The organism is Thalassotalea castellviae, from assembly GCF_031846185.1.
Lineage (GTDB): Bacteria > Pseudomonadota > Gammaproteobacteria > Enterobacterales > Alteromonadaceae > Thalassotalea_H > Thalassotalea_H castellviae.
On record NZ_JAVRIF010000012.1, the window covers coordinates 1 to 57,671 of the forward strand.

At 36.9% G+C, this 57,671-nt stretch carries 44 protein-coding genes and 3 tRNA genes (1 of these 47 running past the window's edge); 19 read left to right on the plus strand and 28 right to left on the minus strand.

Translation table 11 applies throughout. The annotated features are described in order from the left end of the window. Positions 1–947: 947 nt before the first annotated feature. Entirely contained in the window at positions 948–1,910 is a 963-nt protein-coding gene (locus RM573_RS16285) for an integron integrase (protein WP_311584487.1), read from the plus strand. Between the two features lie 59 nt (positions 1,911–1,969). Here the strand turns inward: RM573_RS16285 and RM573_RS16290 are convergent, their stop codons facing one another. The 3 genes from RM573_RS16290 to RM573_RS16300 all read right to left on the minus strand — a co-directional run bounded on the left by RM573_RS16290 (position 1,970) and on the right by RM573_RS16300 (position 7,813). Further along, positions 1,970–3,826, minus strand: coding sequence for a DUF885 domain-containing protein (locus tag RM573_RS16290; protein WP_311584490.1), 1,857 nt, complete (start codon positions 3,824–3,826; stop codon positions 1,970–1,972). Positions 3,827–4,003: 177 nt separating this feature from the next. Then, positions 4,004–5,182, minus strand: coding sequence for a cystathionine beta-lyase (locus tag RM573_RS16295; protein ID WP_311584725.1), 1,179 nt, complete (start codon positions 5,180–5,182; stop codon positions 4,004–4,006). Positions 5,183–5,335: 153 nt separating this feature from the next. Next, positions 5,336–7,813 carry a DNA polymerase II gene (locus RM573_RS16300; RefSeq protein WP_311584493.1) on the minus strand — a complete coding sequence of 826 codons (2,478 nt, stop codon included), beginning with the start codon at positions 7,811–7,813 and terminating at the stop codon, positions 5,336–5,338. A 101-nt stretch (positions 7,814–7,914) separates the two neighbouring features. On the opposite strand from RM573_RS16300, the gene dinG reads away from it, so the two are divergent. Next, positions 7,915–10,023, plus strand: coding sequence for an ATP-dependent DNA helicase DinG (dinG, locus tag RM573_RS16305; RefSeq protein WP_311584496.1), 2,109 nt, complete (start codon positions 7,915–7,917; stop codon positions 10,021–10,023). A 65-nt stretch (positions 10,024–10,088) separates the two neighbouring features. On the opposite strand, the gene RM573_RS16310 is transcribed toward dinG, so the two are convergent. After that, positions 10,089–11,117 carry an MBL fold metallo-hydrolase gene (locus RM573_RS16310; RefSeq protein ID WP_311584499.1) on the minus strand — a complete coding sequence of 343 codons (1,029 nt, stop codon included), beginning with the start codon at positions 11,115–11,117 and terminating at the stop codon, positions 10,089–10,091. 211 nt (positions 11,118–11,328) lie between these two features. On the opposite strand from RM573_RS16310, the gene ttcA reads away from it, so the two are divergent. Together ttcA and RM573_RS16320 are read left to right on the plus strand one after the other, a co-directional pair. Next, complete coding sequence (ttcA, locus tag RM573_RS16315; RefSeq protein WP_311584502.1) at positions 11,329–12,273, plus strand: tRNA 2-thiocytidine(32) synthetase TtcA; 945 nt, start codon at positions 11,329–11,331, stop codon at positions 12,271–12,273. 27 nt (positions 12,274–12,300) lie between these two features. Beyond that, positions 12,301–13,593, plus strand: a complete 1,293-nt coding sequence (locus RM573_RS16320) for an NCS2 family permease (RefSeq protein WP_311584504.1) — start codon at positions 12,301–12,303, stop codon at positions 13,591–13,593. 100 nt (positions 13,594–13,693) lie between these two features. On the opposite strand, the gene RM573_RS16325 is transcribed toward RM573_RS16320, so the two are convergent. The 4 genes from RM573_RS16325 to RM573_RS16340 form a co-directional block, all read right to left on the minus strand. After that, on the minus strand, positions 13,694–14,515 hold the full coding sequence (locus tag RM573_RS16325) for a glucosaminidase domain-containing protein (protein ID WP_311584506.1): 822 nt from the start codon (positions 14,513–14,515) through the stop codon (positions 13,694–13,696). A 154-nt stretch (positions 14,516–14,669) separates the two neighbouring features. Further along, positions 14,670–15,458, minus strand: a complete 789-nt coding sequence (locus RM573_RS16330) for a YciC family protein (protein WP_311584509.1) — start codon at positions 15,456–15,458, stop codon at positions 14,670–14,672. 203 nt (positions 15,459–15,661) lie between these two features. Then, positions 15,662–16,243, minus strand: coding sequence for a DUF1415 domain-containing protein (locus RM573_RS16335; RefSeq protein ID WP_311584512.1), 582 nt, complete (start codon positions 16,241–16,243; stop codon positions 15,662–15,664). Further along, entirely contained in the window at positions 16,243–18,027 is a 1,785-nt protein-coding gene (locus RM573_RS16340) for an ABCB family ABC transporter ATP-binding protein/permease (RefSeq protein WP_311584517.1), read from the minus strand. The genes RM573_RS16335 and RM573_RS16340 overlap by 1 nt, the downstream gene beginning before the upstream one ends. A gap of 150 nt (positions 18,028–18,177) precedes the next feature. Here RM573_RS16340 and RM573_RS16345 point away from each other — a divergent pair, with 150 nt between their 5' ends. Then, the gene (locus RM573_RS16345) at positions 18,178–18,711 is read left to right on the plus strand and encodes a DUF2937 family protein (RefSeq protein ID WP_311584520.1); all 534 of its coding nucleotides are present in this window, start codon (positions 18,178–18,180) and stop codon (positions 18,709–18,711) included. Positions 18,712–18,794: 83 nt separating this feature from the next. Here the strand turns inward: RM573_RS16345 and RM573_RS16350 are convergent, their stop codons facing one another. From RM573_RS16350 to RM573_RS16365, 4 genes are all read right to left on the minus strand, one after another. Continuing rightward, positions 18,795–19,085 carry an integration host factor subunit alpha gene (locus RM573_RS16350; RefSeq protein ID WP_303454674.1) on the minus strand — a complete coding sequence of 97 codons (291 nt, stop codon included), beginning with the start codon at positions 19,083–19,085 and terminating at the stop codon, positions 18,795–18,797. A gap of 3 nt (positions 19,086–19,088) precedes the next feature. After that, positions 19,089–21,515, minus strand: a complete 2,427-nt coding sequence (gene pheT, locus RM573_RS16355) for a phenylalanine--tRNA ligase subunit beta (protein WP_311584525.1) — start codon at positions 21,513–21,515, stop codon at positions 19,089–19,091. 12 nt (positions 21,516–21,527) lie between these two features. Beyond that, positions 21,528–22,508 (minus strand): phenylalanine--tRNA ligase subunit alpha, encoded by a 981-nt coding sequence (gene pheS / locus RM573_RS16360; protein ID WP_311584528.1) that lies wholly within the window; start codon positions 22,506–22,508, stop codon positions 21,528–21,530. Positions 22,509–22,715: 207 nt separating this feature from the next. Continuing rightward, positions 22,716–22,970 carry a hypothetical protein gene (locus RM573_RS16365; RefSeq protein WP_311584531.1) on the minus strand — a complete coding sequence of 85 codons (255 nt, stop codon included), beginning with the start codon at positions 22,968–22,970 and terminating at the stop codon, positions 22,716–22,718. Positions 22,971–23,168: 198 nt separating this feature from the next. On the opposite strand from RM573_RS16365, the gene RM573_RS16370 reads away from it, so the two are divergent. Next, positions 23,169–23,804, plus strand: a complete 636-nt coding sequence (locus RM573_RS16370; protein WP_311584533.1) for a GNAT family N-acetyltransferase — start codon at positions 23,169–23,171, stop codon at positions 23,802–23,804. An 85-nt stretch (positions 23,805–23,889) separates the two neighbouring features. Here the strand turns inward: RM573_RS16370 and RM573_RS16375 are convergent, their stop codons facing one another. The 6 genes from RM573_RS16375 to RM573_RS16400 form a co-directional block, all read right to left on the minus strand. Further along, entirely contained in the window at positions 23,890–24,993 is a 1,104-nt protein-coding gene (locus RM573_RS16375) for a phosphoribosylaminoimidazolesuccinocarboxamide synthase (protein WP_311584536.1), read from the minus strand. A gap of 275 nt (positions 24,994–25,268) precedes the next feature. After that, on the minus strand, positions 25,269–25,625 hold the full coding sequence (gene rplT, locus RM573_RS16380; RefSeq protein WP_184422580.1) for a 50S ribosomal protein L20: 357 nt from the start codon (positions 25,623–25,625) through the stop codon (positions 25,269–25,271). A 15-nt stretch (positions 25,626–25,640) separates the two neighbouring features. After that, complete coding sequence (gene rpmI, locus RM573_RS16385; protein WP_303454659.1) at positions 25,641–25,835, minus strand: 50S ribosomal protein L35; 195 nt, start codon at positions 25,833–25,835, stop codon at positions 25,641–25,643. 155 nt (positions 25,836–25,990) lie between these two features. Further along, complete coding sequence (infC, locus tag RM573_RS16390) at positions 25,991–26,545, minus strand: translation initiation factor IF-3 (RefSeq protein ID WP_303454656.1); 555 nt, start codon at positions 26,543–26,545, stop codon at positions 25,991–25,993. A 98-nt stretch (positions 26,546–26,643) separates the two neighbouring features. Continuing rightward, complete coding sequence (thrS, locus tag RM573_RS16395; protein ID WP_311584542.1) at positions 26,644–28,554, minus strand: threonine--tRNA ligase; 1,911 nt, start codon at positions 28,552–28,554, stop codon at positions 26,644–26,646. Positions 28,555–28,882: 328 nt separating this feature from the next. Continuing rightward, entirely contained in the window at positions 28,883–29,200 is a 318-nt protein-coding gene (locus tag RM573_RS16400) for a hypothetical protein (protein ID WP_311584545.1), read from the minus strand. A gap of 111 nt (positions 29,201–29,311) precedes the next feature. Between RM573_RS16400 and RM573_RS16405 the strand changes: the two genes are divergently transcribed. Next, positions 29,312–29,794, plus strand: coding sequence for a hypothetical protein (locus RM573_RS16405; protein WP_311584548.1), 483 nt, complete (start codon positions 29,312–29,314; stop codon positions 29,792–29,794). A gap of 40 nt (positions 29,795–29,834) precedes the next feature. On the opposite strand, the gene RM573_RS16410 is transcribed toward RM573_RS16405, so the two are convergent. After that, positions 29,835–31,487 carry an NAD(P)/FAD-dependent oxidoreductase gene (locus RM573_RS16410; RefSeq protein WP_311584550.1) on the minus strand — a complete coding sequence of 551 codons (1,653 nt, stop codon included), beginning with the start codon at positions 31,485–31,487 and terminating at the stop codon, positions 29,835–29,837. A gap of 195 nt (positions 31,488–31,682) precedes the next feature. Here RM573_RS16410 and fdxA point away from each other — a divergent pair, with 195 nt between their 5' ends. The 3 genes from fdxA to RM573_RS16425 all read left to right on the plus strand — a co-directional run bounded on the left by fdxA (position 31,683) and on the right by RM573_RS16425 (position 33,390). Continuing rightward, a complete protein-coding gene (gene fdxA, locus RM573_RS16415) occupies positions 31,683–32,018 on the plus strand; it encodes a ferredoxin FdxA (RefSeq protein WP_311584552.1) in 336 nt (111 codons plus the stop codon). A gap of 113 nt (positions 32,019–32,131) precedes the next feature. Then, complete coding sequence (locus RM573_RS16420; protein WP_311584554.1) at positions 32,132–32,998, plus strand: fructosamine kinase family protein; 867 nt, start codon at positions 32,132–32,134, stop codon at positions 32,996–32,998. Positions 32,999–33,168: 170 nt separating this feature from the next. Then, entirely contained in the window at positions 33,169–33,390 is a 222-nt protein-coding gene (locus tag RM573_RS16425; protein WP_303454644.1) for a CPXCG motif-containing cysteine-rich protein, read from the plus strand. A gap of 11 nt (positions 33,391–33,401) precedes the next feature. Here the strand turns inward: RM573_RS16425 and RM573_RS16430 are convergent, their stop codons facing one another. Beyond that, positions 33,402–34,049: a riboflavin synthase subunit alpha gene (locus tag RM573_RS16430; RefSeq protein ID WP_311584557.1), complete on the minus strand. Its 648-nt coding sequence runs from the start codon at positions 34,047–34,049 to the stop codon at positions 33,402–33,404. A 66-nt stretch (positions 34,050–34,115) separates the two neighbouring features. Here RM573_RS16430 and RM573_RS16435 point away from each other — a divergent pair, with 66 nt between their 5' ends. Both RM573_RS16435 and RM573_RS16440 read left to right on the plus strand, forming a co-directional pair. After that, entirely contained in the window at positions 34,116–35,486 is a 1,371-nt protein-coding gene (locus tag RM573_RS16435; protein ID WP_311584559.1) for an MATE family efflux transporter, read from the plus strand. 129 nt (positions 35,487–35,615) lie between these two features. After that, positions 35,616–35,692 (plus strand) — tRNA-Val (locus RM573_RS16440). A gap of 161 nt (positions 35,693–35,853) precedes the next feature. Here RM573_RS16440 and RM573_RS16445 read toward each other — a convergent pair. Continuing rightward, positions 35,854–38,952 carry an efflux RND transporter permease subunit gene (locus RM573_RS16445; RefSeq protein WP_311584561.1) on the minus strand — a complete coding sequence of 1,033 codons (3,099 nt, stop codon included), beginning with the start codon at positions 38,950–38,952 and terminating at the stop codon, positions 35,854–35,856. After that, positions 38,949–39,983 (minus strand): efflux RND transporter periplasmic adaptor subunit, encoded by a 1,035-nt coding sequence (locus RM573_RS16450; RefSeq protein WP_311584563.1) that lies wholly within the window; start codon positions 39,981–39,983, stop codon positions 38,949–38,951. The genes RM573_RS16445 and RM573_RS16450 overlap by 4 nt, the downstream gene beginning before the upstream one ends. Before the next feature lie 410 nt (positions 39,984–40,393). Between RM573_RS16450 and sbcB the strand changes: the two genes are divergently transcribed. Then, positions 40,394–41,836, plus strand: a complete 1,443-nt coding sequence (sbcB, locus tag RM573_RS16455) for an exodeoxyribonuclease I (protein WP_311584565.1) — start codon at positions 40,394–40,396, stop codon at positions 41,834–41,836. A gap of 56 nt (positions 41,837–41,892) precedes the next feature. On the opposite strand, the gene RM573_RS16460 is transcribed toward sbcB, so the two are convergent. Then, positions 41,893–44,379: an EAL domain-containing protein gene (locus RM573_RS16460; protein ID WP_311584568.1), complete on the minus strand. Its 2,487-nt coding sequence runs from the start codon at positions 44,377–44,379 to the stop codon at positions 41,893–41,895. A 312-nt stretch (positions 44,380–44,691) separates the two neighbouring features. After that, a complete protein-coding gene (locus RM573_RS16465; RefSeq protein ID WP_311584571.1) occupies positions 44,692–45,558 on the minus strand; it encodes an NAD(P)-dependent oxidoreductase in 867 nt (288 codons plus the stop codon). A gap of 143 nt (positions 45,559–45,701) precedes the next feature. Between RM573_RS16465 and RM573_RS16470 the strand changes: the two genes are divergently transcribed. The 3 genes from RM573_RS16470 (at position 45,702) to RM573_RS16480 (ending at position 47,281) form a co-directional block, all read left to right on the plus strand. After that, positions 45,702–46,199: a glutathione peroxidase gene (locus RM573_RS16470; protein WP_311584574.1), complete on the plus strand. Its 498-nt coding sequence runs from the start codon at positions 45,702–45,704 to the stop codon at positions 46,197–46,199. 13 nt (positions 46,200–46,212) lie between these two features. Beyond that, a complete protein-coding gene (locus tag RM573_RS16475) occupies positions 46,213–46,650 on the plus strand; it encodes a MarR family winged helix-turn-helix transcriptional regulator (protein WP_311584577.1) in 438 nt (145 codons plus the stop codon). Between the two features lie 418 nt (positions 46,651–47,068). Beyond that, the gene (locus tag RM573_RS16480; protein WP_311584579.1) at positions 47,069–47,281 is read left to right on the plus strand and encodes a hypothetical protein; all 213 of its coding nucleotides are present in this window, start codon (positions 47,069–47,071) and stop codon (positions 47,279–47,281) included. 19 nt (positions 47,282–47,300) lie between these two features. On the opposite strand, the gene uvrB is transcribed toward RM573_RS16480, so the two are convergent. Together uvrB and RM573_RS16490 are read right to left on the minus strand one after the other, a co-directional pair. Beyond that, positions 47,301–49,307 carry an excinuclease ABC subunit UvrB gene (gene uvrB, locus RM573_RS16485; RefSeq protein WP_311584582.1) on the minus strand — a complete coding sequence of 669 codons (2,007 nt, stop codon included), beginning with the start codon at positions 49,305–49,307 and terminating at the stop codon, positions 47,301–47,303. Continuing rightward, positions 49,304–50,680 (minus strand): MATE family efflux transporter, encoded by a 1,377-nt coding sequence (locus tag RM573_RS16490; protein WP_311584586.1) that lies wholly within the window; start codon positions 50,678–50,680, stop codon positions 49,304–49,306. Before RM573_RS16490 ends, uvrB begins: the two co-directional genes overlap by 4 nt. A gap of 581 nt (positions 50,681–51,261) precedes the next feature. Here RM573_RS16490 and RM573_RS16495 point away from each other — a divergent pair. The 3 genes from RM573_RS16495 to RM573_RS16505 all read left to right on the plus strand — a co-directional run bounded on the left by RM573_RS16495 (position 51,262) and on the right by RM573_RS16505 (position 55,626). Further along, positions 51,262–51,337, plus strand: a tRNA-Asn gene (locus tag RM573_RS16495). Positions 51,338–51,406: 69 nt separating this feature from the next. Next, positions 51,407–51,482, plus strand: a tRNA-Asn gene (locus tag RM573_RS16500). 652 nt (positions 51,483–52,134) lie between these two features. After that, a complete protein-coding gene (locus RM573_RS16505; protein WP_311584589.1) occupies positions 52,135–55,626 on the plus strand; it encodes a Calx-beta domain-containing protein in 3,492 nt (1,163 codons plus the stop codon). Between the two features lie 85 nt (positions 55,627–55,711). Here the strand turns inward: RM573_RS16505 and RM573_RS16510 are convergent, their stop codons facing one another. Both RM573_RS16510 and RM573_RS16515 read right to left on the minus strand, forming a co-directional pair. Next, positions 55,712–57,352 carry a M28 family metallopeptidase gene (locus RM573_RS16510; protein ID WP_311584592.1) on the minus strand — a complete coding sequence of 547 codons (1,641 nt, stop codon included), beginning with the start codon at positions 57,350–57,352 and terminating at the stop codon, positions 55,712–55,714. Between the two features lie 133 nt (positions 57,353–57,485). After that, positions 57,486–57,671, minus strand: partial view of a CAP domain-containing protein gene (locus RM573_RS16515; protein ID WP_311584595.1) — the end only. Its footprint extends 429 nt past the window's final position; 186 of the gene's 615 nt are visible here — the last part of the coding sequence; its start codon lies off the right edge, out of view; it ends in the stop codon at positions 57,486–57,488.

Sequence of the window (57,671 nt, forward strand, 5' to 3'; positions counted from 1 at the left end):
ATGGCTAGCAACTCACATAACTTTTCCAGCCTTTACCCACCGCAACGTAAACCTAAATGCGAATATTACAGAATTTACAGATTAACTTGCCGAAGCATTACAATGTAAAAACCTAAAATACACCCGAAGAATTCACTAACAAGTTTCAATTAAAAACACAAAAACCTGAGAAATTTTTAGTCGAATTAGTTGCGGTATATAACGCCCTAATAATGGGCAAAAAATTGTTGGCTAAAATGTTGAGGAACGAAAACAGCCAACTGTTTTTTGTCCTTATTTATTATCTTGTTAGGTTACTTTTACATATAACCAATTAGATGGCTTTATGAAACACATGAATGCACACTTCCACCCCAAATAGCTAGCACCACACGTTAGCTCAGTATTACCTAAAGCTTCAATATTAAATTGATACTCTTTAGATTTACACCAATCTATTTTAAGTAAAAGAGTATGGCTACCCGGCGACAATTCAATATGCTTTGTTTCTCCCGATTCGATTCCATCATACTTTCGACCATCTATGAATATTTTATAATTTCTTAAATAGTTGGTTGTTTCAATTCCACGTATTAAAGTTAAACAACTTTTTGGTCGAGTGTTGTCTACTACGACTCTAGATTTGTGATTCTTAATTTTCTTATTGTAATAAACTCCCGAGATAACCCAGAAGCTGATTAATAAAAGAAAAGGAATCCATGCTATAAAAATATCGACGATCAATGTAGTAACCTAACAGTTTAATAGCAGGAATAATTCATATCTATTACATGAAATTCCATTACTACTATAAATAAATTTAATTTAGATAAATATAACCTAACTGATTATTTTTTAGAATATATTTAATTTTTAACTGTCAATATAGCACATTAAATTATCTTCATATTCGTAAAAAACGAGAATCAAACCTACACTGTATAAAAACACAGCAAGGAAGCTAGAAAATGTCATCACCTTTTTTACAAATGATCGAAGATAAAATGCGTTTAAAAAGATACGCGAAACGAACAATCCAAACATACGTTTACTGGATAAAAGGCTATATAATTTTCATTGGTAAAAAACATCCTGCCACTTGTCACAATACTGAAGTCGAAAAGTATTTATCATATTTAACAAATTCGCTAAATCTGGCACCTAGAACACAAGGAATTGCGTTAAATGCATTAGTTTTTCTCTATCTTCACATATTAAATAATCCTTTATCATTAGAGCTAAACTTTAATAAAAGCAAACTGAGCAATAAGTTACCTGTTGTTTTAACACCAACTGAAGTCAAGTTGCTGTTAGCTGAAATAAATGCGAATTATATTTTGCCTTGTCAACTCATGTATGGAAGCGGTCTACGGCTTATGGAAGCTACTCGATTAAGGATACAAGATATCGATTTTAAGTATTTTTGTATCAATATATGGCAAAGCAAAGGAAATAAAAGCCGTCGGGTAACTTTAGCAAAAGAATTAATTCCTGCGTTAAAACAACAAATTGCGCATGCTACGTCTTATTTTGAAGCGGATAAGCGTAATAAACATTATCAAGGCGTTTATTTACCGTTCGCATTAGCAAAAAAATATCCGTCTGCGCCGTTCGAGTTGGGCTGGCATTATTTATTCCCTGCTAAACGACTCAGTATAGATCCTGAAGTTCAAGCTTTAAGACGCCATCATATAAACGAAACTAGCGTGCGAAAAGCCGTTAAAACAGCAAGCAATACCCTGTCGTTTAATAAACATGTAACCTGTCATACCTTCAGACATTCATTTGCCACTCATTTATTACAACGAGGTGCAGACATTAGAACAGTTCAAGAACAATTAGGTCATACCGATGTCAGAACAACTCAAATTTATACGCATGTGATTGAACAAGGGGCTAATGGTGTCAGAAGTCCGTTATCAGACTTATAAAAAAGCCGTTCAATATGAACGGCTATAATTAATTTTAACGATTTAAGCTTTAAAATGACTTAACTTTTCGATGCAATATATTCAGCAACAAAGTCTTCAAGTACGTTTAACGGTACCGGACCATTTTTCAAGATAATGTCATGATATTCACGTATATCAAATTTTTCACCTAATGCTGTTTTTGCTTTTTCACGTAATTCAACAATTTTAAGCATACCAATTTTATAGGCAGTTGCTTGCGATGGCATGACTACATGACGTTCAACCATTTTAACGGCATCTGATTTTGCGTTAGGCGTATTATTTACATAATATTCAATACCTTGTTCACGCGTCCATTTTTTAGTGTGGATACCCGTATCTACCACTAATCGACATGCACGCCATAATTCCATCGCTAAACGACCAAAATCTGAGTATGGGTCTTGATATAAACCAATTTCTTTCGGGATCATCTCACTATAAAGACCCCAACCTTCTGTATGAGCGGTATAGCCACCGTATTTTCTAAACATAGGTAGGCCTTCTAGCTCTTGCTTTATTGCCATCTGCATATGATGGCCCGGAATTCCTTCGTGATAAGCAAGTGCTGCCATTTGATAGGTAGGCATTGCTTCCATGTCATACAAATTAGCATAGTAGATACCCGGACGAGATCCGTCTGGCGCTGGTGATTGATAAAACGCTTTACCCGCAGACTTTTCTCTAAACGCTTCAACGGCTTTAACTTTTAGTTCAGCTTTCGGCTTAGTTAAAAATAAGCTATCTAAACGCCCTTTCATGTCGTCAATTAACGCAACAGCTTCACTTAAATAACGTGCTTTGCCAGCTTCGTCACCTGCATAGTAAAACTGTTTATCACTACGCATAAATTCCATAAAGGCTTTTAAATCACCTTCAAAACCAACTTTATCTTTAATTACACGCATTTCATCATGAATACGGCTGACTTCACTCAAACCAATTTCATGAATTTCATTCGCGGTTAAATCTGTTGTGGTGGTGCGTTTTAGAGCGTTGTTGAAAAACGCTTCGCCTTCAGGGAATTTCCAAGCACCATCTCTATCATCAGCTTTTGATTCTAGGTGATTTAAATAAGTAATGAGATCTTCATATCCAGGCTTTAAATGTGTTGTTAAAGCCGTTTCTACTGCTTTAATTAAGGCTGATTTTTTCTCTTCGTCAATCTCTAGCTTAGTCACTTTACGGGTAAAGTCAGCAAGTACGGTGCTTGCTTCTCCATTTTCAAAGGGAGCACCAGTTATAATGTTATTTGAATCACGAATCACATGTTCAAAAACAAACTTAGGCGCAATAATGCCTCGCTCTTCACGAAGTTTTAAGTTATCAACTAATTGTTTCAATAACGTTTTTGTGCCTTTTACCCGTGAGATATAATCTTGTGCTTCTTTTTCATTGGCAATTGAATGTTGATTGATCAAAAAAGCAGGAATTTGAGAGTGAAGACCAAACATTTGATTAACAGGGTAACTATGAAAACGCCATTTATGATCAGCAATGCTATTTTCTAGTTTTTGTACATATAAGGTATGACTAATTTTAGTTTGTGCGTCTAATTTGCTTACATCTATGGCTTTAATTGTTGCCAGATCCTTTTTAGTGATGGCAAGTTCTTTTAACGTGTTTTCTTCTGAAATATCATTCCACTTGTCGTAATCATCCTTTATGCCTAAATAAGTTTGAAACATAGGATTGCGCATCACACCAGCTTTATATAATTCGTCGAATAATTTATTGGCTTGTGCAGAAGCGTCTAAGTTTGTTTCAGCAACAGACGTTTCAACTTTTGATGCACTTTGTGCAGAATTCTCTTTGGCAGTTTCTTGACTATCATTACACGCGGTTAACATCAAAGCGGATGAAACAGCAACGGCTAATACTGATTTTTTTATCATAGGATCTATTTATTGTTATCAAAGAAGGATTTCATTTTTCCCACAATGACAAGGTAAGCGCAACCTTTTCGGGATTAATTGGCAGAAAATTAAGATAAAAGTAGTAAAGAATGTTGAACGAAGGTGCCACTTAGCACCTTACGTATGTAAATCAGTAGAATTGATGAGCAGTTAAGATTATGCGTCTAATACCGCGTTTAATCGTGCAAAACCTTGGCTGAGATCGTCAATTAAGTCATCAACATTTTCTAAACCTATATGTAAACGAATCAAAGGCTGTTCGTAAGGCCATTGGGTAGCCGTTCGGAGTCTACCAACGTTAGTATTCGCGAGAATTAAACTTTCAAATCCTCCCCATGAATAACCCATTTTAAAATGATGCATACCGTCTAACAGTGCATTTACCGAGGCTTGATTTCCCCGTGTTAATACAAAAGAAAATAAACCATTACCGCCGGTAAAATCACGTTTAAAAACCTCATGGCCTGGACAGCTTTCAAACGCAGGATGCAATATCACATCAACTTCGTCTCGAGTAGCAAGCCAGTTCGCTACTTTTAAAGCATTGTCTTGGTGCTGTTTTAATCTCACACCTAAAGTACGAATACCGCGCATCGCCAAATATAAGTCATCAGGAGAAGTACATTGTCCCATTAAATAACTGTTTTCACGCAGTTGCTCCCAATGTTCTTCTGTAGCGATAGCGGTACCCAGCATGACATCAGAATGGCCGACAATATATTTAGTTGCAGCTTGAATGGAAATATCAACACCAAAATCAAATGGCTGAAAATTTACCCCTGCCGACCAGGTATTATCAAGCATGACAATACAATTATGTTGATGAGCCACTTTTGCAATGGCAGGTACGTCTTGCACTTCCATGGTGATAGAACCCGGTGATTCTAAAAATATCACAGAGGTATTTTTTTGAATTAACGATTCAATGTCTGCACCGATTAACGGATCGTAATACGTGGTTTCAACGCCAATATTTTTGAGTATTTTGTCGCAGAAATCTCGCGTTGGTTCATAGGCGGTGTCTACCATTAAGATATGATCACCCGTTTTTACAAAGGATAAAATGGCATTGGTAATAGCAGCAGTGCCTGACGGGTAAATAGCACAACCTGCTCCGCCTTCTAATTCGGTCATCGCATCACTAAAAGCAAAAGAGGTTGATGTTCCGCGACGGCCATAAAAGAGTACTTGATTACCGCGATTAACAGTGGCATGTTTCATTTGTTTAACAGAGTCAAAAACAACTGTTGAAGCACGTTCTACCGGTGGGTTAACTACGCCTCGCGTCCATTTAGATTGTCGACCGGCATTTACAAACTTTGTCTCTTTTTTCATCACATGGGTACTCTTTTTAAGCAGAATATCACTAATTAACAGCAAATTGGTCATGACAAACCACAACCATCTAGCCATCTAAATAGCTATTTATTTTAATGTTATAACGTGAATAGTTATCAGTTGCACGATATTTTTTATAACGATATTTTATTAATTAAATAAATTCATCTGAGCATCGGTAATTTCAGAAAAACTTGTACCGATAAACGGCAAAATAGCATCGGCGACAGTGGCAAGTTGTTTATCTACGTATACTTGATAATCCAGCGGTGCACTAACATAACCTTTTGCTTGCGGACCAACCGTAGTTAAGTAGTACTCTATCCAACCTTTGTTTTGAAATTTTAAAGGTTTATTAGCTTTATTATTTATTTCATCAGCTAATCGAGCGGCTTTAATATGCGGTGGCACGTTTTTCACGTATTGATCTAATTTTCGACGGATGCGTTTACGATAAATAAGTAAGTCATCCATTTCACCATTTTTGGTTTTATTAACAAAATCAATAATATAATTTGTTACTTCTTCGCCATTAAAAACTTTCAAATAAAGCTCTCGTTGAAATTTTTTCGCAAGTTCCGTCCAGTCAGTTCGAACACTTTCCAGACCTTTAAATATTAGCGCTTGTTGGCCATTTTTAATGACTATTCCCGCATAACGTTTTTTTGTTCCTACCTCTAGCCCTCTAATAGTCGGCATAAAGAATTGCGTAAAATGAGTCTCAAATTCAATTTCTAACTGGCTTTCAATATCAAAGTCAGCTTTAAGTTTTGCTTGCCATTTATCATTAATAAAATGTTGTAATACCTCACCTAAACTTTTGCATTCGTCTGGTGTTTTATCGTTGCCAACATGAACGAAAATAGAATCTGTATCGCCATAAATCACTTTATAGCCTTTATCTTCTATCCAGCTTTTAGTAACTTTTAATAACTCATGGCTTCTTTTGGTAATTGAGCCTGATAAACGAGGATCAAAAAATCGGCAAACTGTAGAGCCTAAAATGCCATAGAATGAATTCATAATAATTTTTATCGCTTGGGACAATGCGGCGTTTTGCTCTTTTTTCGCTTTATCACGCTCAAGCCATAATTGGTTAATAATATCGGGGAGAAAATGTTTATCTCTTGAAAACAACGCTCCGTCAAAGCCTTCAATAGCATTGTCAGGATCGTTTAATCCTTCGATCATCCCCATAGGGTCGATATTAAACGAGCGAATTATACTGGGGTACAAGCTTTTAAAATCAAGCACTAAAACATTTTTGTATAAACCGGGGATCGAGTCCATCACATAGCCGCCGGGCGAAACGAGTCCTTGTAAACCATCTCCCATGTTAGGGGCAACATAACCAGCACGGTGTAATTTAGGTAAATATAAATTAGTAAATGCCGCTACTGAGCCGCCTATTCTATCCACGGTTAAACCTGTTAATTGTGCCCGTAGCATGGCAAAGTCGAGTAATTGAGTTTTATTAAAAATCAAGGTGACTAATCGGCAATCTTCTAGGTTATATGCCGCTAACGCTAGCTTATCATGATGAAAATTATCGGTAATTTCTTTGATGCGATTATCAACATCGTCGACTTTTTTCGCTAAGCCTAATAATTCTCGTGCAACGTAATCTAAGGAAAAGCTTGGAAAATTGTATGTAGCGGTTTTTAATAAGTCGATTCCATCTAGAATGATCCTACCATTTACGTCGATAAATTGTTGTTCACTGTTTTGATTTTTACGCCAACGTGGCGCTCGACCATCACGGCCGATCGTAAAGTTTATGCCATACAAATCACATCGTTTTTGTAACAAAGCAAAATCAAACTGAATAACATTCCAACCAATAAAAACATCAGGATCATTGACTTCAATCCACTCAATCAAAGTTTTCAGCAAAGTTTGTTCATCACTTAGCCAAACAATATTCGTCTCAATATCAGAGGCTTGCTTGTCGTTTAGCTTTTTTGACTTAGCAAAAGTATTTGGGGAGCCGATCATCAATACTTTTTTTAACGGTTGATTGTTTAAGTTTTCCGAGTAAAGACCAATAGAGTACAACTCTCCTTTCATCGAGCACTCTATATCAAGGGAAACCATAGATAAGCGAATGGCGTCAAGTGTTTGTTCAGCCGGTATTGCCCGAGATTTATGAACAAGATGAACAGGAAAGCGACTTTTTCGTTGCCCAGCGGTTAACGATTGCTGATCAGCTAAGGTAAAATGTGCGCTGGCGGTAATAAATCGCTCCATTAAGTAGCGATCTTCTGGACGAAAATCGTCTTCATAACATTTTACATCGTGCGTTTTGAGTATCTCTCGCGCACGATAGAATTCTCTCATCGTAGAAAAATAAACAGCGACCACAGGCACTTGCCCAAAGGTTTTAAGCGGAACAGGTTTTATATTTTCGACAATAACGTTATTGTCATTTAACAAATTGCTGGCTTTGCTTTGTTGCCCAGCTTCGACAAAAAATACCGCTTTTTCATGCTTAACCAGAAAATTTCTTACACCATTGTGACTTTTTAACCAGAAAGACAACTCGATACCTTGTTTAGTATCATAGGCTTGGCGCGTTAAAATAAAGCCACTTAAATGAGCAGCGGGTGTGTTTATCGAAGAAATTGTCATGAAAAGGTTCTATTAGTGCCTAATAACCTGTTATTATATACAGCATTGTATGATAAAAATTACTTTATGGATAGTTGGCCAGCGCCTACAACATACTACTTATGTTAACAGATAAGATAAAACAAATAATACGCACGGCTTACAAAACCATTGGGGAAAACCTAGCTAATTTTAATCCTAGAAAACAACAAACGTTTTTAATTGCAGAAATTGCTAAAACCCTAGCGGGTGATTACGATAAATCTCGAAAAATCATTACCATTGAAGCAGGAACCGGCACGGGTAAATCACTTGCCTATTCGTTAGGTGCTATTCCATTAGCTTTATCTCGGCAAAAAACCGTTTGTATTTCCACCGCAACGGTTGCACTGCAAGAGCAATTAGTTGATAAAGATTTGCCTTTTTTAAAAGAGCATTCAGGATTAAATTTTAATTTTAGTTTAGTCAAAGGGCGACAACGCTACGTATGCCAACAAAAATTAGCAGCGGCAGTTAGCCAACATGACAACCCTCAAGCTGGCTTTACCTTTGCCCAAAAACCTAGTGCTATGGATATCAAGTTATTAAGTAATTTACATAACGCACTGAAAAATAACCAATGGCAAGGTGATATTGATTCTTGGGCAGACCCAATCCCTCACTATATTTGGCAACAAATACAATCAGACAAACATAGCTGTTTAAAAACTTTAGCAGAGCATGCACATTGCCCTTTTCATAAAGCAAGAGAAGCGATGGAAACTTGTGAAGTTTTGGTGATAAATCATAGTTTATTACTCGCGGATCTTGAAATTGGTGGTGGCAGAATATTGCCCGCACCAGAAGACGTTTTTTATATTATTGATGAAGCTCATCACTTACCCAAGGTAACGCGTGACCATTCAAGTGCAAGTGTAACTTTAAAGGGATCCCTTGACTGGCTTGAAAAGTTAAAAGAATTATCTGCAAAACTGTCTAAGTTGATAAAATCACAATCAGTGATCAGTCCATCGATAAAACTTAGCGATGATTGCCAAGACTTAATCGGTGAATTGAATAAAGTAGTAAGCTTTATTGATAATAATCAAGCGTTATATTTTGCGGAACAAGTGGACAAAAATAATCGTTTTGCAAGAGAAGATGACAACAGTATTTACCGATTTGAAAATGGCATAATCCCAAAAAACTTAAAAAATTGGGCGGAAGATTTAACCGAACTCAGTAAAAAATGTCTCACTCAAAGTAATAAGCTTTATAACCTGTTAATGGAGTCGGTCAAAGACGGTGATGTACAAATGTATTTAGCCGAGCCAGCTTTAGCTGAATGCGGTTTTATGATCCAACGCTTAGAAAACTTTCATGCTTTGTGGGCCATGTATGCAGTGTCGGATTACGAAAAAGGGGCGCCGATGGCTCGCTGGATGGAAAAAATCAGCTCAAAACGCCAAGACATTTTATTATCGGCATCTCCTATTGAAGTAGGTTTTACCCTAGAAGATAACTTATGGAGTAAGTGTGAAGGTGCCGTGTTATGCTCTGCCACCATTTTAGCGCTAAATTCATTCGACCATTTTCGCCGACAAGTAGGTTTACAAACCAACGACGGCACACAATATCAAAAAGTAGACTCGCCTTTTGATTATCAAAATAACGCTAAACTGCTGGTTCACCCAATGCAAAATGAACCAAGTGCTCATGAATTTACAGATGAATTAATTAAAGAATTACCTGCCATTATCAAGCAAGACAAAGCAACTTTAGTATTGTTTTCTTCTTATTGGCAGATGGAGCAAGTTGCAAAATCATTGAGAGAAGATCACAAACTTAGCATTCAAGTACAAGGTGAGCAGTCTCGCCAACATATTATCGAACAGCATAAAAAGTTATGTGATGACGACAAAGACAGTATAATTTTTGGTACACAAAGTTTTTCTGAAGGTTTAGATTTACCTGGCAAATATTTAACCAATTTAATCATTACTAAGTTACCTTTTTCCGTACCAACCTCGCCTGTAGAACAAGCTCAAGCTGAATATATAACCACTAAAGGCGGTAACCCATTTATGTCAATTTCGGTACCAGAAACGTCAAAAAAATTAGTTCAGGCCACAGGACGTTTACTGCGAAATGAGCAAGACACTGGCACAATCACCATTATGGACACCCGATTAGTGTCTAAACGTTACGGTAAAGACTTGCTTAACTCTTTACCGCCCTATCGACGTAGTTAATTTTTATTATCAGTTTGATTAAAAAGTGCCAATTATACACGCTTAGCCATGTTGCATTGATAGCTCTACTTATCTGGAGTTTGTGAGTGTAACGGCTTAATGTTTCCGGGTATCGAAAAATATTCGCGTCCTGATTGTTGTAATTGCTTTGGCACAGCCATAGGCACATGAACACCAATATTCGTTTTTGCGCCGATAATATTATCCAAAATATCACGCCCCTCAGCTGAGTATAAAAACCAATAGGGAGGAAAATTTACCTCCGTTATTTTTTTTCGCCAAAAGCTTCGGTAGGGTAAATAATGATCATCATCAGGATCAGCATCCCCCATATGCATCACGGTCGTGTATTGACTAGCAGTATCATCAATAGCATGATTTACCGTCACTCGAAAAACGATATTTTCAACCTCTGCCCTGCTCGGCCAGCCGGCGTGTGGGATCCTAACGGCATCAATTAGAAACTCACCAATTTTTTGCTGCCATGGTTGATCGCCAATATTTAAATTAACTGAGATAAGCCTTTCGTGACTAATAGTTTTATTCAGTTTTTTTAACTGGGTGTTGATCTTATCAATTGCTTGTTTGGGGCCAACGAGTTTAGTGTTTGTAAAACGTAATAAATAACTAACAACTTCATCGACGGCAAAGTGATCGCGATGTGCATGGCTAATTAAAATCAAATTGATCGCATTAAACGGGGCTGTACCGCTAAAAATATCCCTTTTTAACGTGTCTGGCACCAATTGATATATTCGAATATTGTCATGAAAAAACGGATCAAATAACAGCTTACTGTTTGCAATATGGACAAATAACGCTTCATTGCCTAAATACTTAACATAAGATTGAAATGTTAATTTTGAAGCGAATACTTGCGATGATTTTCCCTGACTATGTGACGCGTTGTGAGTGGTAGAAACCTGCCCTTTAGTATGAAAATTATGTGCGTATACCTTAAATGCTGATGACATATACAATAGTGATAACATAAAATAGATGATAAAAAAGCGCGATCCAACCAAGGTTAATCGATGGCCATTTTTATTTTCCGTCGGATTTTTTAACAAACGCGTCATAAGTTGTGTAGTCATATTAGCTCTTTAACGATTCAAAAAATTTTAATGAAAATGACCTTTACTGACCATCAAATTTTACCGTTAATGATCACAGTAAATTCTTAACAAGTTTATTCTGCCGTAAACACGCGTGAAAGTAATGTAGATTTGTTACCTTCTTGGTTATAATACGCGCCGAACGTCTACGTTCCTGAGTTTATACGGTAATTTTACATCTGAGAATATTATGTCTACAAATCTTGCACCTTCAACGTCTTTAACCCCTCAACAGAAAAGTCAGTTAGCAAAATTAGAAAAGCGCTTACGTCGTCATGTTGGTCAAGCCATTGCTCAATACAATATGATTGAAGATGGGGATCGTATTATGGTGTGTTTGTCCGGAGGCAAAGACAGCTACGCGATGTTATCAATATTGATGATTTTAAAAGAATCCGCACCTATCAACTTTGAATTAATTGCAGTCAATTTAGATCAAAAACAACCGGGGTTTCCTGAGCATGTTTTACCTAATTACTTAACGTCATTGGGCGTTGAATATAAAATTATTGAAGAAGATACCTACGCAATTGTTAAAGACAAAATTCCTGAAGGTAAAACCACCTGTAGTTTATGCTCACGTTTACGTCGCGCCGTTTTGTACAAAGCAGCTAAAGCCCTAGGAGCAACGAAGATAGCTTTAGGCCATCATCGAGACGATATGATTGAAACTATGATGTTAAATATGTTCTATGGTGGAAAATTAAAGTCAATGCCTGCAAAATTAGTTTCAGATAATGGCGAACATGTAGTAATTCGACCATTAGCCTTTTGTAAAGAAAGTGAATTAATACAGTACGCCCAATTAAAAGCATTCCCAATCATTCCTTGTAATTTATGTGGCTCACAACCTAACTTACAAAGGCAAAATATTAAAAAGATGCTCAATGACTGGCACGAAAATTTTCCAGGTAGAATTGAGTCTATGTTCACCGCAATGCAAAATATTGTGCCTTCGCATTTATGTGACAGTGAACTTTTTGACTTTAAATCAATTAACGCCCACTCGGGTATTATCAATGGCGGGGATACTGCTTTTGATCAAGAAACACACTTTTCTTCAACAAGTAATGATACTTCAGCTGCTATCAATGTTGATCAAGCCAATGTTTTAAACATCACTGAAATCAAATAACAATATAAATAAGTGAAGGGTCCCTTAATGTTAGAAAAAATATTTTTGCTAAAAGATCACAACACCACCCTAAGGCAAGAAGTCGTTGCTGGCATCACCACCTTTTTAACCATGGCATACATAATTTTTGTTAATCCTGCCATGCTAGCGGATAGTGGCATGAACCACGGAGCAATTTTTGTAGCCACCTGTGTTGCTGCCGCAATTGGTTGTTTTGTTATGGGATTTATTGCCAATTACCCAATTGCCCTTGCTCCAGGAATGGGCTTGAATTCCTTTTTCACTTATACCGTTGTTTTAGAAATGGGCTATACATGGCAAGTGGCATTAGGGGGTGTTTTTATCTCTGGTTGTGTATTTATTGTATTAAGTTTATTTAATATTCGAGAATGGATCATTAATGCCATTCCTCACTCATTACGTTTTGGCATCGCTGCAGGTATTGGGTTATTTCTCGCTTTTATTGCGCTTAAAAATGCCGGAATTGTAATTGATAGCCCAGCTACGCTATTAACCCTTGGTGATATTACTGCCTTTTCTGCGGTCATGGCGGCATTAGGCTTATTTATTATTGTTGGGCTGGTTAATCGAAATATTAACGGCGCGGTGATGATCTCTATTTTACTGATCACAATATTAAGTATACTTTTTGGCAAGGTTGATTATTCTGGCATCATTTCAATGCCCCCTTCGGTTACGCCTACCTTGATGCAATTAGATATTTCAGGTGCCCTAGAAGTGGGCATGTTAAGCGTGATTTTTGCCTTTTTATTTGTCGATTTATTTGATACTTCTGGGACATTAATTGCCGTTGCTCAACGAGGCAATCTTTTAGATGACAAAGGAAACTTCCCTCGTTTAGGAAAAGCATTATTAGCAGATTCAACGGCTACCGTCGCGGGTAGTATGTTAGGTACATCAACCACCACCAGTTATGTCGAAAGCACGGCAGGTGTTGCTGCTGGTGGTCGAACGGGCTTGACGGCGGTTACCGTTGGCGTACTATTTTTATTGGCGTTGTTTTTCGCACCTTTAGCGGCTATGGTTCCATCGTATGCAACGGCTGGCCCATTATTTTACGTGGCGGTGTTGATGTTAGCAGGACTTGTTCATGTAAAGTGGGATAATATCTCTGATGCCGTGCCGGTTGCCGTTATTTGTATCACTATGCCGCTAACGTTTTCGATAGCTCATGGTATTGCATTTGGCTTTATCAGTTATGTCGCTGTAAGGTTATTTAGTGGCCACACTAAAGAGCTTAATATCAGTGTCTGCTTGTTAGCGTTATTATTTTTAGTAAAATTTATCTTTTTTGCTTAAGTATTGCTTTTATGCGGATAAATGAATGACGGTGAGTAAAATGCCGTGAAAGAGTTTGCGTTTGTATTAACTTAATTTATATCGATAGAAACGCAAATAATCATTTGTTGTTAAAATACTTTTTGTTATGTCTGATCATCTCTGATATTTCTAAGACATAATCACTTCCTCGTTCTGAATATGGTAATAATCCGGTAGCTAAAACTTCTGCTGTCAGGGGTTGTTGATTTGCATGGAGTTGTGCGCGGATCGAACGAAAAACTTGATAAGCTTGATTAGTATTAATGTTATGTAAGTAATGCTTCACCGCTTTTTCTACCGAGGTAAATGCCGCAACTTCGTGATCTAACCCTTCATCACGACTATTAGGCACCATGCCACAACCTTTTTTAAAGCACCATATACCAAAGAAGTTTAATCCGATCCTTGCAAACCTTGAAGTGCCCCATGCAGATTCATTTGCCGCTTGAACTAACACTAATGCCGTAGGGACAATATCCACTTTCGTTAAAAGCTTCTCTACTTTTTTGGTCAAGGTTGGCGCGTTTTTAACTTTGTACTGTTTAACAAAACTTGCAACTAAAGCTTGTTCTTCTTCGGTTAAGCGTTCATTAGCCTTGAGCTTATTATTGATAGCAATGACTTGTTTCCGTCGCTTAATAATTCGGTTGTTTTCTTTGATGATCTCAGGGCGTAAAAAGTTAAAAAATGTTTTTTTCTTTTTATTGATATCAACAATTTTGCTAAATTTTGGCAAATCTACATCATGTAGCGGCTTTTCAACTTTCTTTATTGGACCGACAGCTTTGTCGGTTTTTTTAGAGGCAATCGCCGTATATTTTTCTTGCTCAGTGAATGGTTTGATTAACATATAGAGAAAGACCACTCCTAAGGCAATAATTACGATGTTCCTTTTTTTCATTAACTCCTCCTCTATACATAATCTAACGCTGAAACTAACGTTGCTGTATTTTGAATTTTTCTTATTGTTTAGATCAGCTTGATAAATGATTTATCGCTAAACAAATAACCGGCATAAAAGCTGCTAATAGTTTTAAGTACAACTGACTATGCGATTACGCGGTGAACGTTGTATCAATATCATTAGCGCTACCTTTTGCAATACTGAGTTGCATGCCAAAGATTTCACGATATAAGATCCCTTTCACATTATAAAAAAGTGGTGCCACATAAGTTAAGCCAAACATAGTCAAAACGCCACCTAACAATGCCGCTGAACCATTCCCTAATAAAAGCAAAGGTAAACTGACAATAATTAAAAGAAAAAACAATATTAAGTAAATAGCGAAAAGGTTAAACCACTGGAATCGGGTTGCTTGTAATGACAGTGTGATCGCTTTTAATGGTGAGAAACGTTTCTCAACTACCAATGGCAAAACCAACGATAAGGCAACTGCCAAATAAATACCGGGAATAACAAATAAGGTAATCCCCATTGTCACCAGCGTTGAGGTTAATAAAGCACAAATGGCGACCCAACTGCCTCGTTTTAAAAAGGCAAACACGAGTTTAGGATTGGTTTTTAAACCGACTGCGTGAAAAACCCCCATCATCTCTACCCCAACTAAAAAAGGGTAAACCACTAAGGTCACTATAATGTTTAATAAGGCGCTACTTTGTTGATTTTTGAAAACTTCCTCTATACCACCTAAATATTGACTAATGATTAAAGTAATCACAATGCCAATAGATAAAGTAAACAGTAAACCGACATTTATCGCGATACGTGATTTAATGGTTGTCGCCCACGCTTCGGCTAAAATGGCTTTTACATCAATGCTGTACTCACCTTTAACGGCCTTTTCTAAACTACCACCTACTTGTAAAACTGATCGCTCTTCCACACATCACCTTAATTTTATTTAACTTAAATTGGTCAACAAACCATAAAAAACAACAGACCAAAGGGCTATTATACCCAATAGAAATACCCGATTGGAAATTTATTTTATGAGCACAGATACAGCGACTATTCTCTTTAACTTCAAGATAGATTTACCTGACATATTACGTCTTATTTAACGCTGCAAAGTGAATGAGCGTGATATTATCGTCGATGAATTTGTTTTAAGATTTGTTTGAAAAACTGACTGCCTTTTTCACGCGCTAACTGAATGTTGTTTTCTGGTATATGTTCCGGCTTATTATAAACGGAAAGCACTTTACTCATGCTCTCTTCCCTAAGTAGATGCAAGATGGGCAAAGGAGAACGATTAGTAAAATTAGCTGCATCATCAGCATCTTCACCATCAAAAACATAATCAGGATGAAAACTGGCGATCTGAAAGACTCCTTCAAAGCCTAAATCAAACAGTAGTTCGTTCGCGTAATCAACTAAATCTAAATAAGCGTCAAAGTTTCTAAAACCAAGGCTATAGACAATCAGCGTTGTTTCAATCGTCGGATTATTTTCTAAATACTCACATTGTTGCGCAAACTCTTCGAGTGCTTTTTCAAGTCTTACTTGTGAACAAACCTGATAGTGAATAGTGTTATTAACAAATTCTTTTTTAGCAAACGGACAAAAATTCAAGCCAATAATTACTTTTTCTAACCATTGCTGTGTTTTTAAAATCGCGGGATGACTGTTATCTTGCATTGCATTTCCTGAACCGTGTATTAATGCCATTATTGGTTAGCGTGTTGTTGTAGTTGCCACATACGATAATAATGACTTTGATTTGCCAACAAGGTTTGATGATCGCCCTGCTCAACTAATTCCCCCTGATGCAACACGATAATTTGATCAGCATCGGTAATTGTTGATAAACGATGGGCAATCACTAAGCTAGTATGGTTTTGACTAACCTCTTTAATGGCCGTTAAAATCGCTTGCTCGGAGTGACTATCAAGTGATGAAGTGGCTTCATCAAAGACTAAAATAGCAGGATTTTTTAAAATCGTTCTAGCTATGGCAACTCGTTGTTTTTCACCACCTGAAAGCTTTAATCCTCGCTCACCGACCACCGTATCAACTCCTTTAGGCAATGATTCAACAAATCGACTTAAATGAGCAAGTTTAATAGCATTGTCAATATCCGCTTTACTTGCTTTTGTATTACCATAGCGAATATTTTCATACAGTGATTCATTAAATAACACAGTGTCTTGTGGCACTATGCCAATATTTTTGCGCAAAGAATGTTGACTAACCTCATCGATTTTTTGCCCATCTATAGTGATGTCACCTTGTTGGCAATCATAAAAGCGAAACAACAATTTAACTAAAGTAGATTTACCCGAGCCACTTTCTCCGACTACTGCAACTTTTTGTCCTGCCGGTACAATAAAGCTTAAGCCCTTAATAATTGGCCGCTCGGTTTGATAAGCAAAATGAACTTGATTAAAACGAATTTCCCCTTTAACAAGAGTTAATTCAGCGGAATTTTCCTTATCTTCAATCTTGGCTTTTTTGCCCATTAAGGTAAACATTTGCTCTATATTAGCTAAAGACCCTTTGATTTCTCGATAAACAAATCCTAGAAAACCTAATGGAATAAACAATTGCATCATAAAAGCATTGATTAAAACAAAATCACCTATCGTCATCTTATCGTGGGTGACTTGATAGGCCGCAAGGGCTAGCATGGCAGTCATTGACAATGAAATGATCACGGCTTGACCACCATTTAATGCAAACAAAGATAATCGATTTTGCATCTTGGCTTTTTCCCAATCGGCAAGTTGCTTGTCATAAGCATTGGCTTCATAGGCTTCGTTGGTAAAATATTTAACCGTTTCATAATTTAATAAACTGTCAATCGCTCGCGTATTACTCGATGAGTCGGCTTTGTTAGCTGCGCGAATATATTTTGTACGCCAATTGGTGGCATACACTGAATAAACAACATACAAAACAATAGATGAAGTCGTGATCAAAGCAAACCAAAGCCCATAATTAACCAATAAAATACTGACAACCATCACTATTTCAATCAATGTGGGAACAACGCTAAATACCATAAAGCGCATTAAAAAACTAATGCCCGAAGTACCTCGGTCAATATCACGAGATAACCCGCCAGTTTGTCGATTTAAATGAAAATCTAAATCTAATTGATGTAAATGTTGGAAAACTTTTAAACCAATACGTCTAATTGCACGTTCAGTGACTCGACCAAATAACGTATCGCGAATTTCAGCAAATAATACAATGGCTAAACGAACCACTCCGTAAGCAGCAACTAAAGCAAATGGCACGAGATAAATACGATTTTCCTGTTGAGTATCTAACGTATCAACAATATCTTTTAAAATAAATGGCAAATATACACTAGCAATTTTGGTTAAAATCAAACATAACAAGGCGAATAAAATACGCATTTTAAATTCTAACAAATACGGCACCAGCATTTTGACCACATGCCAACTAAAGGTGGTTACTTCTTGTTCGGGTTGATGAGAGCGACGCATATTACGGAAAACCTGAGCAGATAACTTGCAGGGAATTGAACTTTAACGAGTTTACTTGTCTTTTACAACTAAAAGCAAAACATGACTTGATGATTTTACTGTGGTAATTTTATTGTCTCAAATAGCTTTGTAGGTATTTTATTCTCCTCTATGATAACTTTCCTTAATACACTAGTTGATCGCTGCATGTTTACCTTAACCTTCATTCTTGGCGTTCAATTACCTGAGTTTATTAATCAATATATTCAAAGATTGTCTGGTCATTTAGAAGAATCGAAACAGCAATTATCAAGCTACCAAGCCTTAGCTGAACAATACTTTAACGGGGAAATTTCTTTATTAATTAAACAGTATAAGGAGAATTCAGAGCCAATGATTGTTGATAGTGCGAAGGTCATTGAGCAACTATTACAACGCACAGAGTACTTAGCGAACCATCTATCTTCGCTTAATACTAATGATTATTTTCAGCAATTAACACAATTTGCTTTAAACTTTGATCCTCAACTGTTGAAGAAAACAGCAGAGTTTTATCAGTTAGCGATACCACTAACCATAAATGCATTAAGTACCGGAGCTGTGATTGCTTTTTTATTTGTTCTAGTAAACTTCATTTGTGTTGGTTGTGTAAAACGATACCTACACAAACAAAAAAATGGTCTTCCCCTCACCAATAACCACTAATTAGTTTTTCTTACCAAAGACAAAAAAGGCTGCAACTATCATTGCAACCTTTCATCAATTTATCGTGTGGTGAGTTTTTTCGACTAACCGTTACCGTCTTCTACACGACTTTTTAATTTTTGTCCGGGTCTAAAAGTAACCACTTTACGCGCAGAAATAGGAATATCTTCACCAGTTTTAGGATTACGCCCTGGGCGTTCACTTTTCACGCGAAGATCGAAGTTACCGAAACCAGAAAGCTTAACTTGCTCTCCTGCTTCTAGTGTTTCTCGAATTTCTTCAAAGAAAACTTCAACCATATCTTTTGCGTCGCGCTTACTCAGCCCAACTTTCTCAAATAAATGTTCTGCTACTTCTGCTTTGGTTAGCGCCATTGCTTAATCCCTCAGTGATGCATCTAATTCAACTTTTAATGTATCGACCACACGATTAACGACATCGTTAATATCTTTTTCTTCAAGAGTCTTTTCATGATCTTGTAAAACCAAAGCAATCGCTAAACTTTTAAATCCAGCGTCAATACCATTGCCTTGGTATACATCGAACAAGTTTAGATCAACTAAATTATTTCCGCCAACATTTTCAATGAGTTGTAACACTTTTTTTGCTTCAACGTCTTCTTTAACGATAACAGCAATGTCACGTCTATTGGCTGGAAAGCGTGATATTTCGGCAGCTTCAGGGATGTTTTGTGTTGAAATTTCCGACAATAATAGTTCGAAAATTAATGTTCGACCATTTAGTCCTAATTTCCTTTCTAATTCAGGATGTAAGGTACCAACGTGGCCTACTAAATTACCATTACGGAAAATTGCCGCGGTTTGACCCGGGTGCAGCGCATCAATTTCTGCTTTCGAAAATTGATATGCAGATGAGTCACCTGTTAACGCTAATAACGCTTCAACATCAGCTTTAATATCATAAAAATCTGCTGCAGCTTTTTCCATATGCCAATGTTCTTGGTTGGTCTGCCCTGTGATCACACCAGCAAGCATCGCTTGTTGACGTACACCGTTTTCAGCACTTTCATCAGGAATAAAACGTAAACCAGTTTCAAATAATCGAATTCTATTTTGCTGACGATTTTGATTATATACCACCGATTGTAATAAACCTGTCCATAAACTAAGGCGCATTACTGACATCTCGCTTGAAATAGGATGCGGTAGTGTCATTACCTCTTGGTTTGGATGAATTAAATTTTGTATTTTCGGGTCAACAAAACTATACGTAATCGCTTCTTGATAGCCGCGATTTACTAACGTATTGCGTAAACGAGAAACAGGTAAATTGATTTCTTTTTGCGCGCGCATCGTTAACGTAGCTTTGGGAGAAATATTGGGAATATTGTTATAACCAAAAATACGAGCAACTTCTTCAATTAAATCTACTTCGATTGAAATATCAAAGCGATATGCTGGAACAACCACTGTCCACGTATTATCAGTAAAATTAACTTCAAATCCTAAACGCGTTAAAATTTCTGTCACTTTTTCATCATCAATATGATGACCAATACGAGCATCTAGCATTTTTCTGCGTAATGTCACTGTTTTAGCTTTTGGTAAATCATCTTCGCTCACTGCTTCAACAATGGGGCCTGCTTCACCACCAACAATATCTAACAGTAATTGTGTCGCGCGCTCCATAGCGCTGCGTTGTAACTCAGGGTCAATACCTCGTTCATAGCGATGAGACGAATCTGTATGTAAGCCATATTGACGCGCTTTACCTAAAATAGCTAATGGCGCAAAAAAAGCACTTTCTAAAAAGATATCTTTACTCTGATTTTCACCATCAGTACTGACACCAGAATCTTTACCGCCAAAAATACCCGCCATAGCTAACGCTTTACCATTACCTTTAGTATCACCATCAGCAATCACTAAAGTTTCAGTTGATAACGTCACTTCGTTACCATCAAGCAAGACAAGTTTCTCATTTTCTTTGGCAAAACGAACATTAATGCCACCATCAATCTTGCTTAAATCAAAAGCATGCATTGGATGACCTTGTTCAAGTAAGACGTAGTTTGTCACATCTACCACAGGATCAATCGAGCGTGTGCCGCAACGACGAAGCTTTTCTACCATCCATAATGGTGTTTGAGCAGTCACATCAATATTTTTAATGATCCGGCCTAAATAGCGAGGACATGCTTTAGGCTCTGATAAAGTGATTGAGAGCTTATCGTCTATCGTAGGGTTCACGTTGTTGATAGCAGGCTCTGTCACAGGTAAGCTGTTTAAAACCCCTACTTCACGGGCTAACCCTTTTAAGCCTAGGCAGTCGCCTCGGTTAGCCGTTAAATCTACATCAATACTAACGTCATTTAAGTCTAAATATTCTCGAACACATTGACCTAAAGGGGCATCTTGAGCAAGCTCCATGATGCCATCCGAACTTTCAGCTAAACCGATTTCTGACTCGCTACACAACATCCCATGAGACGGTACACCACGTAGTTTAGCTTTTTTAATTTTAAAATTGCCCGGTAACACTGCACCAACAGTAGCAACGGCAACTTTCAAACCTAAACGACAATTTTTTGCACCACAAACGATATCAACTAATTCGCCGTCATTAAAATCAGGACCTAAATTGATTTTTGTCACTTGTAACTTATCAGCATCTGGATGTGGTCCACATTCAACCACTTCACCTACAAGTACACCGGTAAATTCACCCGCAACAGGGTCTATGGCATCTACTTCAAGGCCTGCCATTGTAATTTGATGAGACAACTCATCTGAAGAAATAGTAGGATTAACCCACTCACGTAACCATGATTCACTAAATTTCATTTTTGGCTTTTCCTACTTGAACTGTTTTAAGAAGCGAAGATCGTTTTCAAAGAATGAACGTAAATCATTTACGCCATAACGAAGCATCGTTAAACGTTCAACCCCCATACCAAACGCGAAACCAGTATAAACTTCTGGATCTATACCTACAGATTTCAATACATTAGGATGAACCATGCCACAACCTAATACTTCTAACCATTTGCCATTTTTACCCATCACATCCACTTCCGCTGATGGCTCAGTAAATGGAAAATAGGAAGGTCTAAAGCGAATTTCTAAATCTTCTTCAAAAAAGTGATGTAAAAAGTCATGTAAAATGCCTTTTAAGTGAGTAAAGCTAATATCTTTATCCACCATTAAGCCTTCAACTTGATGAAACATTGGCGTATGTGTTTGATCATAATCGTTACGATAAACTTTACCTGGAGAAATAATTCTTAGCGGTGGTTGTTCTTGCTCCATCGTACGAATTTGCACACATGAGGTTTGCGTTCGTAGAACCAATTTAGGGTTAAAATAGAAGGTATCATGATCTTCTCGAGCGGGATGATGAGCCGGAATATTTAGCGCATCAAAATTATGATGATCATCTTCAACTTCAGGACCTTGTTTTACAGAAAAGCCTAGATCACCGAAAAAGCTTTCAATACGCTCAATAGTACGAGTTACCGGATGTAAACCACCGATTTCATTTCCACGTCCTGGCAAGGTCACATCGATAGATTCAGCCGCTAACTTTTGCTTAATCACTTCTGCACGCAATAATTCACCACGTTCGGTTAATAGCTTTTGCACTTGTTGTTTAGCAAGGTTTATCACTTGTCCTGCTTTTGGCTTCTCTTCTTTAGGTAGTTTGCTTAAACCTTTCATTTGTTCGGTAAACAAACCTTTTTTACCTAAAAAATTAACGCGAACTTGATCAAGCTCCGTTGGATCTGTTGCAGCAGCAATGGCTTGTTCTGCTTGCAAAATAATATCGTCTAAATTCATGCGTTCCTCTGAAACCGACCTGTGAAAACTAGGCTTTGGGTAGACTGATTTGATTAATAAAAATGGTCATTGATTCTACACAAAAACCTATTGGAAATGTAGAGGAAATAACGGTTTTTTTAAATAAATTACCCTTATTATCGGTATCGTTTATGCTTCAAAAGCGATTTAAGAATAGTCAGTTGATTTAATTTTACGTTTGAATAATTATTTGGCTGAATTTTTTAGATCTGAAATGTGCTTTTCTTGTTCTCTTTTAACTAATAAAAAAGTTAAATACATTTTCGTTGGGAGAGAAAAAACGAAGCCTAACGCCATACATGTTGCGCTGATGACAATACCCGTTACACCTAACGATTGCATGTAATCGCTGTAATGATGAAAATATAACCCTAAAAGTATAAGACACATGCCAATGATTATTGATGTTTTTAATAAAAAAATTAACCGTTTTTCCGTCATTTAAATTTAACCTAAGCGCATGACTACAAACAAAAGAATGCTATGAGAAAATAGTATTTGATAATTAATCTTCACACCTTGTTAATTCGCCTTAAAACAATGCTAAAATGCGACTAATTAAAATTATGCATAAGCAAGTTTACAGTCAATCAATGTTTGGCACCGCATAAACCCATCAAAAAACCTAAAAGAGTCACTATGTCATTACAAGTTGAATTTAATAAACCCGAAATAAAAAGTGTCTTAGATTGGCAATTAATACAAGAAATCAATGTGTTAAACCAAGATAACATGATTATTGCTAAAGCTGAAATTGAACTTATCACCTTAAATAAACATCGTGATGCATTAAAAAGCTACGCGCTAATCGATGAACAAGAAGGCTCGACCGATTGGGAGTTACCTTTAAACTTATACTTTAAAGAGCAAAATTTAACGGCTGAGTTATGCGAAAAATTATCGGTAAAAGCCGATGTTAAAAAAGCGAAAACTCACCTCTTACTTGAAGCAATCAGTGTCTTACCAGCCTATCGGAATCAAGGTATCGCTAAGCTTTTATTGGAAGAAATTGCAAAACATTACCCAAAAGTCCAATCAATTACCGCATTAACTATGCCCTTGAAACTTTTTGTTGATGCTGAGCACTGTGAAGAACAAGAAGTTAAAGCTTATTATCAACAACTTGAATTAGAAAATGATGAAACCACCAGTGAACAATTGGGTGAGTTTTTTGATCATAATAATTTTATTGAATATCAAGTAGATGAAGCATTGTTAAATGAACCGTTAGCATTCTCTTTTTATATTACCGCGCCCGATAAAATAAAAAATTAAAATTTCGATATAAAAAAGCCCTTGAATCAAGGGCTTTTTTAATACTAGTCAAATTAAGCTTAAGTAAAATAAGCCTACACTGAAATTAATCTACTAATTGATATTGCTCTTTTAATATTTTAATAATCTCGGCTTTAGGGTTCTCTGACAAGACAATTTTTTGGCCTGTAATTTTCTCGGCGATAGCAATATAGGTGTTTGAAACCGCCATTAATACCGATTCAGGCAGTTTATTATCTCGGGCAAGTGCTTCACGTTCAGCCATACGATCTTTATTGAGTAAAATATCGGGATCTGGAAAGTGATTCAGAAGTAATTGACGGAAGCCTTCTTTAGAGTTTTCAACTACTTTACCATTGCGGTATTGTTCGCCGTCCCAAATGCGTGAAGAATCAGGCGTACCTACTTCATCCATATAAATAAGCTTATCATTACCTGCTTTGTCTTTAACGTAACCAAATTCAAATTTTGTATCAACAAAGACTTGATCGAGTTTTGCTAAGGCGTCTGATATTAAATTAAAGCCTTGAGTGAGTAATTTCTCATATAAAGCAATATCTTGAACTGACTTAAAATTAAATGAACTGAAGTTTTCTTCGATATTTTGACGGGTAATATTCACGTCATCAACGGCTGGCACCCCTGGGATCCCTTCTAAAATGCCTTTAGTGGAGGGGGTTTGTAATAGCTCTGGTAATTTAGAGTCTTTCGTTAAACCTTCTGGTAACGAAATGCCACAAAAATCACGTTCGCCTTTACTATAAGCACGCCACATTGAACCGGTGATATATTGGCGGCAAATTGCTTCAATCATCACAGGTTTAGCTTTTTGTACAATCCAAACAAACGGATGTGGGATATCTAGAATATGGCTGTCAGCAAGACCTTGCTCTTTAAACAATTTAAACCAATGATTAGAAATAGCATTTAATGCCGCGCCTTTGCCGGGAACACCTTTCATCCCCCCCTCACCTTGCCAGATACAATCAAATGCAGAAATTCTGTCACTGATCACCATAATTGCCAACGGTGTATCTAAAGCAACATCGTAGTTCTTTTCTTGAATAAGGCGTGCACTGTCCTTTGCGGTTAACCAATAAACAGAACGTACTTTGCCGCTGTGTACTGGCGCATCAGTACGAATAGGTAAATCGTTATTTACCGCTAAAACTTGATCTGCAAGACTCATGGAATTTCACCTTAAGTGTAAATGTAATTAACTGTAGCGAATAAGATCTTTTCAAATTCTAAAATATCATTCGATATAATTAACTAAAATAAAAGATATATTTTAAACCATTTTTACAAAGGTATTTAGCTTAATTTCAAGGTTAAAGCACTGAGCTTAATTTATTAAGTGAGTACTTTAAAACGCAGAAAGTAAGTTAAAGAACAAGGTAAAAATGATTAAAAAAGAAAAAGGACGCGGCAAGGCGTCCTTTTCACTAACTTTTTACTCAGCGATTATGCTAAAGAAGCTTGCGCTTTTTCAACTAATACAGAGAAAGCTGCTTTATCGTATACTGCGATGTCAGCTAGGATCTTACGATCGATTTCAATCGAAGCTTTTTTCAAGCCATTGATGAAACGGCTGTAAGATAAACCATTTTGACGAGCTGCTGCATTTATACGAGCAATCCAAAGTTGACGGAATTGACGTTTACGTTGACGACGGTCACGGTAAGCGTATTGTCCAGCTTTAGTTACAGCTTGAAAAGCAACGCGATATACGCGACTACGAGCACCGTAGTAACCTTTCGCTTGCTTTAGAACTTTTTTATGACGTGCGCGTGCTACAACACCGCGTTTTACTCTAGCCATTTTATATCTCTCCTATTAACCGTGACGTAAAAGTTTTTTAACTGACTTGATGTCAGAAGCGGCGATCATGCATTTAGCACGAAGATGACGCTTAACTTTTGTACGGCGCTTAGTCAAAATATGACGTAGACCCGCTTGTTTAAATTTGTAGCCGTTAGCTGTCGGTTTAAAACGCTTAGCAGCGCCTTTGTTTGTTTTCATTTTAGGCATTGAAATTACTCCACATTGCCATTGAAATTTAGTAACTTAGGCGAAAACTAATATAAAATTAATTTTACTTTCAAGCCTAATATTACCCGTTAAAAACAATATCGGTGAGTTAGTTTCTGTAAAGAAACTAACTACTTGCATTTACCGAATATTGATTATTTTTTTGGTGCTAAAACCATCACCATTTGTCGTCCTTCCGCTCTACGAGGGAAAAACTCAACTACTGTTAATTCTTCTAAATCAGTTTTAACACGATTCAAAAGATCTAAGCCGAGCTCTTGGTGGGCCATTTCGCGACCACGGAAGCGTAAAGTTACTTTAACTTTATCGCCATCCTCTAAAAAGCGTTTCAAGCTACGTAATTTCACTTGATAATCGCCTTCATCTGTACCAGGACGGAATTTTATTTCCTTAACCTGTATTTGTTTCTGCTTTTTACGCTGTTCTTTCTGTTCTTTGGCTTTTTCATACAAGAATTTTCCGTAATCCATCACCCTAAGCACTGGAGGTTTAGCCGTTGGGCTAATTTCAACAAGATCTACACCTGCTTCATCCGCTTGGTCCATAGCCTCATCTAATGTAACTATGCCACCTGGCTCGCCGTCAAATTTAATTAAACGAACTTCATTGCCTGGAATACCTGTGATTAACTCATTTAAACGATGTGCTGGCTCTTTCTGCCCGCCACGTTGTCCACCTTTAATAGCCATGTTCCTCCAAAGAACTTTGTTCCAACGTTATCTATTCATTATTATTAGATGTTGGATTAATAAAAATAATATCGGTGTTATTTTACTACTATTCTGTGTTAAGTACGAGAATTAACTTCGTCACTTAATTTAGTAATAAAGTCATCAACCGACATTTTACCTAAATCTTCACCACCACGTGTTCGAACTGCTATTTCGCCAGATTCCATTTCTTGGTCACCAACAACTAACAAATAAGGAACACGCTTTAATGTGTGCTCGCGGATTTTAAAGCCTATTTTCTCATTTCTCAAGTCTAGTTTTGCTCTAAATCCATTTTCTTTGAGTTTTTTTACAACTTTTTGACAATATTCGCTCTGTTTATCGGTAATATTCATTAATGTCACTTGAATCGGCGATAACCACGTTGGGAATTTGCCAGTATATTCTTCAATTAAAATACCAATAAAACGTTCAAGTGAACCTAAAATAGCACGATGGATCATCACCGGAGTATAACGTTCGTTATCTTCACCGACGTAAGTTGCCCCTAATCGCTCTGGTAAAGCAAAATCTAATTGCACTGTGCCACATTGCCAAGCGCGGCCTAAACAGTCCATTAAGGTGAATTCAATTTTAGGGCCGTAAAATGCCCCTTCTCCCGGTAAATATTCAAATTTAATGTCAGCATCAGTTAACGCTTGTGCTAAGCCTGCTTCTGCTTTATCCCAAATTTCATCACTACCGATACGATTTTCTGGACGAGTAGACAATTTAACGACTATGTCTTCAAAGCCAAATGAGCCGTAAACGTCATAAACCATTTCAATACATTTCGTGACTTCGGCTTGCACTTGCGATTCCATACAGAAAATATGCGCGTCATCTTGGGTAAAACCACGTACGCGCATTAAACCATGCAAAGAGCCTGACGGTTCGTTACGGTGACAACAACCAAATTCAGCAATACGAAGCGGTAAATCACGGTACGATTTCAATCCTTGATTAAATATTTGAACGTGACCTGGACAGTTCATCGGTTTAATCGCATATTCGCGCTTTTCAGATTCCGTAGTAAACATGCCATCGGCATATTTATCCCAGTGACCTGATTTTTCCCACAAACTTCTGTCCATCATCATGGGCGCTTTTACTTCGTCATAATCATATTCATGTAACTTTTCACGAACGAATTTTTCAAGTTCAGTATAGATAGTCCACCCATCATTGTGCCAAAACACCATGCCTGGCGCTTCTTCTTGCCAATGAAATAAATCTAACGTTTTACCAATTTTACGGTGATCACGCTTTTCAGCTTCTGCTAAACGAACAATATAAGCTTTTAATTGCTTTTTATCTGCCCATGCTGTGCCGTAAATTCGTTGCAACATTTTGTTGTCTGAGTCACCGCGCCAGTATGCACCTGCCACTTTCATTAATTTAAAATGATGACAATGACGCATGCTTGGTACATGTGGACCACGACACATATCGATATATTCTTGATGATGATATAACGCAGGCGTATCTGTTTTCTCAATATTTTGATCAAGAATTTCTAATTTATACGTTTCGCCGCGTTCAGTGAAAGCATCGTAAGCATCTTGCCAAGTACCTGTTTTCTTCACAACTTCATAACCTGTTCGAGCAAGTTCCGTCATGCGTTTTTCAAGTTTTGCTAAGTCGTCTTCTGTAATAGATTCGTCAAGATCGACATCGTAGTAGAAACCATTATCGATAGTAGGCCCAATCGCCATTTTTACATTTGGGTATAACTGCTTAATAGCGTGACCTAATAAGTGCGCACAAGAGTGGCGAATAATCTCAAGACCTTCACTGTCTTTACTGGTGATCAATTGTAAACTAGCGTCTTGGGTGATTAATTCACACGCATCAACAAGGTTGCCATCAATACGACCAGCGATAGTCGCTTTCGCTAAACCGGGACCAATATCTAAGGCAACATCCATAACAGATACGGCATTTTCAAAAGAGCGTTGAGAACCATCAGGGAGAGTTATTACAGGCATGACTTTTCCTTTTCAGTGGCGACACACACGAAGCGCCGCTTGATTTTTGTTTATGTTTAAATAGTTAATGAATTCTTTTGATATTATTCACCAGTCATTTAAGCTATGAGAATAAATCAAGCTCGGCAATATAGGGGAATTTCCCATAATTTGCAACGACTAGAGGCAATATGTTCTCTATGTTTTCTTATTTATATCAAAGATACTCAAATTATTGCTCTTCTTAACTTCATAGATAGTTATTTGCACAAATAAAATGATTCTCTATTTCGATAGAGACTAAATTAATATTAATATGTGTTTTCAAATGATTTTTGCAGGAATTTGCTTAATTGGGTGAAAATAGTTGAAACTTATCATCAAGATTTGATCTGATCATAAGTTGCGCTTCTTTTGGTTTTTGCCATTCAATCGTTAAAAAGGTTTCAACAAGTGAGTCAACATCAAGATATTCAACCGCTGCTATAAATATATCGCAGGTCATTTGTTTGTGGCCTCCTGCTTTATCATGAACAAATTTAAAACAAGTACCTTGATATTGTTTACGAAGGTATTCATTTAAAATATCAACGCTACCATAATCACTTTGTGACCATGCACCATCATAAATAGCAGTAGTTAACATAACATTTGAAACAGTAGACATAATTTGAATGATTTATAGTAAAAATAACAAAAAGCTGTAAATTTAAATTTTAATCGTGTAACTATAAAATAAATAAAGCAAATAACAACCATATTCAGTAGAGAAAAGCACGTGATGAACTCAAATATTGTAAATCATTTAACGTTAAAGCCTGTCGGACATTACCCAGGTTTAGGCGCAATATTTGATGTTTATATCGATGGTGTGTGTTTCTTATCAACCATTGCTAAATTTGAACAACGCTTTCATGAAAGGTTAAATGGTGCTTATACGGCTGCGTTAGGTTGTAACGATATTATGCAATCATTGACCACTTCAGGAAGCAGATTTATGCCATATGCCTGTGATTGTGGCGAATGGCAATGTTGGGTGTTTCTAGGCAAAGTAACGCAATATGACAATTTTATATATTGGGGTGATTGGAAAAATGTCCATCGAGATGATAAAAGTAAAGCAGCCGATGGACTGTATTGGAATTATAAAGAGTTTCCGACGTTATGCTTTGACAAGTCTCAATACTTAGCTGAAATAACAAAAGCTAGAGCAATCATAGTAAATGACAAAGCATCACAACCAATATTAGGGAGAAGTTAACAATGAACAGTTTTTCTCCCTTTTGATCAAGTTTTCTACGTTATTTCAACATAGATAAAGCAATGGCTTCCGCGACTTTAATACCATCAATACCTGCCGATAAAATACCGCCGGCGTAACCCGCGCCTTCTCCCGCAGGATATAAACCTTTCACATTCAGGCTTTCTAAGGTTTCTTTATCACGGGTAATTTGAATAGGTGATGAAGTACGTGTTTCTACGGCAGTTAACGTCGCATCATCCATGGAGAAGCCTTTAATTTTTCGGTTAAACGCCGGTAAAGCTTCTCTAATTGCATCTATGGCATATTCAGGAAGGCTTTCACTTAAATCACAATATTTAACACCTGGCTTATATGAAGGTTCGACATCACCATGCTCACCACTTTTTCGGCCGTTAAGAAAATCTCCGACTAATTGCACTGGAGCATCGTAGTTTTCTCCTCCCAGTTTAAAAGCTTTTTCTTCTAAACGACGTTGAAATTCAATGCCCGCTAAAACATTCTCAGCTTCAGATTTAGGATCTTCACTACCGTAAGTAAAATCTTTTGGTTCTATCCCTACAACAATAGCACTGTTGGCATTGCGTTCATGACGCGAATATTGACTCATACCATTTGTTACTAATCGTCCTTCTTCAGATGCCGCTGCAACAACGGTACCGCCAGGACACATACAAAAACTGTATACCGAGCGACCATTTTTACAGTGATGAACCAACTTATAATCTGCCGCACCTAAAATGGGATGGCCAGCATTTTTACCAAAACGTTCTTTGTCAATCACCGACTGTTCATGTTCGATACGAAAGCCAACTGAAAAAGGTTTCGCTTTCACAAATACGCCTTGCTCAACTAACATTTGAAAAGTATCGCGAGCACTGTGACCAATAGCTAATGCTAAGTGTTTAGTATGAATCACCTCGCCAGTCGCTAAAGTAACTCCCGTTACTTGTTTTTTATCACTTGTGCCATTAACTGGTGTCATATTGATAGTGTCAACACGTTGCTCAAAACGTATTTCTCCACCTAACTCGATAATTTTAGCGCGCATTTGTTCCACCATAGTCACGAGTTTAAACGTACCTATGTGTGGCTTGCTTACATATAATATTTCTTCTGGTGCGCCGGCATCGACAAATTCATGCAATACTTTTCGGCTGTAATGTTTAGGGTCTTTTACTTGGCTATATAGTTTTCCGTCAGAAAACGTACCTGCGCCCCCTTCACCAAATTGTACGTTTGATTCTGTATTAAGAATTTTTTTGCGCCAAAAACCAAAAGTATCTTTAGTACGTTGTCTAACTTCTTTTCCTCGTTCTAACACAATAGGTTTAAAGCCCATTTGCGCTAAAATGAGTGCGACAAATAAACCGCACGGGCCAAAACCAATCACAACAGGTCGCTCTGATAAAGTGGTGGGTGCTTGACCAACAAAATGGTAACGCGTATCCGGGCTTAATTTCACTTGAGTATCATTTTCAAAGGTTTGCAATAATTCATCATCAAGCGTAGTTTTTACATCTAATGTATATATCAATTGAATTTGAGACTTTTGACGGGCGTCATATCCACGCTTAAACACGGTAAATTCAACTAGCTGCTCTTTTTCTATCGCTAATTTATCAAGAATAGCTTGCTGTAATTGTTCAGGTTGGTGATCAAGATCTAGTTTAATATTGGTTAAACGCAACATAAGTTATGAATTCCGCACAAGGAAGGGACAATTGAAATTTTTGCGTATTTTACCCGAACATTCACAACAGTTAAATCAGAGTTTGAAATTGCCGACGATAAAGGTATGATCCAAACGAAAATTCAGGAAATATCATATACACGTCCTGAACGATTCAGTGTATTTTAAGCTCAATTTTTCACACAAGAGATAAGCATGGCCTTTGTAGTAACAGACAATTGTATTAAATGTAAATATACCGATTGTGTCGCGGTATGCCCTGCCGATGCCTTTTATGAAGGTGAAAACTTTCTTGCCATTAATCCAGACGATTGTATTGATTGTGATCTTTGCCCAGTTGAATGCCCTGCACAAGCCATTTATCAAGAAGATGAAGTACCAGAAGGCCAAAAAGAATTTATTGAATTAAATGCCGAACTTTCTAAAATATGGCCAAGGATCACAGAAGTTAAAACACCTCCAAAAGATGCGGAACAATGGGATGGCGTACCCAATAAAATCAAACATTTAATTATTGAAAAAGATCAATAATTTCCTTTCTTTGTATTCTTTAATTTAACCGTTTCACTGACGTTTCACAATTTCGATGTTTTACTATACTGATAGTAATGGTCAAACAATGCTTATCAGTAGAGGTGACAAAAATGTGGTCGACTATAGAGCAACATATTCAAGCGGCTACCGAACAACCTTTTTCTATTCAACATAAAGAGATTGCTGTCGGTGGCGACATCAACTTATGTTTTTGGTTAAGTAATCATCAGCAAAAATATTTTCTAAAATTAAACGACAAAAATCATTTGAGCCACTTTGAGTCAGAGGCATACGCCTTAAAACAAATTAAATCAGCTCATCAAATTAGTTGTCCTGAAGTCATTACTGTAGGCACTACATTAGATAAAAGCTTTTTAGTGTTAAGTTATATACCGTTTGAAACGCCTGACTCACATGATTGGTATCACTTAGGCCAACAATTAGCGCAACTGCACAAAAATTCATCTCATGGTCAATTTGGTTGGCAACATGATAATTTTATCGGTGATACTCGCCAACCTAATAAATGGCAAAGTAATTGGCGCACTTTCTTCGCAGAACAACGTATAGGATGGCAATTACAACTCTTAAATGAAAAATCGATTAAATTAGGAGATATCGATCATATTACCCAAGTTTGCCATGATGCGTTATTACATCATCAAGTGACTCCGTGTTTAGTTCACGGTGATTTGTGGCAAGGAAATATTGGTTTTAGTGAACACAAGCCAGTAATTTTTGACCCTGCTTGTTACTATGGTGATAGAGAAGTAGATATTGCCATGACTGAACTTTTTGGTTTGTTACCTGACGATTTTTATCAAGGATATCACCTTGAGTTTCCACTATCGCCAAATTATGAACAAAGAAAACTTGTGTATAACTTTTATCATATTCTCAACCACGCCAATTTATTTGGTGGGGTTTATATTGAACAGTCTAAAGCAGTTTTAGCCAGAATATTATCGATTCATTAGCTCAAAAAGTTGGAGTTAATTGATTTAATTATATTTTAAATAACCGTATCAAAGTAACAAAAGGATAACCGCAAATTTCTAGTGAGAATCACTGCATTTTATTCGCACTTTGGCTAAAATTGATCATACTTAATATACCGTATGATGAATAAAGATATCTAGGAGGCAACATGCCCCAAGATTGTGTTTTAGATAAAGTATCAGAACAAAGAATCTCTTGTCCTAGCTGTGGGCATCATATTTTTATCACCATAGATCCAAGTGCGGGAGATCAGGATTATTATGACGAATGCCCAGCTTGCTGCAATGATATTCATTTAAATATGCATATTGACGAATATCGTCAAAAAGTCCAACTCGCGGTTAACACCGATGATGAACAGATCTTTTAGTGATCATGTAACTAAATGGTACTAGTCGCATCGTAAGCAAAATTTTCTGATAGTTTCATCCGCTCTATCGTGGTGACTATCGTCATAGTTTGTTGATCAAATTCAATATTCACTTCATCCAAAAGAGCAAGTGACGCTAAATTTGTTCTTGATAAAGTTTCAGGGATCAAATGAACCGTAAACTGACCGTTTGTCAATTCCCCCACAGTAAGACTAATACCATTAACAGTAATAAATCCTTTCGGTAAAATATACTTGTGCCACTTAGTGTCAATTTCAAACGACATACAACAATTTTTATCGGTTACTTTATTCTCTACCAACGTCGCTTTGGTATGAACATGACCACTAACCATATGACCACCAATTTCATCCCCTACCGATAACGAACGCTCGACATTAACAAACATACCTGTGTGCAATTTAGCAAGATTCGACCTTGCTAGCGTTTCATCAATCACGTCAAACGAAATAAAAGCCTGATTATTAGTTATTTCAAACTTAACCACTGTTAAACAAACACCATTTATTGCGATGCTTGCGCCGAGTGTTAAATTATCAACAAACTCACGTTGGACCTTAATAATTAAGTGCAGAAAATTATTTACATATTTTGCAGAATAAACTTCAGCTTGAGATTGCACAATGCCAGTAAACATATATCATCCATTAGTCATAAAGAGATTCAATTCTAACAAAGCTAAATTAGTGAATACCAGAGCGCCATGCAATTAAATAGTTTTATCACCAATACCAAACGATTAATGAAATTAGCCTACCCTATTTTAATCGCGCAACTCATTCAAAACTTAATGGGATTTGCCGATACCGTGATGGCTGGACGAGTGAGTTCAACTGATATGGCTGCCGTTGCTGTCGCTAGTAGTATTTGGTTACCACTTATATTAACCATTTATGGCCTGATAATGGCACTTGCCGCAATTGTGTCACAACTTGCTGGTGCCAATAAATTTGAACAAGTCGCCAACGAAACCTATCAAACAGCTTGGATTGCATTAACTTTAGGCATTGCATTAATTGTTTTATATGTCTTTATTTCACCAGTGGTTATTGAACACGTCACCTTAGAAACAAACCTTAAAACCCTTATGTTTGACTACTTAGGTTATATTATTTGGGGTGGCCCAGGTTTTTGTTTGTATCTTGTTTTACGTAATTATTCTGAAGGATTATCTTTTACTAAACCAACAATGATCATAAGTATCATCGGCTTAATTATTAATATTCCGGCTAATTACATCTTTATTTACGGTGAATTTGGTATGCCAGCTCTAGGTGGTGCCGGTTGTGGTATAGCAACGGCAATTGTTTATTGGGTGATGTTTTTATCCATGCTTTTATATTGTTATTTCTCTAAACAATTACAACAGGCACCGCTTTTTAAAAAGTTTTATTGGCCACAGTGGTCAGCGATAAAGAATATTTTATCCATTGGTTTACCGATAGCGATGTCATTATTATTTGAAGTGAGTTTATTCTGTGCCGTCGCAATTATCCTTGCCCCCTTTGGTGCCGATGTTGTGGCGAGTCACCAAATAGCGATTAACTTTTCTGGCTTAGTTTTTATGGTGCCATTAAGTTTAGCGATGGCGGTAACCATACAAGTTGGTTTTGCTGTCGGTGATGGCGATCATGATAAAGCGAAAGAAATTTGTCGATACTCGGTAGTGTTAGGTCTAGTTATCGCTATCGTGACAGCCGCATTAAGTCTTGGTTTTCGTCACGAAATTGCCGCAATTTATACCCATGAAATTCCGGTGATCGAATTAGCAGCAAGTTTAATGTTTCTTGCCGCATTATTTCAATTTTCAGATGCCATTCAAGTTATTTCAGCTGGTGCATTACGTGGCTATAAAGATACAAAATCAATTCTTTATATTACGTTTCTGTCATATTGGGGCGTCGGTCTTTCAATTGGCCTTGTTTTAGGTTTAACCAATTGGATAATTGAACCTATCGGTCCGTACGGCTTTTGGATAGGTTTTATCTCTGGCTTAACAACCGCCGCAATATTTTTAGCGTGGCGCTTAAAGGTGATTCAAAAACGCTTTGACCAAGCTATAATTGAAGGCTAAGCGATAATTTTGCTGGATTAATAATCAAACGCACGAAAATTAAAGTGAAATAGTGAAAATTACTTGCAACTCATATTTCAGATCGCTAACATAGCGCCCGTTGAGTCATTCAACACTTCTAAAAGTAATACGTCCGTAGCTCAGTTGGTTAGAGCGCATCCTTGACATGGATGAGGTCGGTGATTCGAATTCACTCGGACGTACCATTTTCTTCTTAAATCTTTCATTGTTCTGTTTATCTAACAAGAACCGTTTCGCGATCCTGTTTGAAAATACGTACTCTTTCGTTGCTTAAAATAAAAAGGCGCTGAAAATTCGCGCCTTGATAAAGTTTGACTCTATAACAAACTGAGTGATGATTAACAAATCACGATAAATTCGTGAGTTTTTCAGCCTCATCTAATTCTGATTCAAGTCGTTTAGCTTCATCGGCTCTTGGCTTAGTAAAACGTGCGAGTGCCAAATAAAGTACTGGTGTTAAGTAAAGTGTAAAAACAACAGCTATACCTAAACCACCAAAGACAACCCAACCAATTGCGTTACGTGCTTCTGCCCCTGCACCACTAGATAGAATCAGCGGTAATGAACCAAGTAATGTAGATAATAACGTCATAGTAATGGGACGCAAGCGAATGCTCGCCGCCTCTTCTACCGCTTTTCGTACACTGTGCCCTTGATCTCGTAATTGATCGGCAAACTCAACTAATAAAATAGCATTTTTTGCCAACAGTCCAATTAACATCACTAAACCAATTTGTGAATAAATATTAATTGATGTTCCCGTTAGAAATAACGCAAACAAAGCTGCAGCAATACCAAAAGGCACGGTAGACATAACCACAACCGCACTATTCATACTTTCAAATTGTGCTGCGAGTACCAATAAAACAATCACAAACGCAAGCACATAAGTAATGGTGACATCTCGTGCCGTTTCTTCAAAAGTTAAGGCCTCGCCCAAAAAGATCAAACCTATATTACTTGGCAGGTTTTCTTCCCCTAAAGTGCGCAGTTTTTCTACCACTTGTTGTAAGGGGATATCTTCTGGTAATTCCATTTCCATCTCAATAGCCCGACGTTGAGCTTGCCGTTGAAGTTCGGCTGCGACACCTTCTTCAGAAATATTAGCTAAACTCGATAAAGGCACTAAGGTTCCGTTACTTGAACCTACATATAAATTTGCGAGATCCGTGGGATCTTTTATTTGCTGGCTTTGCGCTTGTAATATAATAGGAATAGCCTGATCCCCCACATTTAAATCAGCAATATCATCTCCGTTTATTGCAACCCGTAAAGTGGAAGAAATATCTGACAAAGGTACGCCCAACTCTTTAGCTCTTCGTCTATCTATATTCACTCTAAGTTGTGGCTGACTTGGCTGATAAGAAATTCTTGGCATACCAAGTTCAGGCAATTCTTGCTGAATGATTTTAGAAAAATTTTGCGCAGCAATAAAAATGTTATCATAGTCTTGCCCTGTTAAAGCAAACTCAAGCCCCCCACCTTGGCCACGTAAATTAAGACTATTTGAACCAAAAGCACGCGCAGGTGCACCAGGAATTTTTGATAATGGCCCTCGAATTTCTTCAATAATTTCTTGCTGAGAGCGTGAGCGTTCATCCCAGTTCTTTAACGGAACAGTGACAAATGCAATGTTAGGATCCCATTGTCCAACGACAGTATAAATAGAATCAATATTTCCACCTTGGACGTAAGGCAGCAGTATTTCTTCCATTTTATCTGCTTGGCGATCCATAAAGTTTAAACCAACCCCATCTGGACCTCGGGCAAAAATGCGAATACTTCCTCTATCTTCAGAAGGCATTAATTCATTATCCAAAAAGCTATAAATGCTGAGAGCGGATAATGCTGCCACTAAACTGGCGATAAAAACAAACCAAGCTTTATCAAGGGCAAAATGTAAAGAGCGTTGATACCAACCTAAAATAAGGTTACCGACACGGGCTAATCGATTGTGGTTATTTTCTTTAACAGGCAAACGTGCAGTAATTGCAGGTACTAAAGATAAGGCAACAAAAGATGAAATGATCACTGAAATAGCCAGTACACCACCAAACTCTCGAAATAATCGACCGGCTGTAGAAGGTAAAAAAGCAATGGGTACAAATACAGCAACAAGTACTGCTGTAGTCGCAACTACGGCAAAGAAAACTTCTCGCGTACCTATCACAGCTGAGGCTCTTGCTCCTAAGCCTAAACTACGTCTTCGCTGTATATTTTCGGTAACAACAATTGCATCATCAACAATTAACCCCGTTGCTAATACAAGAGCCAATAAGGTTAAAATATTGATTGAAAAGCCCATTAGCCATATCGCAGCTAAGGCGCCAATAAGTGATACTGGTATTGATAACGCGGGTACAATAGTCGCTCTTCCTGAGCCAATAAATAACCATAAAGTTGCTATAACTAAAATGATGGTCAGTAGCAGTGAAGTGATCACTTCTTGTACTGAGCCACGAATAAATTCAGCATCATCTGAAGTGACTTGCATTTGAAGATCCGGAAATCGATTTTCAACTTGTTTGACTAAAGCAAGGACCTCATCTGAAATTTCAATGGTATTAGACCGAGCTTGTCGAATGACCCCTAAACCTATCACTGGTCTTCCATCAAGTCTAACCATACTATTGGCGTCAGCAGGGCCGAAAAATACTGTGGCAACATCACCGATACGAGTATTATTGCGAATAATAATATCGGCAACTTCTTCTGCAGAGATAGAAGTCGCATCCGCGCGGACAATTAACTGTTGGTCAGTTGATTTCATACTACCGGCAGGAACATCGAAAGGCGCTTGGCGAAGTGCAGCCGCAACGTCAGTAATCGATAAATTAAAACTGGTTAAGCGTAGTGGATCTAAAAGGACACGTAACACTCGTTCTCGGTCACCGTTTAAGCGTACATCGGCTACCCCTGGAATACTTAAAAACAGCGGCGCTAAATCAATTTCTACCCGTTCTGTTAAACTTTCCAAATCTAATGTTGTACTAGACACCGCAATACTGACGACAGATTGTGCATCGTTATCGGCCTTAATAATAGCCAAACGTTCAACCGTATCAGGTAATTCACGCTGTACTCGGCTTACCGACTCACGGATCTCATTAGCGGCATCATCTAAGTTAATACCCGGTCGAAACTCAACACGTACCCGAGCATTGCCTTCTTCGCTGTTTGCATTTATTGACTTAACACCGCTGACCCGAGCAACGGCCCCTTCCAGTTTACTGGTCACTTCGGTATCAACTGTTTCTGGCGAGCCCCCAGGAAAATGTGCAGTTACTGACACGATAGGACGATCTACATCCGGTAACTCACGTACTTCGATCGCATTAAATGCGGCTAAACCAGCAATAATGATCAATAAATTTAAAACGACAATTAAAACAGGCCGACGAATAGATAACGAAGGTAAATCATTTTGCACTAAAGGTTGACTCATAAGCTTTCACCTTTTGACAGAACAGCGTTAACCGTTTGCCCTTCTCGTAAACTTTGTACACCTTCAACAATTAATTGATCATTAGTTTTCAACTCACCAGACAATAATAAACGTCCTGTTAAACGTTGTTGAATTTGTACATCAATTTTTTTGGCTTTTCCGTCTTCTACTATCCACACATAAGCAGTAGTGGCACCCCACATTAATGCGGCTTCAGGGACAACCGCATAAGCTTCACCAAACATTTGCATGATCACTCGAAAACTCATCCCTGGACGGTAAACATCATCAATATTATCTAACAGTGCTCTAACTCGAATACTACGGTTAGTTAAGTTAATTCTAGAATCCACTTCTATTATTTGTGCATTGATTCTCGTTCCTCGTGCTTGCCAAGGTTCTAATTCAACCGTAGATTTTCCTTGTAACATAGGCAACGCAGTTTCTGGTGCATCAAAATTAATCAGCAGTCTTTCACGGTTATCGATAGTAGTGATCGGAGTTTGTAAACCTATTCGATCACCCGGTTCTACATCAGTTAACCCCACTACACCTGAAAATGGCGCTCTTACGACCCTATCTTCGAGTTCGGTTTTAACTTCTATTAACTGCACTTTTAATAAATCACGTGCTGTTATCGCATCATCTAGCGCACTTTGTGCAATGGCTTCTTTTCTGCGACTTTCAATTAAACGCTTTACAGTACGTTCTGCATCAGCAAGTTGAATAGTGACACGTTCTAACGCTACTTTTTGACGACGTGAATCTAAACGTAATAACACTTCACGCTCTTCTACCCGTTGTCCTGGCACAAAATTAACTTCGGTAACTTTATCAGCGACTGCCGGATATAACACAACAGATCGAATAGCTTCGGCTGTTCCAACCGCTTCAACACGACTAGTTATATTTTCAAAACTAATTGGCAACGTGATGACGTTTGCTGCGCTTTTTGCGCCTGTTGATTGTGCAGAAACTTGGCTTACGGTGAAAAAAACAAACAACCATAATGAGTACCAAAACAACTTCATTCTATATCCTTTAACTTATTGAACTGATTTATTAATGTTAAATATACTGTTTATCGAATTAAAAAGTTGAAGATTTCTGGCAAATTACGACGAAACGTAAAAAATTAGCGCTAAGTAACCAATCGATCACGACTGTGCATATTCAACCGAAATAAAGCTTATTTTTTCTCCAAGAGACGATAATTGCAGTAATTGCTAAATGCGAAGTATTTTGTATACCAATAATTGATAGAAAATAACGCCTTAGCAATCGCAAATAAAGCCAAATAAAATAGGAATACATTTTACTAAAGTTAAATCTGACAATAAGTAAATAACCAAACGGTTACTATTGATAAAAAACAGTTGTTTAGCTTCCAACTTACCTTGATAATGTTTTCCAATAAATGAGTACGTAAATAGGCAACAAATTGACAAGTAACCAACCAACAATCCTTTGGCACGATTATGAGACATGGGGGATTTCACCTAAGTTAGATAAGCCCTCTCAATTTGCTGGTATTCGTACTGATCTTGATTTAAACATCATAGGGGAACCTGAGATGTTTTACTGTCAACCGCCACAAGATTATCTGCCAAACCCTGAAGCGTGTTTAGTCACAGGGATCACTCCACAAAAAACATTAGCTGAAGGATTAACAGAAGCAGCATTTGCTGACCGCATTCATTCGCTATTTTCACAACCTAATACCTGTGTTGCCGGCTACAATAATATTCGTTTTGATGACGAAGTAACACGATATCTGCTCTATCGTAATTTTTATGATCCTTACGCGCGTGAATGGCAAAATGGCAATAGTCGTTGGGACATTATCGATTTAGTGCGGGCATGTTATGCATTACGTCCAGAAGGTATTCAATGGCCAACCGTTGAGCGTGACGGCGAAGAAGTTGTCAGTTTTAGGCTGGAATTACTCACAGCAGCTAATGGGATCAGTCATGAGTCAGCTCATGATGCGATGAGTGATGTGTACGCCACCATTGCCATGGCGAAACTGATAAAAGAAAAACAGCCAAAATTGTATGAGTTCGTTTTCAATTTAAAAAACAAAAAACAAGTTGCCGAATTACTTGATGTTTATAACATGACACCGGTTGTACATACTTCCAGTAAAATATCTTCCGTACATGGTTGCACGAGTTGGTTTTCACCCGTAGCTTATCATCCGGTTAATAAAAATGCGGTAATCTGTATTGATTTAGCTCAAGACCCTACGCCATTATTTAATTTAAGCGCCGAAGAAATTAAATCACGTTTATATACTCGTCATGATGAATTAGCCGAAGATGAAAGCCCTATTCCGGTGAAACTCATTCATATCAATAAATGCCCGATTGTCGCACCTGCGAAAACCCTTTTGCCGGAGAACGCGGCACGGTTGTCAATTCCTAGAGAACGTTGTTTAGCGAATTTAACGTTACTGAAAGAACATTTAGAAATACGAGATAAATTAACTGAAGTTTTTGCTGCTGATGATTTTGATGATGAAAACATCGATGCTGAACAAGCCTTATATGGTGGAAACTTTTTCTCTCATGCGGATAAAGCACAAATGGAAATTTTACACCAGTTGCCACCCGAACAGCTATCAAGCCACCCTTTTACTTTTCAAGATGAACGATTACCAATTTTATTATTCAGATATAGAGCCAGAAACTATCCTTTGACTTTAACCAATGAAGAACAACAAAAATGGCAACAGTATTGCCAAAATAAAATTCAATTTGGTGGCAAAGGTTTATTAAGTGCTGATGAGTTTATGATAAAAATTGAAAACTTAGTGCATGAGCATGAGAATAACCAAAGTAAAATGGCGGTGTTAAAAGCTTTGTATCAATATATTCAAAGCTAACCCCTAAACTATTACCCGAACTTTCAGTGAAAAATGAATCGCTACTGACTAATCGGCTACTGGCTATTTTCTTCGATCAAATAATTAAAAATATCTGTTTTAAAAATCATCCCAACAAAGTGCTCTTTATCATCAACAATTACCCACGGGAAATTCGGATTGTCCTTAATCAAAGCTGCTAAATTATCGACGACAATAGTATTTAACAGTTTGGTAAATTCAACGTTCATCAACTGACTAATGGGTTTTTTCCATTTTTTAGATTCTTGTGTGGTTTCAGCATCTGTGCCCATAGTCGGTGAAATATGTAAATTAATTTCGGAGACACTTACCAGCCCTAGACATTTTTTCTTAAAAATAACAGGGAGTACATGCTTAGGATTTTGATTAAAGTAATCATAAGTTTTGACTAAATGATCATTAGGTAATAATTTATCTATTTGAGTTTTAATGATTGATGAAAAACGCTCAAGTTGATTATTATTGTTATTCAATTGCATAACTTGGTTGAATTTTTTCACAAAATAGTCGGGATGATCAAGATCCGATAAAGCTTTGGGCTTTGCAAATAAATAGCCTTGAATATAATCTACCTGTAAAGTTTGTAGCACAAAAAGTTCATCTTCATTTTCGACACCTTCAGCAATAACTTTCACGCCTAAAGTATGGGAAAGTCCGGTGATCATTTTGACAATATTATATTTATTTCTGTCTTGATGAATATCCGTTACAAAAATTTTATCTATTTTTAATATGTTAAATAAACCGCCGGTTAAATAACTAAATGATGAGTATCCGGTTCCAAAATCATCAATCGCAATATTAACGCCTATTTTATGTAGATCATTAAGAATATTAGATTGTTTATATTGGCTATCAAAGTAGGCACTTTCTGTTAATTCTATCGTGATTTGGCCAGGGGTATGAACATAAGCTAAAATTTGTTGAGCCAATTTTGCTAAAACTTCCGTAATATCTTGTTTCGTATTAAGGGAGCAATTAATAGTTAAACCTATTTGTTCACCATATTTTTCGTGTAACTTATTTAAGTCTTTTAATGCATTAGTACTGATACAATGGTCCAAATCAGCAATTAGGTCGATATCCTCAGCTATAGTGATCATTTCCTCAATATTAGCTTTAGTAACAGGTGATTTAGGAAAACGACATAAAGCTTCAAATTTAACTAACTCGCCAGTTTTACAATTAACAATAGGTTGATAATGCACTGAAAGTAGCTTTTTCTTTATAACGTCTGAAACAAATAGTTCTAATTGCTTCTTGCGATTTATTTCATCGTGTATAGATTTAAAATAAAAATTGAGATGTTTGCCTTCTCCAGCATGGCCCTCTACCATTGCTTCTGTTGAATTTGACAAGAGTTCTTCAGGTGATTGACTATCTAAACCTAAAACTGAAACGCCTATTTTTCCTTTCACTAAAGCTTCATGTATAGCTTTACTTGCATGAAATTTAATGTCTTGAAATAAATACCTAATTGCCGACCGAATGGCTCGTGATTGCTCATTATTGTGTTCAAAATGATATTCGGTACAAATAGCAAAAACCCCTTTTTCCAAATAACCTGTTACTTGTGCTAGTCGAACATGAAATAACGAATCAGAAAGCTCTACTAAGTTTTGATGAAAATTTTCTTCCGTGAATTTGGGTTTAACAACTAACACAATTTTACCGCTATGATGACCCGTTTTTTGGCAAAACATTGAAAGTTCAGTAAGAAATTTTTCTTTAGTCGGCTGTTTAGTTAATAAATCAATTCCACCTAATTCGGTATCCATCAACCTTGAAAGTTGTTGTTTTAAATCAACAGTTAAGCCTAAATAGAAAATTTTATCTTTAACGGGTGATATTTTTTGAATCGTCAATTCATGAGGAAATACTTCTCCATTAGGGTGTCGATTTAATATAACCCCGGACCAGTGGCCATCATTGTGAATTTTTGACCACATATTTTGATAAAATTCTTCCGAGTGCCTTCCTGCATTAAAACTACGAGTATGCTTGCCTATCAGTTCGCCACGTTTGACACCCATCTGCTTTTCAAAATAGGAATTACAAACCAAAATCTTAGATTCACTGTCGGTCAGTAAAATACCATGATGCTCATTTTCGAATAAACTTTGAAAAATATTAGCTATTTCCATATGGTTGGCAAACTTCATTAAAGGTTGCATAGTTCCTTTAACCACATTCGCTTTAGCTAAGTTAAGGGTAAATACGACATAAACAAATTCTTCACTGCTAAACATTAAGCAACAAGTAAAATGCTGACTCTTCCCTGTAGTTAACACCGAGCGAAACACTTGTTTGGCTTTCTCACGCATCTCATAGGTGAGTAAAGTCATAAGTTCTGACACAGTGACTATCGGTTGGGAATATTGAAATACTGATCGAAATGCATGTTGATCGTAGCTAAATTGTTGGGTTGTTATATTCAATGACCACTCAATCACCGGAAACCTATTTTCACGCTTTGATATGATTTTTTTATTTACCGTTAAATGACTGTCAACAATATTCATTAATGCTCCATAAATAGAACTGCCCTTAAAATATAAATTTAGCCTATTTACTGCATTATTCGAGTAAAAATAGAGATTTTTATTTTTTTGTACAAAAATAGAAATTGATGATGGTTAGTGACGATTTAAAAGACAGCTAACCTTTTAATCGTCTAATTACTAATGGGCAAAGTACGATTTAATATCCAACAACAAAACGCTAATTAAAGCGCTTTTGTTGTTTCAGTTATTTGTCTCTAAGCAGAATAAAAGCTAAACAATTGACAATATAACCTTAGTTATCATTGATTTCGTTAGCTATTTTGATAGGATTTATTTTTTAAATCGAGCGATCAAACTCGATGTATCCCAACGATTGCCCCCCATAGCTTGTACTTCTTCATAATAACCGTCCAGTTGTTTGGTAATCGTTAAGTCGGCGCCAATTTTTTCGGCTTCTTCAAATGCCATACCTAAATCTTTTCTTAACCAATCAACGGCAAAACCAAAGTCAAATTCACGATCACACATAGTCACACCGCGATTATCCATCTGCCAAGAGCCTGCGGCACCTTTTGAAATAGTTTCAAGTAATTTGTTAGTATCTAACCCCGCTTTTTGAGCAAAATTTAATCCTTCTGCTAAGCCTTGAACCGTATTTACAAAACAAATTTGATTCACCATCTTGGCTAATTGGCCAGAGCCCACTTCCCCCATTAATTGGCTAAATTGTGCATATGCCGCCATAACAGGTTGTATTTTTAAAAATACGGATTGTTCACCACCACACATCACAGTTAAAACACCGTTTTCAGCACCCGCTTGACCACCTGAAACCGGTGCATCAATAAAATGAATATTTTGCTTTTGTGCTATTGAAGATAACTCACGTGCTAACTCAGCTGAGGCTGTCGTGTGATCGACTAAAATAGTCTCTTCAGTTAACCCTGAAATTACGCCATCTTCACCAAGAACAACGCTTCGTACGTCGTGATCATTGCCTACACAGGTAAAAACAATGTCACAATTTTTCGCCGCTAATTTCGGTGTTTCAGCAGCACGACCACCAAACTCTTCAACCCACTTTTTAGCTTTTGCTTGGGTGCGATTATAAACACAAACGTCAAAACCCGCCTTGGCTAAATGTCCTGCCATTGGGTACCCCATTACACCTAAACCAATAAAGGCGACTTTGTTCATTGTTTACTCCTAATCGAAAGTGATTGTAATATTCTACGTAAATTCAATAAATAACAGTAGTCTAAATAAAACATTAACTTGATAAAATAGGAAAAAACAATTACATTGTGCGCAATATAATTGCAAACAACACAGGGTTGACGATGATAACCGAACTTAATAAGCAAAATTTTTATCAATTTTCTGCCAAAGACCATACCGGTAAAGATATATCAATGGAACAATTTAAAGATCAGGTTGTTTTGATTGTTAATACTGCGAGCGCTTGTGGCTTTACCCCTCAATATGAAGGTTTACAAAAACTCTATACTGACTATAAAGATCGTGGTCTAGCCGTTTTAGCATTTCCTTGTAATCAATTTAAGCAACAAGAAAAAGGCAGTGATGCTGAAATTAAGAATTTTTGCGATCTCAACTTTAATATTAGTTTTAACTTATTCAGTAAAATAGCCGTAAATGGTGAGCAAGCTCATCCTTTATTTAACTATTTAAAACAAGCGGCACCAGGTATTTTAGGATCAACAGGGATCAAATGGAATTTTACTAAATTCTTAGTCAATAAAAATGGCGAAGTGAACAAGCGATTTGCCCCTATGACCAAACCTGAATCCTTAGTCGCTGATATTGAAACGTTATTATAAGTAATTTCTGACAATGAATGAGCAGTTACATATCGAGAACCAACTGTGTTTCCGATTATATAAACTCAACAAATCTATCACTCGACTTTATGCGCCTTTATTAAAAGAGGCCGGCTTAACCTACCCTCAATATTTGGTGATGTTAGTTTTATGGCAAGATGAACAAGCAAAATCAATTAAAGATATTGGCGCAATCTTAGAATTAGATTCAGGAACTTTATCCCCGTTATTAAAACGCATGGAAAAATTAGGGTTAATCAAGCGAACCAGAAGTAAGACTGATGAGCGATCTGTTGCAATTGAATTAACCGCTCACGGGAAAGAAATCAAAAACAAAGCGAAATTTATTCCTGCAAAGTTATTAATGCTGACTGGTTTAACAAAAATAGAACTAAAACAATTACAACAAGATTTAGATGAGTTGTTACACAACACTCAACAGCATCTTTGATTTTGTTTGATTTCATTGGTAACTCGTAAATTAACGTCGTTACGTTGTGATTTTGCTTTAAAAAACTTCTTTGATGATTTTCATTTAAAATATGTGTAAATGTTTAACGGTTTAATAGTGCTGATTTCAAGTGGCCGTTTCGGCGTTATACAACGGTATTGCTTCACCTATCTCCTTAAAAAGTACCAAGACACTCGAACAATGGCCGCTAAATACCTAAAAATGTCATACAAAGCTTTTTTATATCGATTAGGAAAATACCAGATAACAGACAGTTAAAAATTTATAGATTAGTTCTTACCGCAACATTTATTTTTAGAATGTTTTTGTATAAAAAACACTCAAGTATTGACCTAAACTTAATTTACTGATCCAGTGCATAGTTTGCCTGGGCTGGTTTACTATGAGGATGATGTCTATGAGTGCTATTTGGATTAATCACGCAAATCGTATCGCAGAATTTATGAACGCAAATAATGAACTACAAGCCCATTTGTATATGGAGCAATTAATGCTTTTTCCTGTCGATGTTCAAGATAAGATCATCGAAGATATTAGTCAGTTAACCCATTGTAATCGTGATGGCATTGCCAACATTATCGGTCATTACACCATTTTCGAACTTAAGTGAATTTACTCAAAGATAAAGATTACGCCGACAATTGTTGTTGGCGTAATTTATTTATTTCATCGCGTACTGCCGCCGCTTGTTCAAACTCTAAGTTTTGAGCATGATCAAACATGGTTTTTTCTAATTGTGCTACTTTCTTATCAATATCAGCGACCGACATGGCCTCATATTTCGCAGCAGGCTCAGCAGCACGATTTTTATTGCGAATTAGTGCTTCTTCTGGACGATGACCAACATCCATCACATCATTGATTTTGCGACTAACACCTTTGGGCGTAATATTATGCGTTTCATTGTAACTTTGTTGTTTTAAGCGACGCCTTTCTGTTTCATCAATTGCCTTTTTCATTGAGCCAGTGATCCTGTCGGCATATAAAATTGCCCGACCGTTGATATTCCGGGCAGCACGACCTATGGTTTGAATAAGCGAGCGCTCTGAACGTAAAAAGCCTTCTTTATCTGCGTCTAAAATGGCGACTAATGATACTTCAGGCATATCAAGACCTTCACGTAATAAATTGATTCCCACTAAGACATCAAAATGGCCTAAGCGAAAGTCTCGTATAATTTCGACACGCTCAACGGTATCAATATCTGAATGTAAATATCGTGATTTAATATTATGTTCATCTAAATAATCGGCTAAATCTTCAGACATACGTTTAGTTAATGTTGTTGCTATCACACGCTCACCAATTGCCACACGCTTATTTATTTCTGACAATAAGTCATCAACTTGCGTGTCAACAGGACGTACTTCAATAATAGGATCTAATAAGCCTGTTGGTCTCACCACCTGTTCAGCAATTTCTCCAGCAGACTTTTCTAATTCATAATGACTAGGCGTGGCCGACACATATATAGTTTGCGGCGCAAGAGATTCAAATTCTTCAAATTTCATCGGCCTATTATCAAGCGCCGAAGGTAATCTAAAACCATATTCAACTAAATTTTCTTTTCGGGATCTATCACCTTTATACATAGCACCAATTTGCGGTACTGTGACATGAGATTCATCAATAATCAGTAAACCGTCATCAGGTAAATAATCGAATAATGTAGGCGGTGCTTCACCAGGCTCCCGACCTGATAAATATCGTGAATAGTTTTCAATACCTGAGCAGTAACCAAGTTCAGTCATCATTTCAATGTCAAACTGGGTACGTTGAACAACACGCTGTTCTTCAACTAATTTATTGAGTTCTTTTAATTGAGCTGAGCGATCTTTTAATTCTATTTTAATATTTTCAACGGCGGCTAATATTTTCTCACGAGGGGTCGCATAGTGGGTTTTAGGATAAACAGTCACTCGTGCTAATGTGCGTTCAACCTGCCCTGTTAATGGGTCAAATTGACTAATACGTTCAATTTCTTCGTCAAATAACTCCACACGTAAAGCAAGTCGGTCTGATTCTGCAGGAAATATATCAATCACATCACCTCGAACGCGATAAGTAGCACGAGCAAAAGCGACATCATTTCGCGTGTACTGTAACTCGGCTAACCGTCGAAGGATATCACGCTGATTAATAATATCGCCTTGCCTTAAATGCAACATCATTTTTAAATACGAGTCTGGATCACCTAAACCATAAATAGCTGAAACGGAGGCAATAATAATGACATCTTTACGCTCAAGTAAGGCTTTAGTGGCTGATAGACGCATTTGTTCGATATGCTCATTAATTGACGCATCTTTTTCGATAAAAGTGTCGGTGGTGGGTACATAAGCTTCAGGTTGATAATAATCATAATAAGAAACAAAATATTCAACGGCATTATCAGGAAAGAACTCTTTCATTTCACCATAGAGCTGTGCCGCTAAAGTTTTGTTAGGTGCGAGCATCATGGTCGGACGATTTAGTTTTTCAATCACATTGGCTACGGTAAATGTTTTCCCTGAGCCAGTTACCCCTAATAAGGTTTGATGAGCTAAACCAGACTCTATACCATCCATAAGTTTATTTATAGCACTCGGTTGGTCACCACTTGGAGTATAGTCAGACACTAATTTCATGTTTTTCATGATGAAGCAACCTTAATATCCATTTCAGTTAATTGAAACTGTTTTGCAAATAAACGATATGAGATCAGCGCCATCACCATATTACCGAGAACTCCTCCAATGAAAAAACCATGAATACCGTATAGCTCACTACCTAAATACGCTAATGGTACATAACAAACAAATAATCGAACGATACTCAACCATAATGCCACCATAGGTTTATGTAAGGCATTAAAAGATGAGTTAGTTAATATAATAATCCCTTGTAGACCATAACCTAGCGGTAAAATATAAATAAATAACGTGATAATATCAGCCACAGATTGCTCTTTCGAAAAAGCATCGGCAATCCAAGGAGCGGTGATCACTAACAAGGCATAGATAAAAACTTGCCAGATCATGACAAATTTAACCGAAGTTAAGTATCCTTCCTTTACACGTTGCATATTACCCGCCCCTAAGTTTTGACTAATAAATGGCGGTAACGTCATCGACATTGCTAATACAACTAAACAAGCAATAGACTCTATTCTCGAACCTACACCAAAAGCCGCCACTGCCGACTCTCCATAAGTGGCAGCAATTGCGGTCAATACAGCGGCAGCAATTGGCGTTAACATATTTGCCCCTGCAGCAGGTAAGCCTATATGTAAAATCGCTTTACTAGATTGCGCAAACGTTTTAATAAAAATCAAAGAAGTGTGAATTAATTGCCGTTTGACACCGACAATATATAAAATAAATCCAGTTCCAACGACCCAAGAAACTAGTGTTGCAATAGCCGCGCCTTTTATTCCCATTGCCTCAATAGGACCAAAGCCAAAAATAAAAATAGGATCTAAAATCGCATTGATTATTCCGCCAACCCCCATCACGATACTTGGCGTTTTTGTATCACCACTTGCGCGTAGGATTGAATTGCCCAGCATGGGACCAATTAAAAATATACTGCCTAAAAACCAAAAGTCGGTATAGTCGCGAATGATAGGTAATAAATCTTCACTAGCCCCTAATAAAGTAAATATTTCGTCACTGTATAGATAGCCACTAAACGACAATAAACCAACAACAATAGCCCCTAAAATAAGTGCAGAAGTACCCGAACACTTTGCAAATTTATGATCACCTTTTCCTAAAGAGCGAGCAATTACCGCTGATGTACCTATGCCTAGCCCGATTGTTAAACTGATAACTGTAAACGTAATGGGAAAAGTGAAGCTAATCGCAGCAAGTGGTTGTGTACCGAGTAAACCAACAAAGAAAGTATCAACCAAATTAAATGTCATTAATAAAATCATGCCGTAAATCATTGGTATCGTCATTTGCTTGAGCGTTTGACCAACCGGATCTACTAATAAATCAATTTGATGGTTATTTTTCTTATTTGTCATAGTCGATATGTAATTTCATGAGTAGCGGTACTAAAGCGAGACTTATTGTAAAAGATACTTAGTAGAGTCGCTATTGAAATATTTAATTTCGTCGCGTGTTGAGTTTTTAATAGAATAATTCATCTTTATTTTTTATTACTTAAATAAATCTCACACTTATACGTTAAAATAATTCACATAAATTGTGCTTAATTATCGCTTGAACAAAAAACGTTCACTAATGATTGTTTTATAAACTTAACCTCTTACACCCCATATTTTACGTGGGCTCTACCGAGGCCAATAAAAACTTCCATTTATTGCGTAATGGCTTGAATAACCCTAAATCACGTTTTATTACACTTTCACTAACATAGTTATCCACAGAAAAAGTGGATAACTAAATAAAAATATTTAATTACAATTAATTGAATAAGGAACGAACAACAAGCGGTGTTATTAACAACAGCTTGAACGTAAAATAAGCAAACGAACAATTAAATGATTTTTTTCTAAATTTTGTGTTGACAGCTCGGCTAGGTGCTATTAATATTCCGCCCCGTTAACGAGTTGCAAACAAATGAATGTTTCAACACTGTTATTCCTCAATAGCTCAGTTGGTAGAGCAACGGACTGTTAATCCGTTTGTCCCTGGTTCAAGTCCAGGTTGAGGAGCCACATTATATAAGTAATGGTTTAACTACGGTTACTTTAACTTCATAATAAACAGAAGTTTAAAAAGTTTATTCCTCAATAGCTCAGTTGGTAGAGCAACGGACTGTTAATCCGTTTGTCCCTGGTTCAAGTCCAGGTTGAGGAGCCACATTAAGGGCGATACATGAGTATCGCCCTTTTTCTTTGCTTAAAATTCATTGTCATCATTAATAATAACGAATTCTTACTTTGCGACTTTGATCATTTGAATTAATTTCTAACCGTTATTTTAATGCGCAACGGACTGTACTCTTGATAAAAAACGCGTTTGTCTCTGGTTCAAGTCCAGGTTGAGGAGCCACATTAAAACCACGTTTTTAACTAAACGTGGTTTTTTTTCGTCTGAACAAAACATAATGAGATCAATACATCAGTTTCTTAAATGCCTTCAATGCGCAACGGACTGTACTCTTGATAAAAAACGCGTTTGTCTCTGTTTCAAGTCCAGGTTGAGGAGCCACATTAAGGGCGATACATGAGTATCGCCCTTTTTCTTTGCTTAAAATTCATTGCCATCATTAACCATAACGAATTCTTACTTTGCGACTTTGATCATTTGAATCATTTGAATCATTTGAATCATTTGAGTCATTTGAATCATTTTCATGGTAATAAATCCAAATAGCTTCTTAAGTTTTAATCATTAATTTTAATGTTTAAAACGGATTAACTGTTCTATTATTAACATTCAAGTAAACTGTTCACTATTCAAAATTTCACAATTCAAAAAATTGTTTAAATATTTTAAACATGGAGTTTTTATGAAGCGTCTTCTGGCAACCGTCATTTTATCATTGTTACCCTTAACCTCTTCAGCCATTGATCTATTCAACTGGGAAGTAGCTAAAGCGGCTAATAAAACCACATCTCAGTTTATGAGCAGTCAAGCTTATAGCAATGCACAAAACTTTTCGGTAGATACAAAATTATTAAAAGATCATCAAATCAATGACATTATCACTATTAACCTTACCGAAAATGAAAGTTATCAAGCGAAAATTACAAAGATAAAACGTAAACAAAATGGCATTGTCCATATTTTTGCTAAAATAAATCATAAGAAAGAAGCAACCCCTGTTGTGTTAACGCTAGGTAAAAAACAATTCTTTTTTAGAATTGTTACCAACAACCAAGTTTATGTTGCACAAGGAAGTAATAATCAGGGTAAACTATTAAATGAGCAGAGGCTTACCAAAGCAAATAAAAGTCATATAAGTGACGTAAAAATCCCCGAAGAAAGCCCTCGTTTTTCAATAAAATCTCCACAAAACCAGCAAGTCAGCCACAATAAAAGTCAAGACTCAATCGTTTATTCTTCGTTGCCAAACATGATTAAAAATCCGCAGAATAGCGCTGCAATGAACAATAATGACATGGCAACGATTAAAGTATTATTTGTTTATAGTTTAACTGCAGAGACGCTTTACGATGGTGATGTAACCACCCGATTAAACCATCTTGTTGAAGTCACTAATCAAATATATCTTGATAGTGAAGTGAATATGCAAATAGCCATTGCTGACACGTTAGCCGTTGATTACCCGGATGAAATATTATCTGAACAAGCTTTAGATGATATTACTTATCAAAGTCATGAAGCTTTCACTAATATCGAAAATATTCGCTATGAAGCTGGCGCGGATATGGTGGCTTTATTACGCCCGAATATGCCCGAAGACACTGTTTGCGGTATAGCATGGGGTAATCGTGAAGTGAACAATTCGATTGGGTTTATGTATAGCCATACCAGTATCGATTGTGCTGATTACGTCAATGCCCATGAAATGGGACATAACATGGGGCTTGCACATTCATTAGCACAAGGAGATACCGGTTATAGTTTTCCGTTTGCGAGGGGGTATCGTGTAGAAGATGTCTTAAATGGTTTTTCAACTGTCATGGCTTATAGTACGGCAACAGCAGGCAAAGTCTATAAATTTTCCAACCCTAATATCCTTTGTACCGAGATAGCTTGTGGTATTGATAGAAATGATACGGTGAATGGTGCAGATGCCAGTTATGCACTTAATCAATTGCGTTTTCAGTTGGCCAATATTATGGATACTGAAACTGACCTCACGCTTGCTTCTGACGCTTTAAATAATATAGAAAGTTCCGGTTTAAAAGCTTGCTTAGAAAACCAGATTAATAATTACGATATTACGTATGCTGGCCAAGTCAGAGATTTATTTTGTAGTTATAGAAACATCAGCTCATTATCAGGTTTGGAAAAATTTAGTGGCTTAACGTCAATTTATTTAAATGGAAATAATTTAACTGATATTTCAGTATTATCAACACTGACAAAATTAGCTACGTTGAGTTTATCCAATAATAATATTACTCACTTATCTTCATTAGCTTCGTTACTATATTTAAATTATTTAACCGTAAATTATAATCAAATAACATCCTTTGATGGCTTAGAAAACTTAAATTATCTCAGTTATTTAAATGCAACAGACAATCAAATTAGTGATATTTCGGCAATCAGTGATCATGTGACCTTAGAAACCTTATTATTAGAAAACAACCAAATTACTGATATCACTGATATACAAGATCTAGAAAACCTAAGCTGGTTGTCAATCAGTAATAATAAAATCACTGATTTACCATCGTTAGCAAATTTGACAAAACTCACCCAGCTATATCTTAATGATAACCAATTATCAAATATCAGTGGGCTCAATGCCTTAAGAGAGATTCAGCTCTTAGATATCGAAAACAACATGGTTTCGGATTTAACACCGCTTAATGGGTATAGAAATTTACAATCTTTAACACTAAGTCAAAATCCAATCACAAATTTAGACTCGATAATATATTTAAATAACTTAACAACGTTGAACGCGACCAATACCAATATTACCGATCTAAGTGCCCTATTTAACTTACATAACACTTGGTCACAAATAAGATTATTTGGCAGTGATAATCTTTATTGTTGGCAAGTAAACTATGTTGAACAATTTATTCCGTATGAAAATTATCAACAGCCAACCACTTGTAATACCAACACAGACGACCAAGACATTGATAATGATGGTGTTTCTAACAGTGAAGAGCTCACAAACAATACCAATCCCCTTTATAATACAGCACTGGCGGGGGAACTTAGTTTTCAAATTGAACAACTGAATTTAAATGAAATCAATCAAACCGTCACGCTTAAAGTGATCCGCTCGTTAGGTGATAAGGGAGACGTAAAAGTCACGGTGAGATCAGTAGATCAAACGGCAACTGGCGATGACGATTATAAGGCCATAGAACAAATACTGACGCTAAGCGATAAACAATTATTTCAAACCTTTACGCTCGATATTTTTGCAGATGAAGCCTATGAAATAAATGAAAGTTTCACCATAGAACTAACCGATCCCGACTCAGCAACTTTAGGCGATAAATCAAAGTTAAACGTTACATTAAAAGATAATGGCGGTACCGCGTTAAGTTGGCAAGAAACAAGCAATGCAGTGGATGAAAATTCTGGCAACCTAACGTTAACCATTACTCGACCTAATGACGCTCTTGGTGAAATGTCTGTCGATATTAGTGCAATCGACGATACTGCGATTAACGGCACAGATTATGTGTTTGAAGATCAAACCATTACTTTTTACTCGGGTGAATATAGTAAAGACGTATCAATTGTTATTATTGATAATGATGAATACCAAGGCGACAAAAGCTTTTCGTTAATGATGACAAACCCTAACAATGCCTATATCGAAGAAAATACGGGAACAGCCATCATCGTCATTCAAGAAAATGAAACACCGGCTAGAGGTGAAGTTACCTTTGAAAGCAGTACGGTTTCTTTTAATGAGGATGCCGGAGAAGTAACCATCAAGGTTGTTCGCTTAAATGGCAGTTATGGTCAATTATCGGTTAATTTACAGGTGTCCAACGATACAGCGACACAATCAAGCGATTTTGATTTATCAAACGGTACTATCACTTTTCTTGCTGATGAAATAGAGCAATCGATTAGTTTTTCAATTGTTGATGACACAAACGATGAATCAGATGAAACCTTTACGATTGCCTTATCTGCTGAGGACTCATCTATTATCGGCGAATTTAACCAAGTGACTGTCAGTATCATTGATAATGATGAAACGGTAGTAACACCACCTACTCCAACGCCTGATACTAGCTCTAGTGGCGGAGGTGGCTCAACATCATGGTTACTCATAATTATACTGTTTCCGCTGATCATCAAGACAAAGAAAAGCCACACTCCTCATTAGCAGCAAAAGAATCGTCAAAAAAAACGCCAATCATACGATTGGCGTTTTTATTATGATCCAGTTAAGGCTTTTAAAGCACCATAAATTATTTCATCATCGCATCACGAAGCGCTTTAAATTCAGTACCTTGATGCCAGTTAGGCCATTGCTTCGTATTGGCTAATAAATAACCTGTTTCAAAGAACACTTGAAGTTCAGCGACTAAACCACTCCAGCCCCATTGTTCATTATATTCATCGCAAATTTGATGATAACATTTCGCCACTTCAGCTTTCACGCGCTTGCCTATTTGTTTTTCTTTCTCATTTAACCACACAGAGCCACCACCAGCACTTAACGCAGGCACACCTTTTTTCGCTAAACTAAAGTGATCTGAACGGTAGTAATAACCTCGTTCAGGTGTTTGCTCTGCCGTTAAGGTTCTATTTTGGCGTTTAGCTGCTTTCGCTAAGTAATCTTCTAATTGAGATTTTCCAAAACCAACTACCGTTAAGTCAGTTTTAAGGCCCGTAATATCTAAACTATCCATATTTACTAAGCCAACAATTTTTGATAATTCAACCGTAGGATGGTTAGCGAAGTAAATTGAACCTAACCGACCTTGCTCTTCAGCTGTCACTGCAGCGAACGTAATCGAGCGTTTTGGCGCTTTATTTAACGCTTTGTACGCTTTTGCAATATGGATCAAACCAGCCGTGCCTGTTGCGTTATCATGTGCACCATTAAAAATATGTTTCTTACCATCAATCATAGTTGTACCTAAATGGTCCCAATGGCCCATATAAAGCACATGCTCATCAGGGCTTTCACTACCAGGTATAGTTGCTAACACATTATTAGACGTTGATTGTTCAAAATCATTACTAATTGACACACTCGCTTTTAGCGAAAGAGGTATTGCTTTAAATGATTTAGACAAGGCTTGTTTTTTAGCTTGCATAAAGTCTTTGCCTGCTTTGGCAAACAATGCTTTTGCTTTCTCAACACTGATCCACATCTCAACATCAACAATTGCTTCATTGACTTCTTTTGCCGGTAAATGATATTGCGCGCCAGTCCAACTACTCTCAATAACATTCCAGCCATAACTAGCAGGCTTAGTTTCATGAACGATAATAGCGCCTGCGGCTCCTTGTCTTGCGGCTTCTTCATACTTATATGTCCAACGGCCATAATAAGTCATCGTATTGCCTTCAAATAACGCACTATCTTGTGTAGCAAAACCAGGATCATTCACTAGAACTACGACTGTTTTTCCTTTTACATCAATATCTTGATAATCATTCCAGTTATATTCTGGAGCATTAATACCGTAACCAACAAAGACAAGTTCAGAATCTTTTAATTCAATGTTTTTTTCAGTTTTTCTTGAACTGGCAACATAATTTTTCGGAAATTCAAAATCGAGATCGGCTATTGATAAATGTTTCACCGGTGTACTCGTTATGCTAACCATAGGTACTGCTTGTGTATAGCTGTCGCCATTACCAGGTTTTAAGCCTAATGATTTAAAGGCGTTAATTAATAAATCGGTGGTAAGCTTCTCACCTACACCTGAAGGTTCTCGGCCTTCAAACGTATCAGATGACAGAGTTTTAATATCTTTTTTGATCGCGTGAACATCAAAAGAATTATAGGCTTTATCAAAATTATCATTTGCATAAACGGTAAAGCTTGATGAAATAACTAGTACTGATAAAAATTGAATATTTTTAAGTAGTTTCAACGTTACACCCTTATTTTTGTTAAAAGTATTGAAAAATAGAATGACAAGATATCGCTTCTGCAACAGCAACACTAGTCATTTTCCGAATTAATATAATTAGAGAGTAAATCGAAGTTTACAAAGCATAAACAAATTAATTTGGCTGCTGAACTTCTGGTTTAATTTGCAACTTTGAAGGCTCAATTAATATTAAAGTGCCTTTATTTGGCAGTTTTTTACCGGCAAAAGGATTACTTTGGTTTTTCTTAAAACCTTTTGTTAAATAGACTGCCCAATATTCAACATGTGGTGACTCCCATTTTCTAACAAAAGCAATGCC

What these genes read in the sequence shown, in the direction of transcription:
- RM573_RS16285 (WP_311584487.1), top strand. Translation starts at nt 948, where the DNA reads ATGTCATCACCTTTTTTACAAATGATCGAAGATAAAATGCGTTTAAAA.
- RM573_RS16290 (WP_311584490.1), bottom strand. Translation starts at nt 3,826, where the DNA reads ATGATAAAAAAATCAGTATTAGCCGTTGCTGTTTCATCCGCTTTGATG.
- RM573_RS16295 (WP_311584725.1), bottom strand. Translation starts at nt 5,182, where the DNA reads ATGAAAAAAGAGACAAAGTTTGTAAATGCCGGTCGACAATCTAAATGG.
- RM573_RS16300 (WP_311584493.1), bottom strand. Translation starts at nt 7,813, where the DNA reads ATGACAATTTCTTCGATAAACACACCCGCTGCTCATTTAAGTGGCTTT.
- dinG (WP_311584496.1), top strand. Translation starts at nt 7,915, where the DNA reads ATGTTAACAGATAAGATAAAACAAATAATACGCACGGCTTACAAAACC.
- RM573_RS16310 (WP_311584499.1), bottom strand. Translation starts at nt 11,117, where the DNA reads ATGACTACACAACTTATGACGCGTTTGTTAAAAAATCCGACGGAAAAT.
- ttcA (WP_311584502.1), top strand. Translation starts at nt 11,329, where the DNA reads ATGTCTACAAATCTTGCACCTTCAACGTCTTTAACCCCTCAACAGAAA.
- RM573_RS16320 (WP_311584504.1), top strand. Translation starts at nt 12,301, where the DNA reads ATGTTAGAAAAAATATTTTTGCTAAAAGATCACAACACCACCCTAAGG.
- RM573_RS16325 (WP_311584506.1), bottom strand. Translation starts at nt 14,515, where the DNA reads ATGAAAAAAAGGAACATCGTAATTATTGCCTTAGGAGTGGTCTTTCTC.
- RM573_RS16335 (WP_311584512.1), bottom strand. Translation starts at nt 16,243, where the DNA reads ATGGCATTAATACACGGTTCAGGAAATGCAATGCAAGATAACAGTCAT.
- RM573_RS16340 (WP_311584517.1), bottom strand. Translation starts at nt 18,027, where the DNA reads ATGCGTCGCTCTCATCAACCCGAACAAGAAGTAACCACCTTTAGTTGG.
- RM573_RS16345 (WP_311584520.1), top strand. Translation starts at nt 18,178, where the DNA reads ATGATAACTTTCCTTAATACACTAGTTGATCGCTGCATGTTTACCTTA.
- RM573_RS16350 (WP_303454674.1), bottom strand. Translation starts at nt 19,085, where the DNA reads ATGGCGCTAACCAAAGCAGAAGTAGCAGAACATTTATTTGAGAAAGTT.
- pheT (WP_311584525.1), bottom strand. Translation starts at nt 21,515, where the DNA reads ATGAAATTTAGTGAATCATGGTTACGTGAGTGGGTTAATCCTACTATT.
- pheS (WP_311584528.1), bottom strand. Translation starts at nt 22,508, where the DNA reads ATGAATTTAGACGATATTATTTTGCAAGCAGAACAAGCCATTGCTGCT.
- RM573_RS16365 (WP_311584531.1), bottom strand. Translation starts at nt 22,970, where the DNA reads ATGACGGAAAAACGGTTAATTTTTTTATTAAAAACATCAATAATCATT.
- RM573_RS16370 (WP_311584533.1), top strand. Translation starts at nt 23,169, where the DNA reads ATGTCATTACAAGTTGAATTTAATAAACCCGAAATAAAAAGTGTCTTA.
- RM573_RS16375 (WP_311584536.1), bottom strand. Translation starts at nt 24,993, where the DNA reads ATGAGTCTTGCAGATCAAGTTTTAGCGGTAAATAACGATTTACCTATT.
- rplT (WP_184422580.1), bottom strand. Translation starts at nt 25,625, where the DNA reads ATGGCTAGAGTAAAACGCGGTGTTGTAGCACGCGCACGTCATAAAAAA.
- rpmI (WP_303454659.1), bottom strand. Translation starts at nt 25,835, where the DNA reads ATGCCTAAAATGAAAACAAACAAAGGCGCTGCTAAGCGTTTTAAACCG.
- infC (WP_303454656.1), bottom strand. Translation starts at nt 26,545, where the DNA reads ATGGCTATTAAAGGTGGACAACGTGGCGGGCAGAAAGAGCCAGCACAT.
- thrS (WP_311584542.1), bottom strand. Translation starts at nt 28,554, where the DNA reads ATGCCTGTAATAACTCTCCCTGATGGTTCTCAACGCTCTTTTGAAAAT.
- RM573_RS16400 (WP_311584545.1), bottom strand. Translation starts at nt 29,200, where the DNA reads ATGTCTACTGTTTCAAATGTTATGTTAACTACTGCTATTTATGATGGT.
- RM573_RS16410 (WP_311584550.1), bottom strand. Translation starts at nt 31,487, where the DNA reads ATGTTGCGTTTAACCAATATTAAACTAGATCTTGATCACCAACCTGAA.
- fdxA (WP_311584552.1), top strand. Translation starts at nt 31,683, where the DNA reads ATGGCCTTTGTAGTAACAGACAATTGTATTAAATGTAAATATACCGAT.
- RM573_RS16420 (WP_311584554.1), top strand. Translation starts at nt 32,132, where the DNA reads ATGTGGTCGACTATAGAGCAACATATTCAAGCGGCTACCGAACAACCT.
- RM573_RS16425 (WP_303454644.1), top strand. Translation starts at nt 33,169, where the DNA reads ATGCCCCAAGATTGTGTTTTAGATAAAGTATCAGAACAAAGAATCTCT.
- RM573_RS16430 (WP_311584557.1), bottom strand. Translation starts at nt 34,049, where the DNA reads ATGTTTACTGGCATTGTGCAATCTCAAGCTGAAGTTTATTCTGCAAAA.
- RM573_RS16435 (WP_311584559.1), top strand. Translation starts at nt 34,116, where the DNA reads ATGCAATTAAATAGTTTTATCACCAATACCAAACGATTAATGAAATTA.
- RM573_RS16445 (WP_311584561.1), bottom strand. Translation starts at nt 38,952, where the DNA reads ATGAGTCAACCTTTAGTGCAAAATGATTTACCTTCGTTATCTATTCGT.
- RM573_RS16450 (WP_311584563.1), bottom strand. Translation starts at nt 39,983, where the DNA reads ATGAAGTTGTTTTGGTACTCATTATGGTTGTTTGTTTTTTTCACCGTA.
- RM573_RS16460 (WP_311584568.1), bottom strand. Translation starts at nt 44,379, where the DNA reads ATGAATATTGTTGACAGTCATTTAACGGTAAATAAAAAAATCATATCA.
- RM573_RS16465 (WP_311584571.1), bottom strand. Translation starts at nt 45,558, where the DNA reads ATGAACAAAGTCGCCTTTATTGGTTTAGGTGTAATGGGGTACCCAATG.
- RM573_RS16470 (WP_311584574.1), top strand. Translation starts at nt 45,702, where the DNA reads ATGATAACCGAACTTAATAAGCAAAATTTTTATCAATTTTCTGCCAAA.
- RM573_RS16475 (WP_311584577.1), top strand. Translation starts at nt 46,213, where the DNA reads ATGAATGAGCAGTTACATATCGAGAACCAACTGTGTTTCCGATTATAT.
- RM573_RS16480 (WP_311584579.1), top strand. Translation starts at nt 47,069, where the DNA reads ATGAGTGCTATTTGGATTAATCACGCAAATCGTATCGCAGAATTTATG.
- uvrB (WP_311584582.1), bottom strand. Translation starts at nt 49,307, where the DNA reads ATGAAAAACATGAAATTAGTGTCTGACTATACTCCAAGTGGTGACCAA.
- RM573_RS16490 (WP_311584586.1), bottom strand. Translation starts at nt 50,680, where the DNA reads ATGACAAATAAGAAAAATAACCATCAAATTGATTTATTAGTAGATCCG.
- RM573_RS16505 (WP_311584589.1), top strand. Translation starts at nt 52,135, where the DNA reads ATGAAGCGTCTTCTGGCAACCGTCATTTTATCATTGTTACCCTTAACC.